Below are 56,493 nucleotides of genomic sequence, written 5' to 3' on the forward strand. Positions count from 1 at the left end.
TGGGGTTGAGGCTGGCGCGGATTTGTTGGGGTTCACATCGCAGGCGCGGTTCTTGTTGAATGCGGGGATTACTGAGGCGTTATCGGCGCTCGATCCTTCGGACACGATGAAGTTTTTGCCTGCGGCAAATGCGGTGCAGAAGTTGTTGTCGGAGGCGGAGATGGGTGAGCTATTCAAGGTGATCGCGTTTTCGCGCGGGCTGGATGACACGCTGCAAGCGTTTTCCAGTGGCGACCGGTCACATACGTTGTGATTTCTTGCGTTGGGGATTTGCGATGATCCGCTGGCTGTTAACTACGTTTGTTGCGGTGGCGGTGTTGTCGGCCTGCTGGCCGTGGCTTCGGAAGATTGGGATTGGGCGGATGCCTGGTGATGTGACGTTGCGACTCTTTGGGCGCGAGTATCCGTTTCCGTTTATGTCGACGCTTGTGCTTTCTATGGTGTTGTCGATTGTTGCCAGGGTTTTGTGAAAGTTGGGTTTTTTTGCCTTTGGCGGTGGTTGTTGGCTGTTTGCCTGTGGCGTTGGCCTTTCCTTGATTTTTTATTGGTCTATTAGTGTTGCCCCTGTGCGGGGCGGCACTTACTTTCTTTGCCGCGGCAAAGAAAGATAAGCAAAGAAAGCCGCTCAAACCGCTAATTCTTAAGCGGGTCCCCCGCACAGTTGCAGTAGTGGTCCATCTGGAATCCGTGCTCTCGCACATTCCGCGTCAGTGACACAGCCGTCATACTTCCGGCGGCGCTCCGCGCGCCGAAACGCATTTCTCAACACCAATTGCTACGTTTCGCGCTCGCGCTCCATTCACGCTCATCAGCTTAATCGATTCATTGGCTCATTTGGCTCTCGGCTCACTCGGCTCACTCGGCTCATTCGGCTCATTCGGCTCATTCGGCATTCGGCATTCGGCATTCGGCATTCGGCATTCGGCATTCGGCATTCGGCATTCGGCATTCGCATTCGCATTCGGGTCGTTCGGCATTCGAGTCATTCAGTTAATTTAGTTAATTCGGCTAATCCGACTAATTCGCTCATTCAATTCATTTTCAGATCATTCGGCACTTCGCCGAGGCGAAGCCGATGGCCCGCACTGCGTCCAGACAGAGCCACTGGTTTACATGATCATCCCTTCCGGCGAGCACGCGGTGCGAGGCGGGAAGTATGACTGCCTGGTCACTGACGCCAAATGTGCGAGAACCCAGATTCCAGATGCACCACTACCGAGACTGTGCGGGGGACCCGCTTAAGAACTAGCGGTGTGAGCCGCTTTCTTTGCTTATCTTTCTTTGCGGCGGCAAAGAAAGTAAGTGCCCGCCCCGCACAGGGGCGACGCTAATACACCAATATCAATTCAAGGAAAGGCCAACGCCATAGGCAGACAGACAACCAATCGCCGCGCAGCCAACCAGATCAAGAAAAGCCCAACGCCGCAGGCAAACAACCAACAAGCATCGCGCAGCCAAAAACCCATATTTAAGAAATCACCCCTTCAACAGCGCGAACGCGCTCCAGGTGCACAGCATCCTTAATCCCCCCAGGCGAGTCAGCGAGCCTCTTAGCCACAGCACCCGCATCCACGCCCCGCGCGGCAACCAGCGCAACCCGCAGCCGCTCGGCCTGCGGATACTCCCGCATCTCAAACCCTAGCCGCCCACGCGCATCCGCCTCGCAAGCCTGCAAGGCTTCAGCAAACCGCGCAGGTTTCCGAATCGCATCGCTGCGCTCGAGCAGCCTCACCAACGCGGCAGCCCCCATCTCCATCACGCGATGAATATTTCCATGCTCCCGCGCCACCAGTAATGCCAGATCGCGACAATCATTCGGTACCCGCAACCGCTCGCATAAAGGCTTCAGCAAATCCACGCTGCGCCCCTCATGCCCGATGTGCCGCGGCAAGATATCGTCCGGTGTCGTCGCCTTGCCCAAGTCGTGCGTCAACGCAGCAAACCGCACCGGCAACGCATACCCCTGCTGCGCAGCATGGTCGATCACCATCATCACATGCACGCCCGTATCCACCTCGGGGTGATAGTCAGCCCGCTGCGGCACGCCGAACAACGCGTCGATCTCCGGCAGAATCCGCGCCAACGCACCGCATTCCCGCAGCACCTCGAACATCCGGGACGGCTTCTTCTCCATCAACCCGCGTGATACTTCCTGCCACACGCGCTCGGCCACCAGCGCATTCACCTCGCCGTCGGCCACCATCTTGCGCATCAGCGCCATCGTCTCCGGCGCAACCGTGAAATCGACGAAGCGCGCCGCGAACCGTGCAATCCGCAATATCCGCACAGGGTCCTCGAGAAACGCATCGCTGACGTGACGAAACAGCCGCGCCTGCAAATCGCCCTGGCCGTTAAACGGGTCGATCACCGGGCCGGTCAGCTCGCCGTCCGGACGCATCTCGCGCGCCATCGCGTTGATCGTCAGGTCGCGGCGAGCGAGATCCTCTTCGAGCGTCACGTCCGGTGCGTAGAAGAACTGGAAACCGTGATAGCCGGCCGCCGTCTTGCGCTCCGTGCGCGCGAGTGCGTACTCCTCGTGCGTCTGCGGATGCAGGAACACGGGGAAGTCCTTGCCCACCGGCCGATAGCCCTGCGCCACCATCTGCTCGGGCGTCGCGCCAACCACCACGTAGTCACGGTCCTGCACCGGCACGCCCAATAGCTCGTCGCGAATCGCCCCGCCTACCGCGTAGATATTCATGGGCATACGTCTTGTTCAGGAAGTCTGTGCGTTTCACGCAGCGCGTCGTCGATCCATGCCTTCACCGCAGGCGCAGCCGTCACGCGACGAACATAAGCCGCGGCCGCCTCGGACAACGCCGGCTGCCACGTGTTGCAGCGCATCACTACCGGCGCGTACATCGCGTCGGCAATGCCGAACGCGCCGAACAGGAAAGGGCCACCGTATGTATCCAGGCACTTGCGCCAGATCGCGTCGATGCGCGCAATATCGTCCAGCGCCTCCGGCGTCGCGTTCTTGCCTGGAAACGACGCGCGAATATTCATCCACATGTTCGAACGCAACGCACCAAAACCCGAATGCATCTCGGCGCTGACGCTGCGCGCGAGCCCGCGCGCCACAGGATCGCGTGGCCACAGCGCATGCTGCGGGAAGCGCTCAGCCAGCGTCTCGGCAATCGCGAGTGAATCCCACACGACAAGCCCGTCGTCGGCAACCAGAGTCGGCATCTTGCCCGCGCTCGTGGGCGCGTGAGACAGAATCGCGGCCTTCGTGCCGGGCTCACGCAAGTGGATCAGCACTTCCTCAAAGGGAATGCCGAAATGTTTGAACAGCAGCCACGGACGCATCGACCATGACGAATAGTTCTTGTCACCGATAAGCAGCTTCATGCTTCGTATAGGAGGAAGGATAAAAAGGTTCAGCGCCCCGCGCTGGCGCGAAACGTGTCGAAGCGCGAACGCGTCGACGCGCCGGTCAGGTACACGGGCGCGATCGTTTCGATGCTGGCGGGCTCGATGCCGAGTTCAGGCGCGAGCGGCCCGCTCAGCACGTTGTCGACTTTCATCGAATCGAGATTGTCGCGCGAGATCACCGGTTCGCCGGGCGCCATTTCGAACGTCAGCGCCTGCAGGCGCGCCAGTGCTTCCGGCAGGCGAACGATCCGCGCATGCCGGCCAATCACATCGCCACAATACGTGACGAGGTCTTCGAGTGTATAGACGGTCGGGCCGCCCAGTTCATAGGTATGACCGCTAGCGGCATCGAGATCGAGTACGTTGCAGATCGCTTTCGCTACATCGCCTACGTACACCGGCTGGAATTTCGCGTCCGGCATGGCAAGCGGGATCACCGGGAACATCCGCTGCAGGAACGCGAACTTGTTGAGCAGCTGATCTTCGGGACCGAACACCACGGATGGCCGGAAAACTGTCCACGCCAGATTCGCAGCATGCACGGCTTTTTCGCCGTCACCCTTCGAGCGCGAATACATGCTCGGACCGTTCGAATCGGCACCGAGCGCACTGATATGAATCAACCGATGCACACCCTTGCCTTCGCAAGCCGCCACGATTCTGGTCGGCAATTCGACGTGCATGCGCGCGAACTCCGGGCCGTAGGGCTTGCCGCGCTTGCCATGCAGCGTGGCCACGAGGTTGATCACGCAATCGGCGCCTTCGACAAAACGCGCGAGTTGCACCGGATCGAACACGTCGGTTTCGATCACGTCGATGGGTAGCAGGGTGAGATGGCGGGCGTTGTAACGCCGCCGGGTGGCGATGCGCACGTCTTTGCCCATTTCAACAAGGGCGTTGACGAGATGGCTGCCGATAAAACCGGACCCGCCGATGACCGCAATGGCTTGATGTCGCATTTTTCGACTCCCTGGTGGAAGCCGCGGCAACGGCTGGCGTGGCGCACCGCCGCGTCAGAAGTGACGCGGCGGCGGCACGGCGCTTACGGCGCGATATAACCCAGACGCGCCTTCAGCGATTGCGGACGGCCTTCGAACAATGCCGCGTAGTAGACCGTGTTGGACAACACATTCTTAACGTAGTCGCGCGTTTCCTGGAATGGAATCGCCTCGGCAAAGATCGCGCCTTCTACCGGATGTTGCAACTGCTGCCGCCAGTTGCGCGGGCGGCCGGGACCGGCGTTATAGCCGGCGGTGGCCAGCACGGCGGACCCGTCGAACTGATTGTAGATCATCGACAGGTAGTTCGTGCCCAGCAGGATGTTGGTGTTGATGTCGTTCATCTGCTCGCGCGAAATCGGGCCTAGGCCGATCTTTTTCGCCACCAGTTGCGCGGTGCCCGGCATCAACTGCATCAAACCGCTCGCCCCGACTTCCGAACGGGCGTTCATGATGAAGCGCGACTCCTGGCGAATCAGCCCGTACGCCCATTCCACATCCAGCCCATTCGACTGCGCGTCGCGTTCGACGATGTCCTTGAATGGCGACAGGTAACGCAACGAGAAATCGTGCTCGCTCTTCGTGCGGTCCGCCGTGTTGACAGTGCGGTCATACAACTGGATACGGCGCGCGTATTCCGCGGCGGCGAGCAGTTGCCGGTCGCTCATGGTGCGCAGCGGCCAGTTCCATTCGCGATTGCCCTCGAGCCGCAGATTCAGCGCGTAGAAACGCTGCGCCAGATCGAAGCCCGGCGTGTTGCCGGCCTGTTGAACTTCGGCGTCGCTCACCATCGTTTTAGGCGGCACGGTGATCTTCTGGCCGAGTTCTTCCGCAGCCAGTTGGCCGTAGAAGTTGAAGCCCTGCGAGATCGATTCGAATTCCTGGTTGGCCGTGGTCGTGTCGCCCGCTTGTTTCAATGCACGCGCATGCCAGTACACCCACGACGGCTGATTGCGCAGCACCGCCGGCATCTGTTCGATCGACCAGCGCACCATCGTCCAGTCGCCCGCGAGCAGCGCGGTGCGGGTGCGCCATTCGTACGCGGGGTTCGACAGCGGGGCATTCACCGACAGCCGGTACCAGTCGACCGCGCCCGGCATCTGCTTGGCGGCGGCCTGATAGGCAATCGTGCCCCAGCCGATGGCGCGCTCGGGCGAACTCAACGACGGCGCCACCGAGGCGAATGTGGCCGCGGCCATGGCCGGATCGTTGCGCGCCATGCGCGTGATCGCAAGCAACGCGAGTTGGTGCGACTGCGTATCCGGACCGACGCCGCGCGCCAGCAACAACGGCGGCGTGCTCGTGGCCTGGCCGAACAGCACCGGATCGGGCGGCTGGTTGCTGAGTGCATCGACCAGCTTGCTGCCGGTGCTGGTGTAGTTCTGCTCGTACGCGAGACGGATCTGTTGCCAGACGTCGTCCGAACTGAATTGCTGGTTGACCGCCAGCGAAGTGATCAGATCGACGCAGCCGTCGCCGTACCACTTCGGATCGATCAGCAGCGCACGCGCCGCGTCGGCGACATTTTCGCCGCGCGCGGCGCGCGATTCGAGCGCGTAGCACTTCACCTGCGTATCGTCGTTCAGCACGAAGCGCGCGTATTGCTGATCGAAATTGCGCCAGTCGTGACGCGCGCCGAGTACGGTGAGGTAGTCGTTGCGCAGACGGTCGGCGATCGCCTGGCCGTCGTACTTCTGCAGGAATGCCAGCACCGGCGCGTCCGGCGCGTCGATGCGCGCGTGGCCGCTGGAATCGAACAACTGCGGCTTGATCTGGAAGTACTCGAGATACGACGGCGCCGGGTAGTTCGGGATCATGCTCGCCAGTTGCGCGGCGCGCCCCGCGTCGTTATTGCGGGCGGCCTCGCGAAGCTGGATGAAGGTCTGGTCGTCGTTCGTGAGTTGCGAAAGAGGAATGGGCTTGACGGCGGAGGCCGTGCTGCATGCGACGAGTGCCGCGGCGGCAAGCGCCAGACCGGCCGCGCGATATACTCGATAGAGGCGTTTTGACATCGTTGTTTCTGGAGCGCGAATTGAACCCAAGCATAGCATGCAACCCCGGCGCGGAATCGAAAAAGGCACTGCGTCGAATGCTATTGGAAACAAGGCTACAAGCGGCTTCCGAGCCGGCGCACAACGCTGCGCTCAAGCGTCGCATGCTCGATGCGTTGAAGCACTACGGCGTGAGCAGCGTCGGGTTCTATTGGCCGCTGGCGGGCGAATTCGACGCACGCGCCACGATCGCGATCTGGCTTGCCGCCGACACGCAACGCGAGGCGAGTTTGCCGATCATCAAGGAACGCGGCGTGCCGCTCGAATTCCACGCATGGGCGCCGGATACGCCGATGAAGATCGGTCATCACAAGATCGCTGAGCCCACCTCAGGGCGCGTGATGGTACCCGCCCTGTTGTTCGTGCCGTGCGTCGGTTTCGACGCCGACGGCTTCCGGCTTGGCTACGGCGGGGGGTATTACGACCGCACGCTGGCTGCGTGGCCAGCTGCGCAGAAACCGCTCACGGTCGGCATCGCCTATGAAGCGTGCCGCACGGACGCGTTGCAGCGCGAGGTCCACGACATCCCGCTCGATCTGATCGTGACGGAAGCCGGCCTCTATCCGCGAGCGGCGCAATAAGCAATCGGGCGCTCGGTGAGCGTCGCGCGCGCCGCGGCCGCGGCTGTGGTTGCGACCCGATTGCGGTTCAGTTGCAGCTCAGTTGCCGCCCGGATGTGACCGGGCACCCAGCGACGACCCGCTATAAAGACGCCGCCGCCCGCGCGGCCGTGTCATACAGTCCGGACGCGTTGCGCATCAGTTGCGCCGCCTCGCCGATCTGCTCGTTGGTCAGGCCGCTTTCCTTCAGCGTCGAGATCAGGCAGCTCTCGCGCACCTCGCGATACTTCAGACAGAGCGCACGGCCCGCATCGGTCGCCGAGAAGAACACTTCCTTGCCGGTCTTTTCGCTTTTTACATACCCTCTAGCTACGAGCTTCTTCAACGCGTAGGTGGCGACGTGCGTGTCTTCGATGTTCAGCACGAAGCAGATGTCCGCCAGCTTCTTGCGCCGCTCGCGATGGCTGACGTGGTGCAGCAGCGAGACTTCGATGGCGGTCATGTCCTTTTCGCCGGCCGCCGACATGCAGCGCACCATCCATCGGTTGAACGCGTTGCCCGCCATGATGAGCGCGTACTCCAGCTCGGACAGTTCCGCGCTTGTGTCAGACACGAGGTGTTCCGAGGAGACGATCTTGGTGGGATGGCGCGACATGGGGAAAATTCTCGGGAAACAGGTTAGGAAGGTGTCGGGAGTGTACGACGAGCGGCCCCTTCCGGGGAGCCTGGCGAAAACGCTTATTGATAAATTGTTGATATTTTATTGATAATGTACGCTTCAAGCATCGTGCACGCTATGCCGATAAATATCCATAGGGTTCGATATGCTCGACACTTCCGACTTGACCTGGGCCCGTAACCGATGAGCCAACCAAGAATCTTTCCGCTCGGCGACGCCGCGCTCGTCTGTGAGGCGCCGCCGCCTGCCACGCTGGATTGCCAGCGGCGCGTGTGGGCCGCGGCCGAGGCCGCGCGCGACTGGCCGCATGTGCTGGAAGTCGTGCCGGGCATGAACAATCTGACGCTCGTATTCGATCCGCTCGAAGCCGACCGCGAAGCGCTGGAGAGCCAGTTGCAAGCGGCCTGGAGCGCGTCGAGCGAGGTGCCCGCACTCGGCCGTGAAGTCGAAATCCCCGTGCAGTACGGCGGCGAATTCGGCCCGGACCTGCAAGTGGTCGCCAATCACACCGGCCTGAGCGTGCGCGAAGTCGTGCAACGTCATGCAGGCGGCGAATATGTGGTGTTTTTCCTCGGCTTCCAGCCGGGCTTTGCCTATATGGGTGGGCTTGACCAGACGCTGCACACGCCGCGCCGTTCAACGCCGCGGCTCGAAGTGCCGGCCGGCTCGGTCGGCATCGGCGGTGAGCAGACCGGCATTTATCCAGCGACCTCGCCCGGTGGCTGGCAGTTGATCGGCCGCACCGAGCTGCCGCTGTTCGATCCGGCGCGCCGCCCGCCCACGCTGTTGCAACCGGGCGACCGGGTGCGTTTTACCGTCGCGGGGATACACGCATGATCGATGTGATTCGCGCGGGTCTGCTGACCACGATTCAGGATCTCGGCCGCCACGGCTACCGCCACCTCGGCGTCGCGATGGGTGGCGCGCTCGACCGTCTGTCGCTCGAAGTCGGCAACCGGCTGGTCGGCAACCGGCCCGATGCGGCCGGCCTCGAAATTACCTTCGGCCCAACCGTGCTGCGCTTTCTGCGCGCCACACGCGTGGCCATCACCGGCACCGAATTCGGCGCGACGCTCGACGGCAAGCCGGTCTATTCATGGTGGAGCCTGCCGGTGCAGGCAGGTCAGGAACTGGTGCTGAACGCGGCCAAACGCGGCATGCGCGGCTATGTGTGCATCGCGGGCGGCATCGACGTGTTGCCGATGCTCGGCTCGCGCAGCACCGATCTCGCCGGCCAGTTCGGCGGACTCGGCGGCCGCGCGCTGCGCGACGGCGACCGTTTGCCGGTCGGCGCGCCGCCGCAACGCGGCCACTTGGGCTTTACCCCCGAAGCGCCGGAGTTCGGCGTGAAGGCGCCCGCCTGGTGCAAGTTCGTGCTGGTTCACGAGCCGCTGCGGCGCGGCCGGCATCCGTCCGGCGTACCGTGGGCCGTGCCGATCCGCGTGTTGCAAGGCCCTGAATACGGCAGTTTCACTGACGCAGCGCACGAATCGTTCTGGTCCGATGAGTGGCTGGTCACGCCAAACAGCAACCGCATGGGCTACCGGCTTTCCGGCGCTGAACTGAAGCGCACCCAGAAAAGTGACCTGCTGTCGCACGCGGTGTTGCCCGGCACGATTCAGGTGCCGCCGAACGGCCAGCCGATCGTGCTGATGAGCGATGGGCAAACCACCGGCGGCTATCCAAAGATCGGCGCTGTGATTCAGGCCGACATGTGGAAGCTCGCGCAGGTTCGCCTGAATGCCGCCATCCGCTTCATCCCGACAACGCCCTATGAGGCGCGTCAGGCCTTGCTGGAAGAACGCACGTATTTGCGGCAGATCGACGCCGCGATCGCCATGCATGAAGAACGCTGCGCGCGCCAGTTGGCGGTCGCAGCGCAGTAATTAACGAGCGCCTCCAAACCAGGCGCTTCGCACCAGGCCCCCCGAGTGGGCGCGCTCCCAAGGGACCTCCTGCGGAGCGGAAAACTTGGGGCGGTCCGGCGCTTTCTTGAGCGTAGAGGAACACTATGGAAATCGATTTGAACGCCGACCTCGGCGAAGGCTGCGGCTCCGACGAGGCGCTGCTCGATCTCGTCAGCTCGGCAAACATTGCGTGCGGCTGGCATGCGGGCGGCGCCAACGCCATGCGCGATTGCGTGCGCTGGGCGGTGCAGAAAGGCGTGTCGATCGGCGCGCATCCGAGCTTTAACGATCCGGAAAATTTCGGCCGCAAGGAAATGGACTTGCCCGCCAGCGACATTTACGCAGGCGTGCTCTATCAGCTCGGCGCACTGTCGGCGATCGCTCAGGCGGAGGGCGGGCGCATCGCGCACGTCAAGCCGCACGGCGCGCTCTACAACCAGGCTGCGCGCGACGCGAAAATCGCCGAAGCAATCGTCTCGGCGGTCCATGATTTCGACCCCTCGGTGGCGGTGTTCGCGCTCGCCAATAGCGGACTCGTGACGGCGGCTCGCGAAGCGGGCCTGACTGCCGTCGAAGAAGTATTCGCCGACCGCGGCTATCGGGCCGATGGCTCGCTGGTGCCGCGCAAGGAGCCGGGTGCGCTACTCGATGACGAAGACGTGGTGCTGGAACGCACGCTCGCTATGGTGCGCGAGCGCCGCGTCCAGGCAGTCGATGGTCAATGGGTACCGCTCAATGCGCAAACCATCTGCCTGCACGGCGACGGCCCGCACGCGCTGGCGTTCGCACGACGTATTCGCGGCGCGCTACAGGATGCCGGCATTGAAGTTCACGCGGCCGGCGCCGCGCGCGTCTGATCCGCGCGTCGACCAACGCGAGCCAGCCAGAACGATTCAGTCGTTGCCAGCCCCCCACGCCCCGCTCCATGCGGGGCGTGGCGTTTGCCAGGTACAGGATGGATTGCCGTACCCGCGGTTACAAGAAGAAGCAGTTGCAGTTGTAGTTGTAGTCGAAGCAACGCGGCCAGCTAGAGCCGTGACAGCAAGACGGCGCGGGCTCGCTCGCGCCGGCCCACGTTAGCCGCCATAAGCGGCAAGGTTGCAACCCTGTTTGGAGATCCAGATGCAGACAACAGTCAGTCTATGGCCGCTCATTGGCGTGGCCGTCATCATCGTCGGCTTTTTATTACGCTTCAATCCGATGCTGATCGTGGCGGTTGCCGCGATCATCACCGGTCTGGCCGCGCACTTCCCGCCGGAAAAGATCCTCGCTGAAATCGGCACCGGCTTCATCAAGACCCGCAATATTCCGTTGATCATTCTGCTGCCGTTGGCCGTGATCGGTCTGTTGGAAAGGCATGGTCTGCGCGAGCGCGCGCAAGCGTGGATCGGCGGCATCAAGGCCGCGACCGCGGGGCGTTTGCTGATCGTCTATCTGCTGGTGCGCGAGTTGACCGCGGCTGTCGGCCTGACCGGTCTCGGTGGTCATCCGCAGATGGTGCGTCCGCTGATCGCGCCGATGGCCGAAGGCGCGACTGAAACGCGTTTCGGCAAAATCAGCGACGCGGTGCGTTTCAAGCTGCGCGCCTTCTCTGCGGCAACCGACAACGTCGGTCTGTTCTTCGGTGAAGACATCTTCGTCGCGTTCGGCGCCATCGTGCTGATGACGACCTTCCTCAAGGAAGCCGGCATCATCGTCGAACCGATCCACGTGGCCGTCTGGGGTATCCCCACCGCGATTTGCGCGTTCCTCGTTCACGGCTTCCGCCTGTATCTGCTCGACCGCAGGCTCGAGCGCGAACTGCGCGGCAATGCCACTGCGAACACCGCCTCCGTGTCGCCGACGCAACCCGCCGCGGGAGATAAAGCATGACGCTCACGATTACCTATCTGTTCTGGCTGCTGGGCGTGGTGCTGCTCATCATCGGCGGCATGATCGTCACGGACAAGGAGCACCCGCGCCGTTTCACCGCCGGCGGTTTCTGGATTCTTTACGCGCTGATCTTCCTGATCGGCGACAAAATCCCGGCTTCGGTGGTTGGCGTGCTGGTCATCGTGATGGCGCTGATTGCGGGCTTCGGCGGCGTGACCGCGGCCAAGCCGAAGCTGCTGTCGCTCGAAGCACGCAAGGCAAGCGCCGTGCGTCTGGGCAATAAACTGTTCGTGCCCGCGCTGACGATTCCGGTCGTCACCGTGATCACTACACTGTTAGCGAGCTACCTGGTTTTCGGCGGCGCACCGTTGATCGAGAAAGCCAACGTGACGCTGATCGGCTTCGGCATCGGTTGCGTGATCGCACTCGCGATTGCCTGCGTGCTGACGCGCGATACCGTCGGCCAGTCGATGAAAGAGGCACGCCGCCTCGTCGATGCGTTGTCGTGGGCCGCGGTGCTGCCGCAGATGCTCGGCATGCTCGGCCTCGTGTTCTCGGACGCGGGCGTCGGCAAGGCGGTCGCTCACGTCACCACCGCGTACATCAGTCTCGACTACCGCTTTGTGGCGGTGGCCGTGTATTGCATCGGCATGGCGCTCTTCACGATGGTGATGGGCAACGGCTTCGCCGCGTTCCCCGTGATGACCGGCGGCGTCGGCGTGCCGATTCTGGTCGGCGTGTTTCACGGCAATCCGGCGGTGATGGTCGCGATCGGTATGTTCTGCGGCTACTGCGGCACGCTGATGACGCCGATGGCCGCGAACTTCAACATGGTGCCGGTTGCATTGCTCGAACTGCCGGATAAGAACGCGGTGATCAAGGTCCAGGTGCCCACCGCGCTGACCTTGCTGGTCGTGAACATCTTCCTGTTGAATTTCCTGATGTTTCTGTAGGAATCTCGACTCACCGCTTCAGCAAACATAGACGGACAACACGTTTGACTGTGGGGGCTGAAGCGGAGGTGTGCGCCTCTAGCCTCTATAAAACAATGGGGCGGATCAAGGCGCGCGATTCACCGGCAAAAGGAGACTGCGCGGATCATCCCGCCCACCATGCGAGTGGAAGGTCTGCTGCAAGGCCGCGGCAATCCGCTCGAGGACATCCGCCCAGTCACCTTGCTGCGACTGGGTGAAGATTCGCACACTCGAATACCAGGGACTATCTTCCCGATCGAGCAACCAGCGCCAGCAACCAGCAAAGCGATTGAGAAGCCAGACCGGCTTACCCATGGCGGCGGCCAGATGCGCGACCGAGGTATCGACCGAGATTACCAGGTCGAGGTTCTCAATCAGCGCGGCGGTGTCCGCAAAGTCGGCGACCTCGTCCATCCAGTTTATCAAGCATGCCTCCATTGCCGGGGCGGGATGCTTTGCCGGATCGTCGGTCTTTTGCAGACTGATCCAACGTATGTGCGGCATGGCGAGGAGCGGCGCCATTAGCGCGGGTTCCATGCTGCGCACCCTATCCTCGGCGAAGCCCGAATGGCCGCCCGCCCATACCACGCCTATGCGCGGCAGATCGGGATTCGGTAATGCAACCAGGCGGGCACGCCACCAGTCAGCGCGCACGGTATCGGCATACAGATAGGTAAACTCCGGAATGTTGTCGAGCCGCGTGCCGAACGCCATTGGTAATGACATCAGGGGGCAATACCAGTCCCATTCGTCGAATTTGGGTTCGACGTTATCGAGCACCACGACGCCCGGCCAGCGCTGACAGAACGACTGCTCGTAAAGCGGCTGCAAGGGCTGCGGACAGATGTAGCCGACCTGCGAAAAATGTGCGAGCGCCAATGGCAGATAGCGCACGAACTGCAGGCTGTCGCCAAAACCCTGCTCATGGAAGACCAGCAGGCGCGGGCCGCGAACCGGCGTTCCGTCCGCGCGACGCGCGGCGCCCGGATTCTCACCGCGCCATTGCGGCAGCGGCACGTACGGGCGCTCGGGAGCGGGACGTCCTTGCCCATCGACCATATTGGCCCAGCGGTCTTCGAAATAAGGCCAGGCCTCTTCATATTTGCCCACGGCCAGCAAGACGGTGCCAAGACTGGCGCGAGCACCCAGAGCAGTCGGATTGAGTGCAATGGCGCGCCGGAGATGCCGCTCGGCATCTTCCATTGCACCGAGACTCCTGACCACGACACCCAGGCTCCCGTGCGCCAACTGATGGTTTGGTTCGAGTTCGAGCACCCTGCGATAGGCAAGCGCTGCGTCCTTGAAATGTCCCTGCAACTGCAGTGCTAGCGCCAGGAAGTAATTGAGCGATGGTAAGTCGGGTTGGAGCGCAAGACCCCGTTGGGCAGTGTGTATAGCGTTGGGGATGGCACCCAATCTGATCTGGATCAGGCACAGCAAGTTGTATGAGGCCGGATTGGGTTGAGCCTCGATCGCGCGCTCGATCCAGTTTTGAGCCGACTCCATCTGCTTCGACTCGAACGCCAACACTCCGTATGAGTGTAGGGCTCCGACGTGCCGCGGATTTCGCGCAAGGATTCGGTCGAACAGTCTCTGCGCTTCGTCAACATTACCCGCCCGACGGGCTTCATCTGCCACGTTGTGCAAAGTTTCAGTCTCGGCGGGCGACAAGGAGAAGGGAGTTGGCATGATGGGTGGCCGGTTGTACATTGCGTGGTCATTCCGGAGACCACCACGGTTGACGTCAAGTCGACGACTTCTCACCTGGATGAGAGGTAGATACTGCGCGGAATGCAAAGAGGGCTCGAGTTAAATCGAGACGATAATTGTCGGTATCGCGTGGTAACCGGTCTCTAGGACCACTCCGAAACGCGAGATGCAAGAAGATCTGTAACGTTTCACGCAATTGCCCTGCTGTGGCAAATCGACGCCGCCGAATTCGGATGCGTCCGATCGTCAGGAAGCGAGCCGAAACATAAGCTGGCAGATGGTCTTCCCCATCCACATGCGCTGGCGGTGCATGCAACACGCGCCACCAGGGCTACCCAGCAGGCCCCCGTCATGGAACATCAATCCCACCCTCACACCGCGTACACCAACGCGCCGCCCTCCGCTTACCTCACCTCGCTGATTGAGGCCGCGCTCGAAGCACACCAGGCCGGCCGCCTCGATGCCGCCGAACCTTTCTACCGTGAAGCCCTTGCACTCGACCCAACGCATGCCAAAGCACTCCATTACTTCGGCGTGTTGCGGCATCAGCGCGGCGACCATGGGTTCGCCGCCGAACTGATGAGCGAAGCGCTCAAACTCGATCGCACCGACGCCGCGTGCTGGAGCAACCGCGGCCTCGTCGCCGCCGCACTCGGCCATCTCGACGAAGCGATGATCTGCTATGACCAGGCGCTGCAGCTGCAGCCGGATTTCGCCGACGCACGCAACAACTTCGGCATCGCGCTACAAGCGCAAGGCGCATTCGAAGAAGCGATCGGACAATACCGGCTGGCGTTGACGGTGAATCCTTCGTTGGTCGACACGCATCTGAACCTTGGCACGGCGCTGAGCAAGCTCGGGCGTTACGACGAGGCGCTGGACTGCTATCAAACCGTCATCGGACTAGATCCTCAATCGGCGGAAGCGCACTTCAACGCGGGTAACGCGCACAACGCGAGGGGCGATCACGATGCCGCCATCGCGAGTTTGGAACGGGCACTGGCACTGCGCGGCAATTACGCCGAAGCGCGCGTCAACCTGGGAAGCCTGATCGGCAAGCTAGGTGATTACGCCGGTGCAGAAACGCATTACCGACACGCGGTGGCGCTCAAGCCTAATCCCACGAATCTGGTTTGCCTCGGGGGATCGCTCGGCGCGCAGGGCCGTCTGGATGAAGAAGAGGGTTTCTACCGTCACGCATTGGCGCTCGACCCCAACTACGCGGACGCACATCAGAACCTCGCGTGGCTGCTGCTCAAGCGCGGCGATTACAAGCAGGGTTGGGCCGAATTTGCAAAGCGCTGGCGCAAGAATGACTATGAGGCGCTCGCCGTGCCGGGTTTGGCCGAATGGCACGGCGAGCCGCTCGACGGGCGGCGTCTGTTACTGGTCGGCGAGCAGGGTTTCGGCGACCACTTCCAGTTTCTGCGTTACGTGCGCGTGCTTGAGCGACTCGGCGCGACGGTCGATATCCGCGTGCGCGAACCGCTGCTGCCACTGGTTGAGCGCATCCCGGGCGTGCGCCGCGCGTTCAGCGGCACGCCTGACGGCCAGTATGATTTCTGGGTGCCGATGATGAGCGTGCCGTCTTGCGTCGGCACTGAATTGTCGACCATTCCCGCGGACGTGCCGTATATGTTCGCCGACAAGGCAAAGATCAAAACATGGCGCAAGCGGGTCGACGCAGCCGGCAAATCGAAACGCAAAGTAGGTCTGGTGTGGTCCGGCAGCCCGACGTTCGGCAATGATCGTTATCGCTCGATTGCATTGGCTGACCTGAGCACGCTAAGCGAGTTGAAAGAGGTCGCGTGGTACGCGCTGCAGAAAGGGCCCGCGCACAATCAGTTAGCCGATGCGCCTGAAGTTTTCCGCGCCCACGATTTCACCGCCGATCTGCACAACTTCGACGACACCGCCGCACTCGTGATGAATCTCGACCTGGTGATCGCCGTGGACACCGGCGTGGCGCACCTGGCCGCCGCGCTGGGCAAGCCGGTGTGGGTGCTGCTGCCTGCCAACTCGGACTGGCGCTGGCTCGAAGCGCGCAACGATTCACCGTGGTATCCGGCGATGAAATTGTTCCGGCAAACGATGTTGGGCGATTGGACAGCGGTCGTGAAACGCGTGTCGGAAGAATTACGCGACAGCAGTCTATAAACCTGACGCTGCGCGGATTTCGAGCGTTTCTGTGCAGCGCCTTTGCAACCGATCATACGCAGGCAAAATGCGCTGGCACCGTGCCTTAAGGACGCCGACGCTGCTGCGCCAGCATGTAAGCGCGCAACAGCTTGTTGATGCGCGTCTGATAGCCCGCCCCCTGTTCCTTGAACCAGCTCAGCACGTCCGCATCCAGGCGCATCGTGACAGCCTGTTTCGGCGGAACGTGCAGCTCAGCGCGCGCAAAGAAGTCGTCGCCCAATTCTGGCACGTCGCTCGTGTCGATTTGGGCCTCGTCCGTTTTTGCGAGTCGTTTCCAGTCGGTTCCTGTTGGTTTGCTCATCATTTCACCCGTGCTCATTTCTACCATTCGCCAAGATTCCCCCGTCAATGCCAGACGCTGTACTTGTAGTGTTTGACCTCGTGCTTCGTCGCTTTGCGAGCCGAAATGATGCGGATCACATCCGCATCACGTTCGACATACACCACCACACCTACGATGGCGGCCATCCAGCCTAGCGCGATCCAGCGTTCCTCACCGTCATCTTCACGTTCGTCTATCGCCGTCAGCACAGGATGATCGAACACGTCGAGTGCATCTCTGAAGTCGATCCCATGCTTACGGATGTTGATTTGATTCTTAATTTCGTCCCACTCAAAACGTACATACCACCTGTATTGACGTCTGTACATACATCCTAGCATGCAATAGACAGCTATGGCCGCGTGCGCCGCGAGCATGTTGCGGCGCACGTCAGCATCGGACTGGGTGTGCAAACAGCGGTTCCTATTTTGGCCGGAAGGCCTACCCCGGGTAAGACGGGGGTCAGCGGCTATAAAAATCTCGCGCAAGGCTGAGACGAATCCTCACCCCGGCTCCACCACGAACCCATGCTGCCTTAAAAGTTGCAACACGCCCTTGCGACCACCCAGATGCAACGCGCCAATCGCCACGAACACCGGTTTGTTCGGCGCGGCGATCAGCAGCATCCGCGAGACGAAGCGCCGGTTGCGTTCGTACATGATCCTGTTGTCGATCGAATCGGAGATCCGCTTGTCGCGCGCCAGCTTTTCGGACTTCGCGGCCTGCCAGGCCGCAATCGCATCGGCATCGCCCACTCGCCACAGACGGCGCAACGTCTTCACATCCTCGACGTTTTCCGCGGGCGTCTGTACCAGGTCCTGCGCCAGCATTTCGCGCTGCTGCGCGAGCGTGAGTCCGGTGAACGCGCGCATCTGCTGGGGCAAGGTCTCGAGGCCGACGATCTTGCCACGCGTCCTGATATACACGTTCTGCAATTGCGCTTCCGTGCCGTACTCGGTTTGCAAGCCGGCACTCAACGAATCGTAGGTTTCGACTACCAACGACGCGAGCCACGGCCGCATCTTCTTGATCTCATCCAGTGCCGCGGGATTGCCTCGCAGGCGAAAGGCCAGCTTGCGCCACAACGGCTCGGGCAGCAGCCCTGGCAGACAGTCGCGGCGACAGATGCCGTACTTCGACACGTCGTCTTGCGAGACCAGCAGTTCGTCGGGTGAGAGTTCGAGCGCCAGCGTCGGCGAGGCAGCCAGTGCACCGAGGATCGGCGCGCGGAACGGCTGCCTGGGCGGATAGTCGGCGGGGTCGCCGACGTGCAACGTGCCGAGCACGTAGATGGTCGTGGTGCCGCGTGTCGCGACATAGAACGGCATGCGCGCCGGTTGCGTTTGCACCGGGCCGCTTGCCGTGGTGCCAGGCGCGGCGGGCGGCGGATTGAAGCCCGGCAGCGTGGCGCGCGGCGGCGCCGGCAGATTGGGCACCGGCATGGCCGGCCGTCCCGCCTGGGCCGGCGTATTGGCGGCCGCCCCGGCGGCATGCGCGAGCCCGACCGGCCCCACGCTCAAATGAAAAACACAACACGCGCCGAGAAGCGCAGCACTGGTCAGTGCACGCGCTCCCCAGCGCCGCGCGAAAGCAGCGTTGCGGACGCCATCACGCGAGCGGCGCGTAAGACGACGCGCCGCCACTCCATCAGGCATCCACGTCCCCCACCTCCTCGGCGCGGTGACACGATACCTGACGGCCATCCACTTCACGCAACTTCGGTTCTTCGCTGCGGCACCGCTCGATCACGTACGGGCAGCGCTGGTGGAACGTGCAGCCCGACGGCGGATTCAGCGGCGACGGCATTTCGCCCTGCAGCTTGATCTTGATCGTGCGATCCGCTTCGAAGATGGAAGGTGTGGCCGACATCAGCGCACGCGTGTACGGATGCCGCGGCTTCGAGAAGATCCGTTTCTTGTCGCCGAGTTCCGCCACGCCGCCGAAGTACATCACCATCACGTCGTCGGCGATGTGCTCCACCACCGAGAGGTTGTGCGAGATGAACACGTAGCTGGTCTTGAACTGCTCCTGCAGATCCATGAACAGATTGAGAATCTGCGCCTGGATCGACACGTCGAGTGCGGACACCGGTTCATCGGCGACCACGATCTGCGGATCGAGGATCATTGCGCGCGCAATCGCTACACGCTGTCGCTGACCGCCGGAGAACATATGCGGATAGCGCTTGGCATGCTCCGGACGCAGGCCGACCGTGCGCATCATCTGCGCAATCCGTTCGGCGCGTTCGGACGTGCTCAGTTGCGTGTTGATCGCGAGCGGTTCACCGAGCGTCTGCTCGACGGTCTTGCGCGGATTCAGCGAAGCAAACGGATTCTGAAACACCATCTGCACGCGCCGCCGCAGCGCGGCGATTTTGGCGTGATCGGCGCCGGCCACGTCTTCACCGTCAATCAACAGACGGCCCGCGCTGGGCGCCTCGATCATGGTGAGCTGACGGGCAAGCGTCGATTTTCCGCAGCCGGATTCACCGACCACCGCCAGCGTCTTGCCGCGTTCGAGCGCGAACGACACGCCGTTCAACGCCTTCACCGTGCCCTGGCTGAACATGCCGCGCTTGACCGTGTAGTAACGCGCAAGCTTATCGGCCACCAGCACGTGATCGCCCGCATGGTCCGACTGGCGCCGCGTTTCGAGTACTGCGTTCATCGTGCGCCTCCATGGGTGTGAACGTTGGCGTCGCCGCTCAGGTTCAGGGGTTTGATGCAGCGCACGCGCGCGACTTCCGCGTGACCTTGCAGCGGCGCCAGTGCGGGCCGCGCCTTCGTGCAATCGTCGACCACGTATTTGCAGCGCGGCGCGAACAGGCACCCTTTGGGCCGGTCGTCGCGGCCCGGCACCATGCCAGGCAGTGCGGCAAGGCGTACCGCGCCGACATTGTGCTCGGGAATCGCCGCCAGCAACGCTTCCGTGTACGGATGATGCGGCGCGGCGAAGATGTCCGGCACCTTGTTGGTTTCGATCACTTCGCCAGCGTACATGACCGCGACGCGCTGCGCGACCTCGGACACCACCGCGAGATCGTGCGAGATCAGCACGAGCGCCATACCGCGTTCCTTCTGCAGCTTGATCAGCAACTCCATGATTTGCGCCTGGATGGTCACGTCGAGCGCGGTGGTCGGCTCGTCGGCGATCAGCAGCTTCGGGTTGCAGGCGATCGCCATCGCGATCATCACGCGCTGGTTCATGCCGCCCGACATCTGATGCGGGAACGAAGTGATGCGGCTCTTCGCGTCAGGAATGCCGACCTGGTCGAGCAATTCCAGTGCGCGTTTGTCCAGCGCGCTGCCGCGCAGGCCTTCGTGCAGCTTCAGTACTTCCTTGATCTGATAGCCGACCGTGTAGCTCGGATTCAGGCTGGTGAGCGCGTCCTGAAACACCATCGCGATGTCTTTGCCGATGATCTTGCGGCGCTCTCTCGCCGAAGCCTTCAGCAAATTCTTGCCGTTGAAGGTGATTTCATCCGCGGTGACTTTGCCCGGTGCGTCGATCAGGCCCATCAGCGCCATCATCGTGACGCTCTTGCCCGAGCCCGATTCGCCGACCACGCCGACCACTTCGCCCGGCGCGACGTCGAGGTTAATGCGATCGACTGCGGGCAGTCCGTTGAAGTTCACCGCGAGGTTGCGGATGGTTAATAGCTGGGTCATGTCAGGCCATCCGTTTCAGTTTGGGATCGAGTGCGTCGCGCAGCCCGTCGCCGAGCAGATTGATCGCGAGCACCGAGATCAGGATGGAAAGACCCGGCATCGTGACGATCCACCATGCACTGTCGATATAGTCGCGCGCCGAGGCCAGCATCGCGCCCCACTCCGCCGACGGCGGTTGCACGCCCAAGCCGAGAAAACCGAGTGCGGCGGCATCGAGAATCGCCGACGAAAAGCCCAAGGTCGCCTGCACGATCAGCGGTGCGGTGCAGTTCGGCAGTACTTGCGAGAACATCAAACGCAGCGTGCTCGCGCCTGCGACGCGCGAAGCCGTCACATACTCTTTCTGCAATTCGCCTTGTGCCGAAGCACGCGTCAAACGCACATAGCCAGGCAATGCGACGATTGCAATCGCGAGCATCGTGTTGACGAGACCCGGACCGATGATCGCGACCACCGCAACGGCCAGCAGCAGCGACGGCAGCGCGAGCAGCACGTCCATGATGCGCATGATCGGCGTATCGGCCCATCTCTCGAAGAACGCCGCGATCAGGCCGAGCACGATGCCCGGAATCAGCGCGAGCACCACCGAGACGAAGCCGATCCAGAACGACAACCGCGCGCCGTACATCAGACGCGAGAGGATGTCGCGGCCCGCTTCGTCAGTGCCGAGAATGAACTTCCAGTTGCCGCCGTCGAGCCACGCGGGTGGGATCTTCACGAAGTCGCGATACTGCTCGATCGGGCTATGCGGCGCGATCAACGGCGCGAAGATCGCGATGAAGATCAACGCCAGCACGACGATGCCGGCAGCAACCGCGCCACGGTTACGTGAGAAATTCGCCCAGAATTCACGGGCGGCTATTGCGCGGCCACTGGGTGGCGTGACCGACTGGGGGACTGTGTTTTGTATGTCTGCCATGATGTCGTGTTACCTCGTATGGCGAATGCGCGGATTCAGCACGCCGTACAACAGATCGACGACGAGGTTCACGACGATCACCAGCGTAGCGATCATCAGGATACCGCCCTGCACCACCGGATAGTCGCGCCGGCCGATCGCGTCGATCAGCCACTTGCCGATACCCGGCCAGGAAAACAGTGTCTCGGTCAGCACCGCGCCCGCGAGCAACGTGCCGACCTGCAAGCCGATCACGGTCACCACCGGAATCAGCGCATTACGCAACGCATGCACGACGATCACCCGCGCAGGCGACAAGCCCTTCGCGCGTGCAGTGCGAATGTAATCCTCGCGCAACACTTCGAGCATCGACGAACGCGTCATCCGCGCGACCACCGCAAGCGGAATCGTGCCGAGCACGATGGCCGGCAAAATCAGATGGCTCAGCGCGGATTTGAACGCGCCTTCGTCGGTGGACATCATCGCGTCGATCAGCATGAAGCCCGTGACGTGCGGAATGTCGTATTCGACCGCGATGCGGCCCGACACCGGCGTCCAGCCGAGCTTCACGGAGAACACCATGATGAGGATCAAACCCCACCAGAAGATCGGCATCGAGTAGCCGGTCAGCGCCGTGCCCATCACGCCATGATCGACCACCGTGCCGCGCCTCAAGGCCGCGAACACGCCCGCCGGCAAGCCGACGATCAGCGCGAACAACATCGCGCAGATGGAGAGTTCAACGGTGGCGGGAAAGCGGGCGAGGAATTCGCCCATCACGCTGGTGTTGGTGATGATCGAGGTGCCGAGGTCCCCATGCATCGCGCGGCCGATGTAGTGGACGTATTGCATCGGCAAGGACTCATCGAGCCCGAGGCGGTGCATCGCGGCGGCATGCATGGCGGGATCGACACCGCGCTCGCCCATCATCACTTCGATGGGGTCGCCCGGTATCAGGTGAATCAGCGCGAACGCAAGGATCGTAATGCCGATGAAGGTCGGTATCACCATGCCAATGCGGCGCAAAACAAAGCGGAACATGGTTCGTCCCTATGGTCTTGATGAAGAAAAAACGCAACCGGCGACGAGGGCTTGTGACCCCGGTCGCCGGACCATTTCGACCAGTTTTCTAACCGTGCGAAAAGCTACTGCGTAAGCTTGACTGCCTCTACTCTATTACTTCACGCTGACGCCGTCGAAGCGCGCATAACCGAGCGGCTCGATACGCATGTCGACCACCTTCTTGCTGACAGGTTGGTACACGGTCGAGTGAGCGATCGGCGAGAACGGCAGCTGTTGCGCGAAAATCTGTTGCGCTTGCGTGTATGCCGTCGTGCGCGCGGCTTGATCGGACGTGACGCGACCCTTCTGGATCAGATCGTCGAACGGCTTGTAGCACCACTTCGAGAAGTTGTTGCCGTTCACCGCTTCACAACCGAGCAACGTGCCGAGCCAGTTATCCGGATCGCCGTTGTCGCCGGTCCAGCCGATCAGCATCGTGTCGTCTTCGCCTGCGTGAGCGCGCTTGATGTACTCGCCCCATTCGTAGGTGACGATCTTCGCCTTCACACCGATCTTGGCCCAGTCGGCCTGGATCATTTCCGCCATCAGACGGGCGTTCGGGTTGTATGCGCGTTGCACCGGCATCGCCCACAGCGTGATGTCGAAGCCGTTCGGATAGCCCGCCTTGGCCAGCAACGCCTTGGCTTTGTCCGTATCGTAAGACGCGCTCTTCAGGTTCTTGTCATACGACCATTGAGTCGGCGGCATCGGGTTGGTCGCGGCCTGGCCTGCGCCTTGATACACCGATTCGATGATCGCCTTCTTGTTGATCGCCATGTCGAGTGCCTGACGCACTTCGACCTTGTCGACCGGCTTGTGCGTCACGTTGTACGCGAGGTAGCCGAGGTTGAAGCCCGGCTGCGACGGCATGTCGATGTTCGCTTCAGCCTTCAGCGGCGCGATGTCGGCCGGACGCGGATAGCTCATCACCTGGCATTCGTCGCGCTTGATCTTCTGCACGCGCACGCCGGCGTCCGGCGTGATCGAGAAGATCAGCTTGGAGATCTTCACCGCGTTCGGCTTCCAGTAATCCGGATTGCCGTCGAAGCGGATCGTCGCGTCTTTCGTATAGCTGCGGAAGATGAACGGGCCCGTGCCGACCGGGTATTGGTTGATGTCGGCGGCCTTGCCGGCCTTCAGCAGCTGGTCCGCATATTCGCCCGAGAGAATCGACGCGTATTCCATCGCCAGATTCTGGATGAACGGCGCGTTGACTTCCTTCAGCGTGAACTTGACCGTATACGGGTCGACCTTTTCGACGCTGGTAATCAGCTTGTCGAGGCCCATGTCCGTGAAGTACGGGAACTGGACCGGGTAGGCCTTGCGGAATGGCTGGTTCGTGTCCAGCATGCGCTGGAACGTGAACACGACGTCGTCCGCGTTGAATTCGCGCGTCGGCTTGAAGAACGACGTGGTCTGGAACTTCACACCGTGGCGCAGATGGAAAGTGTAGGTCTTGCCGTCCGGCGAGACATCCCACTTTTCTGCCAGGCCCGGCTCGACTTTCGTGCCGCCGCGTTCGAATTCGACGAGGCGGTTATAAACGGTGAACGTGTTGGCCGTGAAGTCGACACCGGTCGTGTACTGGGCCGGATCGAAACCCGCAGGGCTGCCTTCTGAGCAGTAAACGAGTGTTTTGTTCGGAATCTCCGCATGCGCGCTCGTAGCGCCCAGCATCGATGCCGCTGCAGCGGCGACGAGCGTGGTAACACGCGCGGCGCGCAACAGGTTGTTTTGCTTCATGTTTCCTCCAGGTTCGGGGCCGGCTTCCGCCGGCGTAGCGCGATCTTACTTGAGCTTGGCTCGCACCAACAAGCGGAGGAAAATACTCCCGTTGACGATCGGAAACAGATGGGCATACGGACAGCCGCACGCCGGCGCTCACCGGAACGTGCGGCACTGGAGCAGAGGCAGCAAAAAGGCGGCCCGCGAGTGCTTGCTGATGGCTATTTCAGGCCGACGTTCATGAATTGTGTCGGACCGAACGGGTCGATCTTGAAGCCCGTGACGTCTTTGCTGATCGGTTGGTACACCGTTGAGTGGGCAATCGGCGTGAACGGGACCTGCTGCTTGAAGATTTCCTGCGCCTCCATATAGGCCTTGGTTCGCTCGCCGAGATCGGTGGTGCCACGGCCTTTCCTGATCAGGTCGTCGAAAGGTTTGTAGCACCATTTTGAAAAGTTGCTGCCCTTCACCGCATCGCAGCCGAGCAACACTCCAAGCCAATTGTCAGGATCGCCGTAGTCGCCGGTCCAGCCGATCAGGATCGCCTCGTGTTCGCCGGCGTGAGCGCGGCGGATGTACTCGCCCCACTCGTACGTGGCGATCGTCACCTTGACGCCAATCTTCGCCCAATCGGACTGCAGCATTTCGGCCATCAGCCGGGCGTTGGGGTTGTAGGGCCGCTGTACGGGCATGGCCCACAGGGTCAGGTCAAAGCCGTCCGGGTAGCCAGCCTCCTTCAGTAGCGCCTTGGCCTTATCAACGTCGTAAGGTGCGTCTTTCAGGTTCTTGTCATAGCCCCATTGGGTCGGCGGCATGGGATTCGTCGCGATTTGACCGGCGCCCTGATACACCGACTCGATGATCGCTTTCTTGTTGACCGACATATCCAGCGCGCGTCGCACCAGCACATTGTCGAGCGGCTTTTTCGTCGTGTTGTAGCCGAGGATGCCCAGATTGAAGCCGACCTCGCTCGGCAGAGCCAGCGACGAGTCGGCCTTGATCTGCGGAATATCCGCGGGCCGCGGGTAGCTCATCACCTGACATTCCCCACGTTTCAGTTTCTGCAGCCGCACCGCGGGATCGGTGGTGATCGCGAAGATTAGCTTGCCGACCTTCACGACGCCCGGCTTCCAATAATCAGGATTGCCGTCGAAGCGGATCGTGTCGTCCTTCGTATAGCTGCGGAAAATGAACGGCCCGGTGCCGACCGGGTATTGGTTGATATCGGAAGCCTTGCCCGCTTTCAGCAGTTGATCCGTGTATTCCGCCGACAGAATCGACGCAAACGGCATTGCGATCTGCTGCAGGAACGGTGCATCGACCTCTTTTAGCGTGAAACGCACCGTGTACGGATCCAGCTTCTCGATTTTGGCGATGTTCTTCGCAAGGCCAAGATCGGCGAAATAGGGGAACGGCACCGAGTACGCCTTGCGGAACGGCTGCTCCGGATCGAGCATCCGCTGATAGGTGAAAACGACGTCGTCGGCGTTGAATTCGCGGGTCGGCTTGAAAAACGAGGTGGTCTGGAATTTCACGCCATGGCGTAGATGGAACGTGTACTGGAGACCGTCTTGCGACACATCCCATTTCTCGGCGAGACCCGGCTCGATATCGGTGCTGCCGCGCGCGAACTCCACGAGCCGGTTGTAGACCGTGTACGAGGCCGCGGTGAATTCCACGCTAGTGGTGTACTGCGCACTGTCGAAGCCCGCCGGACTGCCTTCGGAGCAGAACACGAGGGTTTTGTCAGGCAAGGTGGCCGCGCCGGCGCCGACGGGCGCGAGGCCGGCAGCGAGGACCGCGCAGGCGCTCAGGATTGGCAGACAGGTATGGCGAGCTGCAAACAGCAATCGGGATACTGTCATCACGTTCTCCGCACAGCAGCCAAGTCAGCTGCGCTTCGATCATAGACAGCACAAAAATCGGGTTCAATGCGGGCTTACGCGTCGCAAGGAAAAGATTTTCACGCGAATTGCCGCGCCGCAGCAACCGTTTGAATGGGGATTGCCAACCGAGGCACGAGATTTTCGGCGTAAAAAAAACCGCGCGGCTAAATAAGCCGCGCGGTTTTGTACAACGACTATTCAAACCTCAGGCGCCCAGCCGTTCGCAGATCGCCTTGGTCGCCGCCGCGCCATTGAGCGTGTAGAAGTGCAAACCCGGCACCTTCGCGTCGACGAGACGCCCGCACAGGTCCGTCACCACATCCAGCCCGAACGCGCGAATCGACTCGCGGTCGTCGCCGAAGCTTTCCAGACGGCGCGCGACCCAGCGCGGCACTTCCGCGCCGCACATCTCCGAGAAACGCGTCAGCTGGGAGAAGTTCGTGATCGGCATGATGCCCGGCACGATCGGCACGTCCACACCGAGCTTTCTCACATCGTCGACGAAACGGAAGTACGCATCCGCGTTGAAGAAATACTGAGTAATGGCGGAATTGGCGCCGGCCTTCACCTTGTTGGCGAAGTTTTCCAGATCGTGACGCGGCGAGCGCGACTGCGGGTGGTACTCCGGGTAGCCGGCCACCTCGATCCAGAACCAGTCGCCGAACTCGGCGCGGATAAAGCTCACCAGTTCCGACGCGTAGCGCAGCTCGCCGACTTCGCCCATGCCGGACGGCAGATCGCCGCGCAGCGCGACAATATGGCGAATGCCATGCGCGCGGTACTCGTTGAGGATCGCGCGCAGGCTCGCTTTCGACGAGCCGATGCACGACACGTGCGGCGCCGCTTCGAGCCCTTCCTTCGCCATATCGACGACGGTATCGAGCGTGCCCTGCTGCGTCGAGCCGCCGGCGCCAAACGTCACGGAGACGAACTTGGGCTTGAGCGAGGCGAGCTGCGCGCGGGTGGCACGCAGCTTGTCGACGCCTTCCTGCGTTTTAGGCGGGAAGAATTCGAATGAAAGTTCGATCGGGTTCATGATTCAGTAGTCAACCGAGACTGCGGTTGCCGAAAATAAGCGCGGACAGCAGCCACGAAACGATGCTGTACAGAATCGAGCCGAAGAACGCCGACCAGAAACCCGACACTTCGAAACCCTTCAGCAGCGACGCGCACAGCCAGAAGCACAGCGCATTGACCACCAGAATGAAGAGTCCGAGCGTGAGGATCGTCACGGGCAGCGTCAACAGGATCAGCACCGGTCGCAGGATCGTATTGATCAATCCGAGCACGACCGCAACGATCAGCGCGGTACCGAAACTTCGGATATGAATCGACGGGACGAGGTAGGTGATGATCAGGAGCGCAAGCGCGTTGATCAGCCAGGTCAGCAGCACGGTCATGTAGAGCTCCTTTGGGCAGGATGTCCGGTTGAACGGAAAGAGGCGGGCATGGCGAACAAAGCGGCGCATTGCGCGCCGCCCTGTCGTCAGACTGTCATGCTTTTAAACCGCCCGCGTGCTTGATGCTACGTAACAGCGGCTGATTAACAGCGGCCACTTAGTAGCGGTAGTGGTTCGGCTTGAACGGACCGTTCTTGTCGACGCTGATGTAATTCGCCTGATAGTCCGACAGCACCGTCAGCTCCGCGCCGATACGACCCAGATGCAGGCGCGCGACCTTTTCATCAAGGTGCTTCGGCAACACGTAGACCTTGTTTTCATACTTGTCGCCGTGAACGAACAGTTCGATCTGCGCGATCGTCTGGTTCGTGAACGATGCCGACATCACGAACGACGGGTGACCCGTCGCGCAACCCAGATTCACCAGACGCCCTTCAGCCAGCAGGATGATGCGCTTGCCATCCGGGAAAATGATGTGGTCGACTTGCGGCTTGATGTTTTCCCACGTGTACTGGCGCGTGGAAGCAACGTCGATTTCCGAATCGAAGTGACCGATATTGCAGACAATCGCGTTGTTGCGCATGGCAGCCATGTGATCGTGGCCGATCACATGGAAATTGCCAGTTGCCGTCACGAAGATGTCGGCCTTGTCGGCGGCGTACTCCATCGTCACGACGCGGTAGCCTTCCATGGCCGCCTGCAGCGCGCAGATTGGATCGATTTCGGTGACCCACACCGTGGCGCCCAGACCGCGCAGCGATTGCGCGCAACCCTTGCCCACGTCGCCATAACCTGCCACGACCGCGATCTTGCCGGCGATCATCACGTCGGTTGCGCGCTTGATACCGTCGACCAGCGACTCGCGGCAGCCATACAGGTTGTCGAATTTCGACTTGGTGACCGAGTCGTTGACGTTGATGGCCGGGAACGGCAGGCGGCCTTCCTTTTCCATCTGGTACAGACGATGCACGCCAGTCGTGGTTTCTTCGGTCACGCCCTTGATGTGCGCGAGACGTGTGGAGTACCACACCGGATCGGCGTCGAGGTGCTTGGCGATCGACTTGTACAGCGCGACTTCTTCTTCGTTTTCCGGCTTCGAAATGACCGCGCGGTCTTTCTCAGCCTTCGAGCCGAGGATCAGCAGCAACGTGGCGTCGCCGCCGTCGTCGAGGATCATGTTGGCGAATTCGCCGTTCGGCCATTCGAAAATGCGGTGCGAGAATTCCCAGTATTCGTCGAGCGATTCGCCCTTGAATGCGAACACCGGCACGCCGCCTTTCGCGATCGCGGCGGCTGCATGATCCTGCGTCGAGAAAATATTGCACGATGCCCAGCGCACGTCCGCGCCAAGTGCCGTCAAGGTTTCGATCAGCACGCCGGTTTGAATCGTCATGTGGAGCGAACCCGCGACGCGCGCGCCCTTCAAAGGCTGCGAGGTCTTGTATTCCTCGCGCGTTTGCATCAGGCCCGGCATTTCGGTTTCAGCGATATTCAGTTCCTTGCGGCCCCAGGCGGCAAGTGACAGATCGGCGACGACGAAATCTTGCTTGGAATTTGAATCGAGAACTGCGGCGTTCATCACGCCCTCCTTTCTAAAAAATTGACTAGAAATTTGACGTGAGCGCGGTTCGATGCGGTGGCCGGGAAAGCGCTATGCGCATCCGAGCCCTCCGATTGAAGCCTTCGAGCCTGGCGGGCGGCCGGCGAATATGCTGATTCGCGGTACCCGTCGCAACGCTCCTCGAAGACGAACGGCGATTGTAGCAAATCGAGATGGCTTCGGGGCGTGGAACTGGTTGGAGTGGTTGGCGCTTTGGCTGGAGTCTGGCGCGCCTTGTCCTGTTGGCGGGCTGCTCCGGTGTCTGAAACCTACGCGGCCTGATTCGGAAGAATAGCCGCGGCGGCTTCGCCCGCGACGCTTGCCACGCGCAATTGCTCGATACCCGCGCGCGCGGTTTCGAGGAACTGCCTGGAAAAACGAAATGCGTCATCCAGATCGACGGGATCCGGCTCCCGCATGCCGAGTGCGATGCGGAAATAGCGTTCGGCGTGAATGCCGGCATGGTAATGCATGCGCACGCGCTTCACGTCGTCGAGGCGCCGGTTGCCGAAAATCTCGCGCAGCGCCCACGACAGCGCGCCATCTTCTCCACCGATGCGGCGGAACGCGTCATCCATCGGGAAGCCGCCGAGCGCGGCATACACCGCGCGGCGGATGATCAGACTGCTCGGCACCGTATTGCTGAGCGTCGCGGCATGCTTGTCGAAATTGGCGTGGCTGACGATATCGGCCGGGAAATCCGTGTACTCGACGTCGAGCCGCACGGACACTTCCCTGGGATTTTGCACGAGGAACGTGCTTGCGGCGGCCAGGGCGCCGGGCAGGTATTCGTCATCGGCATCGAGGAAGGCCAGCAGGCTGTGCGACGCATGCATCGCGCCCCAGTTGCGCGCGCGAGCCGCGCCGCCGTTGACCGGCATCCGCAGCAGGCCCACGCGTTCGTCGAGGCTTCCGCAATACGCAACGAGGTCGGCGGAGGCGTCGGTCGAACCGTCGTCCACTACGATGATCTGCGCTGCTTCGGGCTGAATCAGGCAACTTTGGAGGGCGCGGGCGAGCGTCGCCGCGCCGTTATAGCAGGGAATGATGATCGAGATGGGCGTCATGAATTGAAGCGGGCGCTGCAGGCCGAACGGTAGAGAACCGCCGATGGTAGCCCGTTTCCGCCGGCGTCCATCCTGGAAAAGCGATGTGCGCGACTGCGCCGAATCACGTGCCGCGCGTGCGCAGGGGTCGATACGAACGCACCAACAACTTGGGCCGCAACATAAATACGATGACTTACAATCATCCAGATCATTCCAAATTGGAATTCTGGAGCCCGAGATCGTGGAACTACGCGCGCTGCGGTATTTCGTCGAAGTGGTCCGCCAACAGAGCTTCACCGTCGCCGCCGAGCAGATGTTCGTCACGCAGCCGACCATCAGCAAGATGGTCAAGTCGCTGGAAGACGAAATCGGTTCGCCGCTGCTGTTGCGTGACGGACGTCAGATGGTGCTCACCGACGCCGGCCGGATCGTCTACCAGCGCGGTCAGGACGTGCTGGCGGCACACGCGCAGTTGCAGGCCGAACTGACCGATCTCGACAAGCTCGGCCGCGGCGAACTGACCATCGGCATTCCGCCAATGGGCGGCTCACTCTTCACGCCGGCCATTGCCGCCTTCCGCCAGCGGTACCCGAAAATCGAACTGAAGCTGTTCGAGCAGGGGTCGCGCGCGATCGAAACCGCGCTGATCCACGGTGAACTGGAGCTAGGCGGCGTGCTGCAGCCGGTCGACCCGGAAAATATCGAGGTGCTGCCGATGACGCGCCAATTGCTGTGGCTCGTCGCGCGCACGGGTTCGCGCTGGGACGATCTGCACGAAGTGCCGCTCGCCGAGCTCGCCCACGAGCCGTTCGTGTTTTACGGCGAGAGCCTCGCGCTCAACGATGTCGTGCTGAATGCGTGCCGCACCGCCGGGTTTGCGCCGACCATCGTCGGGCGCAGCGGGCACTGGGATTTCATGGCGGCGCTGGTGCTGGCCGGCGTCGGCATCGCGCTGTTGCCGGCGCCGTATTGCCGGCGGCTCGACGCCGCGCAGTTCACCTGCCGCCCGGTGGTGGAACCGGAGATTCCGTGGGAAATGGCGATTGGCTGGCGTCGTAACGGCTATCTGTCGCACGCGGCGCGCGCGTGGCTAGAGGTGGCCCGACAGACGCTCCCGGGCCAGGCTGGCGACGATTTCATGGTGGGGCCGGGTATCGGTATCACCGGCATCACGGCGCCGGTTCAGACACCGCCGCCACAAACGCCACCACCAACACCACCACAAACGCCGCCGGCCAAATGACACCATGCCGCCCGGCGCAAACCGGGTGACATGCTGTTTTTGAGGCTCGCCTCAAGGGCGCTATTACTATTGCGCGACAAACTCGATGCGACGGTTGGCAAAGCGGCCGCTCGCCGTGTCGTTGCTCGCCACCGGGTGCGCGTCGCCGTACCCTTGCGCGACCAGCGAATCCGCCGGCACGCCTGTCTTCACGAGATACGCGCGAACCGCTTCAGCGCGCTTCTTCGACAGTTGCAGATTGGCTTGTGCGCCGCCGACATTGTCTGAATAGCCGGCCACTTCGAGCCTGGCCGTCTTGCCGTTGTGCGCACATGCGTTCAGCACTTGCGCCGACTGGTTCAGATCTTCAATCGCCGAAGCCGGCACGCGGGCGCTGGCGCTCGTAAAGTTGATCACCTGCAGGTTCAGCACCTTGACCACGTCCGCTGCCGCGCACGAGCTGTCCGGCGTGAGCAGGCCCTTGATCGCGCCGCGGAAGGTCTCGGTTGCGTTGGCGACCGCCTGCTCGACGTTGAACGAACCGATCTGATACGACGCGCCGAACAGCGACTTCAGCTTGTCGAGCCAGCCGAGCCTGGCATTCGCCGCGCTGCCGCTCAATTCGATGTGCGCGCCGTCCATTTTCACTTCCGCACCCGGGAGTGCCATCAGCGGCAGCAGGCCGTCCAGATGAGCGAGCCAGTCGGCCGGCTTGGTGTCTTGATCGACCGTGACGTCCGCGACGAACCGGTCTGCGCCGAAGCGCCTGGTCAGCGCGTCGATCAGCTGGCTCTTTTCGGCTTCGCTGCCGACTGTCGCGGTGAGCGTCGGCTTGCCGCCGACGTCGACTGTGAAGCTCAGCACGCTGTCTTTGGTCGGCGCGGGTGCGGCTGCGGGTTGCTGCGCTTCGCTGGCGGCGCTTGCCGCAGCGGCGCCGACGGCAGGCGTGGAAGCCGCGACATCGCTGGCCGCGGGCGTTGCCGCCGCGGCGGCCGAGGCCTCACCCGGTGCGGACGCGGCTTGCGCAGTCACCGCAGCCTCCGCGCTGCTGCGTTCCGCCGATTGCTCGCTCTGGCAACCGCGCAGGAACAGGAAAGCCAGCACGGCGGCGATCGCCGCGAGCAGCCACCACAGCCACGTGCGCGGACGGCGCTCCTCGCGCACCACCGCGTCGGCAGGCACACGGATGCTCGACAGCGCTTCGGCTACCGGCTTCGCGGCAGGCGTCGGATGGTCGATATGCGCCGAGACCGCTTTCAACTGCGACAGGATATTGCCAGTGAACGCGCCGAGTCCGCTCAGACCGAGGCCGGTCATCAACCGGTCGTTCAGGTGCGGTGCAACGGCCGGCAGTTGGTGGCCCAGCAGTGTCGGCAACTGACCGACGTTGCCCTGACCTTCGAGAAAATAGCGTTTCAGCAGGCCCAGCAGCGTTGCGCCGACGATACCCGTCATGGCATGCGTGGCATGCGCCGGTACGCCGGTTTGGGTCGCGACTTCGTCGCTGAGCGTATCGACGCGGCGATCGAGCGCGCGCTCGAGCAACTGCCGCCCGACGCCTTCCAACTGGCTCATGCCCGTGGTGGTGCCGAGCAGTTGCGGCAACTGTTCGGCGATGTGCCCGTTCACCTCGGGCGAAAGGATCGTGGCGAACAGCGAGCGCGCGCCGTCGAGCGTCGCGCCCTTCTGCATCAGGCCGGCGACGAGCGCCGGGCCGGTTGTTGCCAGCACCTTCTGGGTCGCGTCCGGCGGCAGCCCGCAGCGGGCCGCCAGTTGTCGCACGACGCTGTCCGTCAACGCGGACTGAACCAGCTGAATCACATTGATACTCATCGCTTCGCTTCCTTGATTTCCCGAACGCGTCACCTGACGCGCTCTTTTTCGCGGCGCGATTATAGGTTTGGGGAAATCTCATAAACGGAACGGCACAATTTATGACGAATTAACCGACGTTCGCCTAGATATTCTTACATTTGCGAGCCGAATTAGGAAAGATTGATGGGCCGCCGTGGCTGGCGTATGGCAAGCGACGGCTGATGGATTTGCACGCGCTCGTACCTGCCGGTGGGCGCACGCGCTCAACGCGCGAAGAGCAACATAAAGCGCCGCCCGACTCGGGCGACGCTCGCCGTCAGGCCGGTCGGACGGTCAAACCGCCACGCCTGCCGTTCCCGCCGCCGCCGACGCCGCCGCCGCCGCCATCGCTATCACCGGCGCCGTTTGCCCGTCGCGCCGGCTCGCCGCGATCAATTCGGCCGCGCGCTCGCCGATCATCACCGTCGGCGAATTCGTATTGCCGCCGATCAAGGTCGGCATCACGGAGGCGTCGACGATCCGCAGTCCCGTCACGCCGCGCACCCGCAACTGCGGATCGACCACCGACTGCGCATCGCCGCCCATCCGGCAAGTGGCCACCGGGTGATAGATCGTGTCGGCATGCTCGGCGATGGTCCGGCGCAATTCCGCCTCGCTCTGGCCAGGATGCGTGTACAGCTCCTTGCCGCCATGCAACGCCAGCGAGGGCGCGTCGAGAATGCGCCGCGCCATCCGCGCGCCTTCCACCAGCAGGTCGAGATCGCGCGCGTCGCTGAAAAAACGCGGGTCGATCACCGGTGCGATGCGGGCGTCGGCGCTCGCCAGCGTCACCGTGCCGCGGCTATGCGGCCGCAGCACGCACACGTGTAGCGAATACCCATGGCCCCAGTGCATATGGCGGTTGTGATCGTCGACGAGCGCCGCGCAGAAGTGCAGTTGCAGGTCCGGGCGCGCGAGCGTGGGCCGGCTCTTCAGAAAGCCGCCCGCTTCGGCGACATTGCTCGACAGCATGCCCTGCCCATGCCGCATGAAGCTCACGAACTGCGGCAGCATCCGCGCGATGCCGCGAATCGAAAAGCCGGTCGGCTCGATCGACGACACCCGTTTGTTGATCGTGAAGTCGACGTGGTCGATCAGGTTCTGGCCGACCTCGGGCGCATCGTGCAGCACCGTCATGCCGAGCGACTGCAGATGCGCCGCCGGCCCGATGCCCGAGCACATCAGCAGTTGCGGCGAATTGAACGCGCCCGCGGCCAGCACCACCTCGGCGCGCGCTTCGAGCGTTTCGGTACGGCCGCCGCGCACGATTTCGACGCCGCTCGCGCGCTTGCCGTCGAAGCGCACGCGCAGCACCGTCGCATCGGCGATCGGATGCAGATTGGGGCGCTCGCGGTCGTAGATATAGGCGCGAGCGACGCTGCAGCGCCGTCCGTCACGCTGCGTCACCTGATAGAAGCCGATGCCTTCCTGATCCGCACCGTTGAAGTCGCTGTTGGGCTTGTAACCGGCTTCGGTCGCGGCCTGCACGAAGCGCTTCGAAAACGGATTGCGATAGCGCAGATCGGACACCGTCAGCGGCCCGTTGGCGCCGTGCCATGCATCAGCGCCGCGCTCGTTGCCTTCGGCGCGGCGGAAATACGGCAGCACGTCGTCCCACGACCAGCCTTCGCAGCCAAGCTGCGCCCATTCGTCGTAATCGAGCGGATGGCCGCGCGTGTAAATCATTGCGTTGATCGCGCTCGAGCCGCCAAAGCCCCGCCCGCGCGGCTGATAGCCCTGGCGTCCCGCGAGCCCCGGCTGGGGCGTCGTCAGATAACCGTAGTTGGTCTTGAGTTTGTGCGGCACGACGGCCGCCACGCCGACCGGCATGTTCACGAACAGATTGCGGTCCGTATGCGGACCGGCTTCGATCAGGGCGATCGTGGCATCGGGGCAGCTATCCGCCAGACGGCTCGCGAGCGAGCAACCGCCCGAGCCCGCACCGACGATAATGTAGTCGTATTGCATCCGCTCCTCCTGGTGGGGCCGCGTTGCTCGCGAACCCTGTCTCGTGTCGGTCGGAGTTAGCGTTTTAGCGGTTCTCCGATCCCATGCAAGCGATTGCAGCACACTTGTCTATGTCTGTTTTATCGGCATTGTAGGGAGCGTTGGCGTGCCACGGCGGGTTCATGTCAGAGCGATCCCTCTAAACGAAAGCGTCCCTGCGACCCTATGATGAAAGACGCGCATCCGCCCGCCGGGCGGCTTCGCAAGGCATTCAAACACGGCCCTTCGCGCGCCGTCCTCTGAGCGTGCGGCATGACACGCAGCGATAAAACAGCACGCCGTCGAGCAGCGACGGCGCGCATCCGGTGAACGGAGACAGCAGATGAAAGTGCACAGCTTCGGCCACACCCACGACGTGACCAATCAGGCGCCGCCGCTCGCGGACTACAACCTGTTTTCGAGCGACGTGGCTTTGTCCGCCGCGCTCGAACGCGAAGGGGCCGCGTGGCATCGCGAGGCACTGCAGCGGCACGGCGCGGCGCTCACCACGCCGGAAACGCTCGCACTGGCCGAACTGGCGAACCGCCATACCCCTGAACTTTTCACCCACAGCGCGCGTGGCGAACGCATCGACACGCTGGAGTTTCATCCTTCGTGGCATACGCTGCTGTCGCTGTTGCGCCGCGAAGGCCTGCACGCGTTGCCGTTCTCGGATCCGCAGCGCGGCGCCATGGTCGCGCGTTGCGCCGGCTACTTCCTGCACGCGCAACTCGAATCCGGTTCCCTCTGTCCGCTGACGATGACCTTCGCCAGCATCCCGGTGTTGCAACGCGAACCTGCGTTGTTCGACACACTGCGCGACAAGCTCTATACCCGCGAACACGATCCACGCGACCTGCCGCTCACGCAAAAAAACTCGGCCATGATCGGCATGGGAATGACCGAGAAACAAGGCGGCTCGGATGTGCGCAGCAACCAGACCCGTGCTTATGCCACGCGCGGCAGTGGCCGCGGCGCGGAATATCGGCTGGTCGGTCACAAATGGTTTTTTTCCGCGCCGCAATGCGATGCGCATCTGGTGCTTGCCCGCACCGACGATCAAGAAGGCCTCTCATGCTTTTTCGTCCCGCGTTTCGCGCCGGACGGCAGCAAGAACGCCGTGCAGATCCAGCGTCTGAAAGACAAGCTCGGCAATCGCTCGAATGCCAGCAGCGAAGTCGAGTTCCTCGACGCGTTCGGCATCATGATCGGCGACGAAGGCCGCGGCGTGCCGACCATCATCGAAATGGCGAACTACACGCGGCTCGACTGCGTGATCGGCAGCGCGGCCCTGATGCGCGCGGCGCTGGTGCAGGCGATTCACCATGCGCGGCACCGCAGTGCCTTCGGCCGGCAGCTGGCCGATCAGCCGCTGATGCGCAACGTGCTGGCCGACCTGGCGTTGGAATCGGAAGCCGCGACGGTCCTGTTCATGCGACTCGCCCGCGCTTTCGAAGCGTCCGCGGATGCATCGTCGTCCGCGCCGGCCGAACGCGCATGGCGCCGGATCGTCACCCCCGCGGCGAAGTACTGGGTCTGCAAGCGCACGCTCGAATTCACCGGCGAGGCAATGGAAGTGTGGGGCGGCAACGGTTATGTCGAGACGGGTCCCATGGCGCGCTTCTATCGGGAAGCGCCCGTGAATTCGATCTGGGAAGGCTCGGGCAATGTGATGTGCCTCGACGTGTTGCGCGCGATGGAGCGCGAGCCCGAAGCGGCGCAGGCCTTGTTCGCCGCGTGGCAAGCGGATGCGCAAGGGCACCCGGCGTTGAGCGCCGCGCTCGGCAAGCTCGCCGTCACGCTGAACGGCGCACCCGACACGCGTGAAGCCTCCGCGCGGCGGATCGCGCAACAGATCGTGCTGATCGCGCAAGCCACCTTGCTGGTGAAGCACGCGCCGCCGGAAGTCGCTGCGGCCTTCATCGCCACGCGTCTCGCCGACGGCTGCGGCGAGAGCGGCCGCGTGTACGGCACGCTGCCGGTCACGTTCAACCACGCGGCGATCATCGAGCGGGCGTTTCCGGCCTGACGCCAAATGGATGAATCGACCGGAATCCCGCATTTCAGGTTTGAAGCGGGCGAACCCGCCCGTGCTTTTGCAAAGCCTTTCGCAAGACCGTTGCGATACAGGACAACACACCAATAAGCGCGACTCGACGCGCACCGCTATCCATCAGGGAGTGGACACCTATGAAGAACGATCTGCCGGAAATCGCCGCGCTCGAAGCGCTGCTGCGCGAGCAACGCCATGCTTATTTGCGTGCGCCGTATCCGTCGTGGGAAAACCGCGCCGCGCATCTGAAAGCGTTGCGCAAAGTCATGCTCGACAACCGCGACGCACTCGCCGACGCGATGAACGCCGACTTCGGCAATCGCGCGAAACAGGAAGTGCTGCTCGCCGAATTCCTGCTGATCAAGGGTGAAATCGACGCCGCGCTCCGGCACGGCAAACGCTGGATGAAAGCGCAACGCCGCAGCACCAACAAATGGCTCCTGCCGGCGCGCGCGAAAGTCGTGCCGCAGCCGCTCGGCGTGGTCGGCATCATCGTGCCGTGGAATTATCCGGTGCTGCTCGCCGTCGGTCCGCTGATCAGCGCGCTGACGGCCGGCAATCGCGCCATCATCAAGATGTCCGAACTGACGCCGCGCACCGCGGCGCTCTTCGAGCAATTGATCGGCCAAACCTTCGCGCGCGATCACGTCGCGGTGGTGAACGGCGACGCCGCATTGGCCGCCGCGTTCAGCGCGCAACCGTTCGACCATCTGCTGTTCACCGGTTCGACCAGGGTCGGCCATGAAGTGATGCGCGCCGCCGCCGAACATCTGACGCCGCTCACACTGGAGCTTGGCGGCAAGTCGCCGGCCATCATCGGTCAGCATGCGCGCTTCGACAACGCGGTGGATAACCTCATCGCCGGCAAGACGCTCAACGCGGGCCAGACCTGTGTCGCACCGGACTACGTGCTGGTGCCGCGCGGCAAGGAGCAGGCGTTCATCGAACGGGCGCGCGCGCGGATGGCGAAGATGTACCCGGACTTTGCACACAACCTCGATTACACGTCGATCATCTCGGCGCGGCACTTCGCGCGGCTGCAACGTCTTGCCGACGAAGCGCAGGCCGTCGGCGCACAACTGCACAGGCTCACCGACAGCACGCCGAACGAGGCAAGCCGTCGCTTCCCGCTGATCGCCGTCACGAATGCGCCGGATGAAAGCGCGCTGATGCAGGAGGAGATCTTCGGCCCGCTGCTGCCGATCGTCTCCTACGACACGCTCGACGACGCGATCGCGTGGGTCAACGCGCGTCCGCGTCCGCTTGCGCTGTATCTCTACGCCGACGACACCGCCACCATCGAGCGTGTCACGCGCGAAACCATCGCGGGCGGCATGGCGGTCAACGAGACGTTGATGCACCTCGCGTGCGAAAGTCTGCCGTTCGGCGGCGTCGGGGCGAGCGGGATGGGCGGGTATCACGGCTACGAAGGCTTCGTCACCTTCTCGAAGATGAAGCCGGTGCTGATGCAGGCGCGCCTGAACGCGCGTGGATGGATTTCGCCGCCATACGGCAAACGGGTGAATGCGCTGCTGAAGCTGATGATGCGGTTTTGATGCGGCGGGCATCCGTGCGGCGGGCATCCGTGGGGCGGCCGGCCGTGCGGCGGGCATCCGCGCGGCAACCAACGCGCGGCGGCAAACCGCGCGACAGACACACTCAACGCCCGGCCGCGCCGCCAGAAACGTCCGTTATATCCGTCGCGACCACATCGATGACGTCCTCAACACCGGCCGCACCACCTTCCGGCTCATGCTCGGCGCCGCTTTCCAGCCGATGCAGCCAGGCGAGCAACTCCGCCACCGCCTGATAAAGCTGCGGCGGAATCCGCGTATCGAGATCGACCTGCATCAGCAGCGAGACCATTTCCGGCGCCTCGTGAACATACAGGCCTGCCTCCTTGGCGCGTTGCACGATCATCTCGGCCAGCATGCCGTAGCCTTTGGCGATCACGCGCGGTGCGGGATCGCTGCCTTGTGCGTCGTAGACGAGCGCGGCCGCGCTGCGGCGGTGTTTGCGGCTCATCACATATCCCAGTCGAAATTGTCGAGCGGCGCGGCGCCCGGGCTGCCGGCACGCGTATCGCGGCGCCCCGCCGGCACCTTGTCAGCGGCCGCAGCCGCCGCCGAGCGCGCATAGGCCGACGCCGCCGCTTGCGCAGTCGCCGCTGCCCCGGCAGCGCTCGCCCCGGTAGCCGGCGCGCCGCCGCCGATTTCACGAATCGTCAAGCCGTTCAATTCGATGCCCGCAGCCGCGAGCCGTTGCCGGAAGCTCTCACCCTGCATCGCCAGCCGCGCCGCGCCGGCCGGACTCGCCTGGACGCGCGCGACCAGCCGCGAGCCGGTCAGCGTCAGGTCCGCATCGACGGTACCGAGCGTCGGCAGCGAAAGCGTGAGGCGCGTACGCCAGGGTTGATCCTCCTCGCTTGCCGTGCCGCCGCCGCTGCGGTCCCACTCGTCGCCTTCCTGCTCAATGGTCCAGTCGAGCTTGGCGCCCGGCCATGCTTCGCCGGTCCAGCGAAACTGCCCGGTGGCGAGCAGATCGAGTTGCTGACGCACCAGGGGAACCGTCACGGGATGAACCGCCGCCATCGATTGCGAGTTTTGCGACGACCCGTCCTCGGCCAGTTGCGCCGCGGCGCTGTGCGCGTTCGAGTGCGCCGGCTGGCCGTTCAGGTCAGGCAGAGAACTCGCCAGCAGCTCGCCCGCGACGAACCGCGCGGCCTGCGCGGTTTGGATGGACGGCATCGCACGGGCTGCCGCGTTGCCGTCCGGCGCGGCGTTGGCCGGGCCGTTGGGGCCCCCGCCTGTACCCGTGCCCTGACGAGGCGCCGCGTTGGACGAAGAAGCCTGGTCGGCGTCACCCGCCCAGTCGAGCGGCAATTGCGTCGCAGCTGCCACCAGCTTGTTTTGCGCTTCGTCAGCGAGCGCGACAGGCGGCCGCTCTCCCGCCAGCCATTGTGCAAGATGGGATTCGTAGAACAGACCGCTAGTGCCCACCGTCTGTTCGAGCGCGGCCGCGAGCGCCGCGACCGGCACCTGCGCCGCCGCCACATTGGCGGTGGCCGTCGTCGCGGCGGCATTCGGATTCGTGGATGAAGTGGACGTATCGAACAGCGGCAAGCCGCCGGCCTCGACATCGAGCGCCGGCGCGGCCGGCCAGATGGGCACCTGGCCGAGCACCGCAGGGGTTGCCTCGCCGCCCGAGTTGATGATCGCGTTGAGCACCAGCGCGACGGCGGACAGCGCGGTTTGCGCGGAAGCAGGCGGAGTGGCGGGTGGCGTGAGGGGCGTGACGGTGACAGGCGCGCTATCGACGCCCGCCGCACCGGTCTGCGAGGCGGTCGCGCTGCCCGGCGCGAGATTGAGCAGACTGTCGACCCGGTTCGCGAGCAACGAACTGACGACCGTGTCGATTCCGTTCATACCCATTCCTTCGTCACAATGGCGGCAACGCGCTTACATACCCTCGGGCAGACTCACGCCAACGCGCGTTCCGTCGATAAACTCAGCGCGCCCCGTACAGTTCCTTGAGCACACGAGTCGGCCGTCCGGCGAACAGCGCCGACAGATTGGCCATGCGCGGATTCGCCAGATCGCGGATCGCGGCGTCGTCGGCCAGGATCTGACAGATCAGTGCGTATTTGCGCAAGCGCTCCGCATCGTCCAGCTTGACGCCGGTTTCGGCGTCTTTCAACGCTTCCACCAGATGCCGATATTCCTCCTGCAATTCGACCAGATCGTTCCACAGGGCACGCCGGGCAGCCGTCAGCATGCGGCGGGAAATCGCTGCAATCGCCTCGTAGCGGGCGAAATATTCTGCGTTCGATGTCATCTCATGCTTTCCGCGGCCGGCTGGGTTGCCATCCGCGCGATCTCGGGGGCAATGCCGATCCATGCTTCTTCGAGCGTTGCCAGCAGGCCGTCTACTTCGACCAGCATCGCCTCGCTCTGTTTTATGTTGGCTTCGAGCAGCCGGCGCGTCATATAGCTATATAGCGCGTCCAACCGCTCTGCAATCTCGCCGCCCGCTTCAAGGTTGAGCGACTGCTGCAGCCCGCTTTCGACGATCTGAATCGCCTTGCCGATCGCCTCGCCTCGAGCCGGCACATTACCCATCTGAAGATGCACGCGCGCTTGCGCGATTGCTCGCCGGGCGCCCTGATACAACATCACGATCAGACGATGCGGACTCGCGCCCATCACCCCCGTCTCGACGCCGACGCGCGTGTACGCATCGGCTCCAGAGTGTTCTGGGGAAAACATCGGCGCTCCTCCTCTCTTGCACTTCAGTTGTCGCGACACGCGATCCGGATGCGTTGCCGCACCACAATCTCTGCCTGTATCTGGTTATCGGATAGGCAGTGGGAAAGCTTTAGGCCGATGTAAGGAGGATTACGGCTAGACAGAGGCGATATCGCGCTGAACGAGGCAAGGCCGCCCGCCACGAAGCGCCGCAAGGGCACACCGGGCGGACTGTCCTGCCGTGCAGCCGCACGGCGTTGCAACTGGGCGCATGGGTTCGGACGGGCGGAACAGCCCTGCCGCCCGAACCGCTTCGAATCGCGATTACACCGACATCTGCATGATGTCGTTATAGGCCGAGACCAGTTTGTTGCGCACCTGCAGGCCGAACTGGAAACCGACGTTAGCTTTCTGCATGTCCACCATCACGTCGTTCAGCGAGACGTTGGACGCGCCGAGTTCGAATGCCTGCGATTCGCCGACCGCCTTGGTCTGATCGCCGCTGATCTTGTCCAACGAGGCCTTCAGCGCCGAGGCGAAACCGCCGGCCGAAGCCGCGCCGGACGAATCGGCCACGCCGGCCGCCGAGCTGCTGCCGGCCGCTTGCGCCGCCATCGACTGCATCTGTTGCAGCGCCGACGAGAGCGCGTTCACGGGCATTGTCATGTTCTCTCCAGGGAATGACGACCGGCATGCCAGAAACCGTACCGATCTGAGCGAAAGCATAGCAGTGGGCCATCCGGGAAAGCCCCGAAACTAGGGGGGAAACCCGGCTCTATTCAAGCAATCGGGTTGAGCGGCGCTGCGGATAATTTCAATGGTGAAAGTCTCTGTCCGTGCGCCCGCCGACCCTCGGTGCGGCTGAGCGACAGAAACGCAAAGGCATCCCGGAGATACCCGACGCATGGATTCGTCAGCCAACTCTTTGATCAACCCCGACGCCCGCATGGGTCTCGCCGGCGCTCAGCCAGGCGCGGCCGTGGCGGGCACCGGCCAGGCCGGCGGCGCAGCCGATCTCGGCGGCCTCGGGGGCAACCTGGGCGGCAACTTCGGCCAGCGCCTGTCGGGGCTCGCGCAAATGCGCGGCAACCCGCGCGCGCCGCTGATTTTCGCCGTCGCGTTGCTGGTCGCCATCGTCGCAGGTCTGTTCCTGTGGTCGCGGGCGCCGGACTACAAGGTGCTCTACAGCAATCTGTCGGACAGCGACGGCGGCTCCATCATCACCGCGCTGCAAGCCGCCAACATTCCCTTCAAGTTTTCCGACTCCGGTGGCGCGATCCTCGTGCCGGCCGAGCAGGTGCATGAAATGCGTCTGCGTCTGGCTTCGCAAGGCTTGCCCAAGAGTGGCTCGGTCGGTTTCGAACTGATGGACAACCAGAAATTCGGCATCAGCCAGTTCGCCGAGCAGGTCAATTATCAGCGCGCGCTGGAAGGTGAACTGGAGCGCACAATCGAGTCGATTTCGTCGGTGAAGTCGGCGCGCGTGCATCTGGCCATTCCGAAACCTTCCGTGTTCGTGCGCGACAAGGAAACGCCGTCGGCTTCCGTGCTGGTCAACCTCTATCCGGGCCGCGTGCTCGACGAAGGGCAGGTGCTGGCGGTTACCCATATGGTGTCGTCGGCGGTGCCGGATTTGCCGGTGAAGGGCGTGACCATCCTCGACCAGGACGGCAATCTGCTGACGCAGCCGTCCACCGGCAGCGGTCTGGACGCCTCGCAACTGAAGTACCGTCAGCAGATCGAACGCAACACGCAACAGCGCATCGACGCGATCCTTTCGCCCCTGTTCGGCTCCGGCAACGCGCACTCGCAGGTCAGCGCCGATATCGACTTCTCGCACAGCGAGCAGACCTCGGAAAACTACGGTCCGAACGGCAGCCCGCAGCAGGCGGCGATCCGCAGCCAGCAATCGAGCACCGCCACCGAGATGTCGCAAGCCGGCGCCTCGGGCGTGCCGGGCGCGCTGTCGAACCAGCCGCCCCAGCCTGCTTCCGCACCGATCACGGCGGCCAGCGGCACGCCGGGCGTGACCACCACGCCGGTCAGCGACCGCAAGGATTCGACCACCAATTACGAACTCAACAAGACCGTCCAGCATCTGGAGCAACCGATGGGCGGCATCAAGCGTCTGTCGGTAGCCGTGGTGGTCAACTATCAGCGCGTGGTCGACGCGAGAGGCCACGCGACGATGCAACCGGTCACCGCCGACAAGCTCGCCCAGGTCAATCAACTGGTGAAGGACGCAATGGGCTTCGACGCCACGCGCGGCGACTCGGTCAACGTAGTCAACAGCCCGTTCACCGCCGACGTCGACCCGATTGCCGACCTGCCATGGTGGCGCACGCCGGACATGATCGCGCTCTACAAGCAGATCGCGACCTACCTCGGCATTGGCGCCGTGGCCCTGTTCCTCTACTTCGTGATGGTGAAGCCGGCGCTGCGCCGCGCTTTCCCCCCGCCGGAGCCGGTCGCCGCCGCGCTGCCGTCGCCAGGCGACGAACCGATCCTGCTCGATGGCATTCCGGCCGCCGAGCGCGAAGGTGCAATCGTCCAGCTGGAAACGGACAGTGAAATGCTCGCGCTCGAAAGCGCCAAACAGAAATACGAACGGAACCTGGAGTTCGCGCGCAACATCGCGCGCCAGGATCCGAGGGTCGTTGCAACCGTCGTGAAAAATTGGGTGACCGATGAGCGCTGAAGGCGTAATGAAGAGCGCGCTCCTGCTGATGTCGATCGGCGAGGAAGAAGCCGCGCAGGTGTTCAAGTTCCTCGGGCCTCGTGAGGTCCAGAAGATCGGCGTCGCCATGGCCGCCTTGAAGAGCGTGACGCGCGAGCAGGTCGACGAGGTCTTGCAGGAGTTCGTCCGCGAGGCGGAAACGCACACCGGCATGTCGCTGGATTCGAGCGAGTACATCCGCTCGGTGCTCACCAAGGCGCTCGGCGACGACAAGGCTGGCGCAATCATCGACCGGATTCTGCAGGGCAGCGATACCAGCGGGATCGAAGGCCTCAAGTGGATGGACTCCGCGGCGGTGGCCGAACTCATCAAGAACGAGCATCCGCAGATCATCGCGACCATCCTGGTTCACCTGGACCGCGACCAGGCCTCCGAAATCGCCACCTTCCTCAACGAGCGGCTGCGAAACGACGTGCTGCTGCGAATCGCGACGCTCGACGGCATCCAGCCGGCCGCGCTGCGCGAACTCGACGACGTGCTGACAGGCCTCCTGTCCGGCAGTGACAACCTGAAGCGCAGCCCGATGGGCGGCATCCGCACGGCGGCCGAAATTCTCAACTTCATGTCGAGCAATCATGAAGAAGGCGTGATCGAGAACGTTCGCCAATACGACGCGGAACTCGCGCAGAAGATCATTGATCAGATGTTTGTGTTCGAGAACCTGCTCGATCTGGAAGACCGCGCGATCCAGCTGTTGCTGAAGGAAGTCGAGTCCGAGGCGTTGATCATCTCGCTGAAGGGCGCGCCGCCCGCGCTGCGCCAGAAGTTCCTGTCGAACATGTCGCAGCGTGCTGCCGAACTGCTCGCCGAAGATCTCGATGCGCGCGGCCCGGTGCGCGTCTCCGAAGTCGAGACGCAGCAACGCCGCATCCTGCAGATCGTGCGCAATCTGGCGGAAAGCGGCCAGATCGTTCTAGGCGGCAAGGCGGAAGATGCATATGTCTGATCAGAACACCTCGGCGAAGGAAAGGCTCTCGGCCTACCAGCGCTGGGAAATGGCCTCTTTCGATCCGGTGCCGCCACCCGCGCCGCCCGAACCCGAAGTCGACGACGGCGCATTCGAGGCCGAACTCCAACGTCTGCGCGACGCCGCGCATGCGCAGGGCGTCGCGACGGGTCACGTGGCCGGGCAGGCGCTCGGATATCAGGCCGGTTACGACCAGGGCCACGCTCAAGGTTTCGCGCAAGGCCAGAGCGAAGCACGCGAAGAAGCGGCGCGCCTGGCCGCGCTGGCCGAGACCTTCAAGAGGGCACTCGATGGCGCGCAGGGCGCGATCTCCGAGACGCTGGTTGCGTTGGTGCTGGATATCGCGCACCAGGTGGTACGCCAGCATGTGCAGCACGATCCGACCGCGCTGATCGCCGCCGCCCGCGAGGTACTGGCTACGGAACCGGCGCTGATCGGGGCGCCGGCGCTGATCGTCAGCCCCGCCGACCTGCCGGTCGTCGAAGCCTATTTGATGGAAGAACTGCAAACGCGTGGCTGGACGGTGCGCACCGATCCGTCGGTCGAACGCGGCGGCTGCCGGGCGCAAGCCAACACCGGTGAAGTCGATGCCGGTATCGATACGCGCTGGGAGCGCGTCGCCGGCGCCCTCGGCAAGGTGAGCACATGGTGAAGCCGACGCTCGAAGAGATCCGCGCCAGCGATCTGACGCCGCTCGAACGCGAGCTCGCGCTGGCGTCGTTCGGCGCCGAGGCGCTGGTCGATATGCCGGCCGCCGCTACGCCGGCTGCGGCTGCAGTCGCGGCCATCGACGCTGCGTTGCGGGATACGGGCGCCGGGCATCCGGGCGCCGGGCATACGGGCGCCGGGCATCCGGGGGCCAGCCACCCGGCAACGGGTGCAGCGGCAAGCCGCGAATCCGCTCCCGCGAGCCGTGAATCCGCCACTTCGAGCCCCGCTTCAACCGCCGCCTACGCCCCATACGATCCCGCACTCGACACCAACCCGTACGTCCAGGCCTGGCGCGGCCGGCTCGACGCGCTGCGCGCGCGCAGCGCAATCGCCAAGCCGATGCGTGCCTGCGGACGGTTGACGCGCGCCGCCGGCCTGGTGCTCGAAGCAGTGGGCCTGCGCCTGTCGGTGGGCGCCGAAGTGATGATCGAACTGCCGGCCGGCAGTTCGCTGCCGATGGCCGAAGCCGAAGTGGTCGGCTTCTCCGGCGACAAACTGTTTCTGATGCCGACGACCGAAGTGATCGGCCTCCTACCCGGCGCGCGAGTCTATCCGCTTGAAAGCGCGCCGATCGCCGATCCGATGGCGGGCGCGAAGCGCTTGCCGGTCGGCTGGGAATTGCTTGGCCGCGTGCTGGACGCCTCCGGCCGCCCGCTCGACGGCCTCGGCCCGCTCGGCGCGCATGCCGACGCGCCGCTGTCCGCACCGGTCATCAACCCGCTGAACCGCGAGCCGATTCATAAGGTGCTCGACGTCGGCGTGCGCGCGATCAACTCGCTTCTGACCGTCGGCCGAGGCCAGCGCATGGGCCTGTTCGCGGGTTCGGGCGTGGGTAAATCGGTGCTGCTCGGCACGATGGCGCGCTACACGAGCGCCGAGGTGATCGTGATCGGCCTGATCGGCGAACGCGGCCGCGAAGTGAAGGAATTCATCGAACAGATTCTCGGCGAGGAAGGTCTTGCGCGCTCGGTCGTGATCGCGGCGCCGGCCGACGTCTCGCCGCTGTTGCGGATGCAGGCCGCGTCGTACTCGACCTCGCTGGCTGAATACTTCCGCGACCAGGGCAAGCACGTGCTGCTGCTGATGGATTCGCTGACCCGTTACGCGATGGCGCAGCGCGAGATCGCGCTGGCCGTGGGCGAGCCGCCCGCCACCAAGGGCTATCCGCCTTCGGTGTTCGCCAAGCTGCCGGCGCTCGTCGAGCGCACCGGCAATGGTCCGGCAGGCGGCGGCTCGATCACTGCGTTCTACACCGTGCTGACCGAAGGCGACGACCAGCAGGACCCGATCGCCGACTCCGCGCGGGCGATTCTCGACGGCCATATCGTGCTGTCGCGCTCGCTCGCCGAGGCCGGCCACTATCCCGCGATCGACATCGAAGCGTCGATTAGCCGGGCAATGACCGCGTTGATCGACGATAACCATCTCGAGAAGACGCGTATGTTCAAGCAGATGCTGTCGCGCTATCAGCGCAACCGCGATCTGATCAACGTCGGCGCCTATTCGAGCGGGCGCGACGCGCTGCTCGACCGGGCGATTGCGCTGTATCCGCGAATGGAAGCATTTTTGCAGCAAGGTTTTCGCGAGTGCGCGAACTTTGAACCGAGTCTCAAGATGCTGGACGCGCTGTTTGCCTAAGGAGGCTGACGATGGCGAAACACTTTCCGATCAAGACACTCATCGGCCTGGCCCAGGACGACGTGGATGCCGCCGCGCAACGTCTGGGCCGCGCGCAGCGCGAGCGCAACGACGTGCAGTCGCAGCTCGACTCGCTGGTGCAGTACCGCGACGAATATCACTCGCGTTTCACGGCGACCGCCCAGGCGGGCATGCCCGCCGGCAACATGCGCAATTTTCAGGCATTCATCGACACGCTCGACAACGCCATCGAACAGCAGCGCAACCTGCTGGCGACGGCCAATGCGCGCGTCGAGGCTGCCAAGCCCGACTGGCAGCGCCAGAAACAGAAGCTCGGTTCGTACGAAGTACTGCAAGCGCGCGGCGATGCCGCCGAGGCGAAAACCTTGGCGCGGCGCGACCAGCGCGATGCCGACGAACACGCCGCCCGCATTCTTAGGATGCGCGCCGAGGGCGCTTGACGCGCCCGAGTGCCGCCTCGATTGACGGAACACACCGTTTGACGGATTGACAGGATTCCCTATGTCGCCTCTTTCACAGATCGGCTCACTGCTCGGCTCCGCCAGCAGCACGTCCACCAATGCTGCCCTGGCCGCTGCGGCGAACGCCAAACCGTTCTCGCAAACTCTGCAACAGAGCATCGAGCTGCAAAACAAGCTGGCCGTGCAGAGTGCGAGCCCGGCTCCGGCTCCGGCTCCGGCTCCGTCGTCGAGCGTGCATGACGCGCCGCCGCCGCCCGCATCTCCGACGAAGAGCGCGGATACCGACAGCAGCAACACGGACAAGAACAATTCGACGAGCACTACGTCGTCCGGCTCGTCTGCTTCGTCTGCCAATACGCAGCAGGCCTCGGGCGACAAGACCAACGCGACGCCGCCGAAGTCCGGCGACACGGCCACGCAGACCAACGCGGGCACGGCAGCCGCCGCGGCCGCTGCGCAAGCCCAGGCCCAGGCTCAAGCTCAAGCTCAAGCTCAAGCCAAGGCGAATAACGCCACCGATCCGGCGAGCGCCGACCCCGACACAGCATTGACTGACGCCGCGACTGCGGAGCCTGGCACGGGCACGGATGCCACGACCGGCAGCACCACTGGCAAAAAGGCGGGCGCGAGCGATCCGAAGACGGTGCAGGACGCCTTGCAGGCGGCGCTAGCCGCGCTGGCGAACGGCCAGGGCGTGGTGCCGGCGCAGGCGCTGGCGAGCGGTGCGGCGGCGAACGCGGCAGGTGGTCTGGGTGCCGGCGCGAACCACGGACTGAACGGATCGGCGGACGGCAAGACATTTGCGACCGGATTGTTTGGCGAGGGCAAGGGGTCGAGCGCTGGCAAGGCCGCGTTGACGGCGGCGGCCACGGCGACGACAACAACCATGACCGACGCGTCGGCGGCGGCGAAGGCTGCGGCTGACGCGTTGAGCGCGACGGCTGCCGGCGGTGCGCAGGCGGACGATCTGGCGTCCTTCAAGAGCGCGACCGATGCCGCGACGGCGGCGCTAGCGGCGAGCCAGGCCGCGGCGAGCGCTGCGAGCGCGACGGCGGCCGTGCAAACGACGGGTAACGCCGGTGCGGCGGAAGCGGCGAATGCGTTGTCGCCGCAGGTGGGCACGCCGGACTGGGAAGATGCGTTGGGTCAGAAGGTGGTGTTTTTGTCGAATGCGCATTCGCAGAGCGCCGAGCTGACTTTGAATCCGAAGGATCTGGGACCGCTGCAGGTTGTCTTGCAGGTTGCCGATAACCATGCTCATGCGTTGTTTGTGTCGCAGCATCAGCAGGTGCGGGAGGCTGTCGAGGCGGCGTTGCCGAAGCTTCGCGAGGCGATGGAGTCCAATGGGATTGGGTTGGGGAGCGCTAGTGTTAGCGATGGGTTTGCCCGCCAGGGGGGCGGGCAGCAGAGTGCCGATTCTGGGCAGTCAGGGAGGGGAGGCAGCGGGGCTGCGGGGAGTTTTGCCAGCGGCGCTGGGGGTGATTCTGGTTCTGTTGATAACGGGGTGAATGGTGCCGTGCGGCGGAATGTGGGGTTGGTGGATACTTTTGCTTAGTGGTTTTGATTTGCCTGCGGCGGTGGCTTTTTCTTGATCTGGTTGCCTGCGGGGCGCTTGTTTCTGGTTGCCTACGGCGTTGGGCGTTGGGCTTTGGTTGGTCTTTTGCCTGCGCGGCGCTTGTTTGTCTGTCTGCCTACGGCGTGGGCCTTTCCTTGATCTGGCATTTTGGCCTTTCCTTGAATTGATATTGGTTTATTAGCGTCGCCCCTGTGCGGGGCGGGCACTTACTTCTCTTTGCCGCCGCAAAGAGAAGTAAGCAAGAGAAAGCGGCTCAAACCGCTAATTCTTAAGCGGGTCCCCCGCACAGCGACGGTAGTGGTGCATCTGGAATCCGTGCCCTCGCACATTCGGCGTGAGTGACAACGCACTCATCAGCGCCCACTCCGCACTGCGTGCGTCGCGGATGGGTCTGCAGGGGAAACTAGGTGCTCCGTTCGCGCGTGGTTGGGAGCCATCGGCTTCGCCTCGGCGAGACGGTCTTGCGTGGGATACCACGGGCTTCGTTTGGGCGCGGCGGGAGCCATCGGCTTCGCCTCGGCGAGACGGTCTTGCGTGGGACACCACGGGCTTCGTTTCGGCGGGAACGGGACTGCACTGAAATGGAAACCAGGCTTCGTTTATCTGCGGCGAGAGACATTTGTGACTCGCAGCGTGTGGCGGGAGGCTGAGCCATTGGACCGAGTAGACGCGGGCGCAAAGCCGAGCGGACGGTTCCAGGAAATGCGTTTCGGCGCGCGCGGCGCCGCCGGAAGTATGACGGCCTTGTCACGGGCGCGGAGTGTGCGAGGGCACGGATTCCAGATGCACCACTGCCCCCTCCAAGCTAGGGGACCCGCTTAAGAATTAGCGGTTTGAGCCGCTTTCTTTTGCCTACTTTTCTTTGCGGCAGGCAAAGAAAAGTAGGTGCCTGCCCCGCACAGGGGCGACGCTAATACACCAATAAGAAATCAAGGAAAGGCCAAAGACCCAGATCAAGGAAAGGCCACCGCCATAAAAGCACACCCAAAAAGCGCCGAGCAGGTAACCACATCAAGGTAAAGCCCACGCCGTAGGCACCAGAAACAAGCGCGGCGCAGCCAAACAAACCAAAACCAACACCATCGCCGAAGACACCCCACCCCCAAAGACCTGCCGAAGGCAAATCCCCCGCCCGGAATGGGCAAAAACCAGAGATAGCCCTCAATAACCCTTCTTTTCCACCCATCGCGCCGCAGGCAAATCAACAACAATCACCATCACCAGCACTAAAGGCAAGCAAAGCAAACCTCATGGCAACCCCGACCGCAAACCAGCAAGTCGTGCCCGCTTCCCCGGGCCCCTTGAAGCGCATCATCCTGATCGTCCTCATCGCGATCGTCGCGGCAGGCGCTGCCGGCACGGGTGTGTGGTTCTTCATGTCCCAGCGCAGCCCAGCCGCCGCATCGGCGGGAACCGTCAGCGCGCCAGCGCCGCTGGCCGTGCCGCTCTTCTTCCCGCTCGAATCGATGACCGTCAATCTGCAATCGGACGACGGTCAGCAACACTTCCTGCGGATCGGCCTGACGCTCAAGCTCACCGACTCGAAGACCCAGCAGGAACTCACCGATCACATGCCGGAAGTGCGCAGCCGCATCCTCCTCGCATTGTCGAACAAACACCCGGACGACCTCGCGCCGCTCGAAGGCAAACGCGCTCTCGCCACCGAACTCCGGACGCTGATCGAACAGCCAACCGATACCGGCGCCGCGCCAATCCACATCCAGGACGTGCTGTTCACCGAATTCATCGTGCAGTGACGCTCTCAGTGACGTTCTCATTGGTGTTATTCGACGCCGCCATCATCAACCGCTTCGGGACGCACGAGGAATAAGGAATGGGCCACGAAGAGTTCATGTCCCAGGAGGAGGTCGATGCCCTCCTCAAGGGCGTCACCGGCGAGTCCGACACGGAAGCCGAGCAGACCGACCGCTCAGGTGTACGCCCGTACAACATCGCGACGCAGGAACGCATCGTCCGTGGCCGGATGCCCGGCCTCGAAATCATCAACGACCGTTTCGCGCGTCTGTTGCGCGTCGGTATCTTCAACTTCATGCGGCGCTCGGCGGAGATCTCCGTCGGTCCGGTGAAGGTGCTGAAGTACAGCGAGTTCACCCGCAACCTGCCGATCCCGACCAATCTGAACCTGGTCCACGTGAAGCCGTTGCGCGGCACGTCGCTGTTCGTGTTCGACCCGAATCTGGTGTTCTTCGTGGTCGACAATCTGTTCGGCGGCGACGGGCGCTTCCATACCCGCGTCGAAGGCCGCGATTTCACGGCAACCGAGCAGCGCATCATCATGAAGCTGCTCAATCTCACGTTCGAGCACTACACGGCGTCGTGGAAAAGCGTGCGCCCGCTGCAGTTCGAATACGTGCGCTCGGAAATGCACACGCAGTTCGCCAACGTGGCGACGCCGAACGAAATCGTCATCGTCACGCAGTTCTCGATCGAGTTCGGCACGACCGGCGGCACGCTGCACATCTGCATGCCGTATTCGATGATCGAACCGATCCGCGACATTCTGTCGTCGCCGATCCAGGGCGAAGCGCTCGAAGTCGACCGCCGCTGGGTCCGCGTGCTGTCGCAGCAGGTGCAGGCAGCGGAAGTGGAACTGACCGCCGACCTGGCCCAGGTGCCGGTCACGTTCGAACAGATCCTGAACATGCGCAAGGGCGATGTTCTGCCAATCAACATTCCCGAACACATCACGGCGAAAGTCGATGGCGTGCCGGTGATGGAATGCGGCTACGGAATTTTCAATGGTCAGTACGCGTTGCGGGTCCAGAAGATGATCAGCGCAGCCGAAACGATGAAGGATGGTGGATATGAGTGACCTGAACGCAAAGACTGAGGCAGAACTGGCCGCCGGCGCGCCGCAATTGGCCGCCGACGCAGCCGGCGCCGAAGACGACGCCGCGATGGCCGACTGGGCGAGCGCGCTGGCCGAACAGAACGACAACACGGAAGTCAGCGCGACCACCGCCGGCGTATTCCAGCCGCTCTCGAAGGTCGAACCGACCTCGACGCGCAACGACATCGACATGATCCTGGACATTCCCGTCCAGATGACCGTCGAACTCGGCCGCACCAAGATCGCGATCCGCAACCTGCTGCAACTCGCGCAAGGTTCGGTCGTGGAGCTGGACGGTCTGGCCGGCGAACCGATGGACGTGCTGGTGAACGGCTGCCTGATCGCCCAGGGCGAAGTGGTGGTGGTGAACGACAAGTTCGGTATCCGTCTGACCGACATCATCACGCCGTCAGAACGCATCCGGAAGTTGAATCGATGAAACGCGTTGCCGGTCGCGCCATGCTGCGGTTGTGCCATGCATCACGCGTTGTTTTCAATCGCGCCGTGCTCGCAGCAACGGTAACGACGGCAGCGCTCACTTCGGCGCTGAAGTTCGCGCAGCCTTCGGTGGCCATCCCGGCACTGACCTCGGTGGCCATCTTCGCACCATCGGCCGCGCACGCAGCCGACATGAACGCCGTCAACAACGCCGCGAAAATCGCCTCGGGTGTGGGTGCCGGCACAGCCGTTCCGGCGCTCGGCGTCGGCGCGGTGTTGCAAACCATCGTGGGCTTGCTGGTCGTGATCGGTCTGGTGTTCGCCTGTGCCTGGCTCGCGCGCCGCTTCGGCTTGCAACCCAACAGTCGCGGCGGCCTCGTGAGGACGATCGGCGGCGCCTCGCTGGGCGGCAAGGAACGGGTCGCGGTGGTCGAGATCGGCGATACGTGGCTCGTGCTCGGCACGGCGCCCGGCAATGTGCGTCTGCTGCACACCATGCCCGCCGGTTCAGCCGCGCTCGATCCGGTCGCCGGCACGCAAGCGGCCACCTCAGATGCATCGGGTTCATCACGTGCAAACGCGGCATTGCCTGGCACCTTCGGCCAACGCTTTCGCGATGCGTTGAAAGGCGAAGTGGGCAAACGTTTCAATGGGCAAGGCAGCGGGGATCGGTAATGCAGTTCAGTCTTCAGTCAGCACAATCAGTCCGTCAAGCGCACGCCACTCGCATGTCTCGCGCCGCCCCGAAAGTCATTGCCGTTTTGCGCCGTCTCGCGCCCCTCGTGTTGCCGGCACTGATGCTCGCGCTGCCGACGCTGTCGTTCGCACAGGCCGCCGGCTTGCCGGCTTTCAACACGAGCCCGGGTCCGAACGGCGGCACGACCTACTCACTGAGCGTGCAGACGATGCTGCTGCTCACGATGTTGTCGTTCCTGCCGGCAATGGTGCTGATGATGACGAGCTTCACGCGCATCATCATCGTGTTGTCGCTGCTGCGCCAGGCGCTCGGCACGACCACCACGCCGCCCAACCAGGTGCTGGTCGGTCTCGCGCTGTTCCTCACGCTGTTCGTGATGTCACCGGTGCTCGACAAGGCTTATAACGACGGCTACAAACCGTTCTCCGACGGCACCATCCCGATGGAAACGGCGGTGAGCCGCGGCCTCGCGCCGTTCAAGACGTTCATGCTGCGCCAGACCCGCGAAAGCGATCTCGCGCTGTTCGCCCGCATCTCGCACGCGGCGCCCATGCAAGGTCCGGAAGACGTGCCGCTCTCGCTACTGGTGCCGTCGTTCGTGACGAGTGAACTGAAGACGGGCTTCCAGATCGGCTTCACGATTTTCATCCCGTTCCTGATCATCGACATGGTGGTGGCGAGCGTACTGATGTCGATGGGGATGATGATGGTGTCACCCGCCACCATCTCGCTGCCATTCAAGTTGATGTTGTTTGTGCTGGTCGACGGTTGGCAATTGCTGCTCGGCTCGCTCGCGCAGAGCTTTGTTTAACCTCGGCCTTAGTTGGGCCTCTTAGTTACGCCCATCAGCCGCGCCGCTCAACCTTTCACGCTTCCAGTCGACTCGCCATGAATCAAGAATCCGTCATGACACTCGCGCACCAGGCCATGTATGTCGGCCTGTTGCTCTCCGCGCCCCTGCTGCTGGTCGCGCTCGTGGTCGGTCTGGTGGTGAGCCTGTTCCAGGCCGCGACGCAGATCAACGAAACCACGCTGTCATTCATTCCGAAGCTGCTCGCGATCGCCATCACGATGGTGATCGCCGGCCCCTGGATGCTGACGACCATGCTCGACTACCTGCGCCAGACGCTCACCAACATCCCGACGCTCGTCAACTGAGCGTGGCCCCGGTCCCGGCTCGGCGCTCGCCCCCTCTCCCACCGTCATGTTTTCCGTCACCTACGCCCAACTGAACGCCTGGCTCACGGCATTCCTGTGGCCGTTCGTGCGGATTCTCGCGCTGGTGGCGAGCGCGCCGGTGCTCGGCAACACATCGCTGCCGACACGGGTGAAGGTCGGCCTCGCGGCCTTCATCACGATCATCGTCGCGCCCACGCTCGGCGCCATGCCGCAAGTGACCGTGTTTTCCGCCGAAGGCGTGTGGATCATCGTCAATCAGTTCCTGATCGGCATCGCACTCGGCATGACGATGCAGATCGTGTTTCAGGCGATCAGCGCGACCGGCGACTTTGTCGGCCTCGGCATGGGCCTCGGCTTCGCGACATTCTTCGACCCGCAAGCGGGCAGTTCGAGCGCGGTGCTGTCGAGCTATATGAACACGATCGCGATGCTGGTGTTTCTGGTAATCGACGGTCATCTGCAAATGATCAGCGCGCTGCTGGCCACCTTCCAGTCGGTCCCTGTGTCAGCGAACATCCTCGGCGCGCCGGGCTGGCGCACCTTGGCGAATTTCGGCAGCACGGTGTTTTCGGCGGGGCTCCTGCTCTCGCTGCCGGTGGTCGTCGCGCTTCTCATCACCAACATCTCGCTGGGCATTCTCAACCGCGCCGCGCCGCAAATCGGCGTATTCCAGATCGGCTTTCCCCTGACGATGCTGATCGGCATGCTGCTCCTGCAGCTGATGATCCCGAACATGATTCCATTCTTCATGCGCCTGTTCGACGTCGGCATCGATCAGATGGGACGCGTGGCGGCCGGCTTCAGATAACAGGGCTTGCGGGGCGCCTGGCTTCGCGTGGGTCACGTTCCGCGCGTGCATCGCTGACGCGCCTGGACGACGCAGGCCCTGCATCGGCGAACTCAGAACGCGAAAGGGCGGAACCGGCTCACACCGGCTTCCGCCCTTGCGCATTTCAGATGAGGCGCCCGTTCAGTTCAGGTACTGGAAGAGCGACAAGTTCTGAATCTTCGAAAACGCCAGTTGCGCCGCTTGCAATGTGGTTTGCGTCATCGTGTACTGGGCGATGCTCTGGACCATGTTGGTTTGCGTCAGACCCGTCAGGTTCGTCGTCGTCTGCAACGTGTTGGATTGCGTGACCGTCTGCATCGCCTGTACTTGCTGCTGACGGCCACCTACGTTCGCCTGTGCGGTGACCACGTTGTTGATCGTGTTCTCCAGCTCGGCCCCACTAGTGATCAGCACATTCTGGAGATTGGCCCCCGAAGCCGTGCCCGCGACCGGCGATTGCAGTGCGGCAATCAACTGGTTCAGATTCGCGAACACGTCCATGTTGCCCTGGGTGGCCGGCGTTACCGTGAAGCTGTCGCCTGAGCTCGGTGTACCGGTGATGTTCACCGTCTGGCCGCCGAGCGTGATGGTCGAACCTGCCGTGTACGTCTGCACCGGGCCCGGCGTGCCGGGCGTGCCCGGCGTTGCCGGACTGGTCTGGGTCACCGTGTAGGTGGTCGCAGACACGAAATTGATGGTGTAGGTGTCGGCATTGGTCGGATCGGTCGGATTCGTCAGGCTGACCGTGCTGATCACGCCACTGCCCTGGTTGCCGGACGCCGCGGCCGGCACCGCGCTCGTGCCGATCGGTGCGACGCTGCCGAAGATCGAGAGACCGTTGTCGGCCGTCTGGACAGTGCTCGAGCCGCTGACCTGCACGGTGCGCTCGCCGGTGTCGCCCGAATAAGTCACGACGCCGGCCGAATTGGTGCTGTACGGCTGCGCGTTGCTTTGAAAGCCGGCGAACAGGTAGTTGCCTTGCGGGTCGGTCGCGTTGGCCAGCGTCATCAACTGGCTGGTCAAGCCCTGCAGCTGCGTGGCAATTGCGCCGCGGTTGGTGTCGTTCAGCGTAGGGTCGCCGGCTTTCAGTATCA

Annotated in this window: 53 protein-coding genes and 1 riboswitch (2 of these 54 cut by a window edge); of the genes, 25 read left to right on the top strand and 28 right to left on the bottom strand. The window is 63.2% G+C overall.

Annotated features, from left to right (window positions below; all coding sequences use genetic code 11):
- Together PQR53_RS13865 and PQR53_RS13870 are read left to right on the top strand one after the other, a co-directional pair.
- A protein-coding gene (locus PQR53_RS13865) for a class I SAM-dependent methyltransferase (RefSeq protein WP_408454440.1) crosses the window boundary here: on the top strand, positions 1-253 show its end. It extends 938 nt beyond the left edge of the window; 253 of the gene's 1,191 nt are visible here — the last part of the coding sequence; its start codon lies beyond the left edge, outside the window; its stop codon occupies positions 251-253.
- A 22-nt stretch (positions 254-275) separates the two neighbouring features.
- Entirely contained in the window at positions 276-470 is a 195-nt protein-coding gene (locus tag PQR53_RS13870; protein ID WP_179734906.1) for a DUF2905 domain-containing protein, read from the top strand.
- Positions 471-1,468: 998 nt separating this feature from the next.
- Here PQR53_RS13870 and PQR53_RS13875 read toward each other — a convergent pair.
- From PQR53_RS13875 to PQR53_RS13890, 4 genes are all read right to left on the bottom strand, one after another.
- A complete protein-coding gene (locus tag PQR53_RS13875) occupies positions 1,469-2,701 on the bottom strand; it encodes a multifunctional CCA addition/repair protein (RefSeq protein WP_408454443.1) in 1,233 nt (410 codons plus the stop codon).
- Positions 2,698-3,351 (bottom strand): glutathione S-transferase family protein, encoded by a 654-nt coding sequence (locus PQR53_RS13880; RefSeq protein ID WP_408454446.1) that lies wholly within the window; start codon positions 3,349-3,351, stop codon positions 2,698-2,700. Before PQR53_RS13880 ends, PQR53_RS13875 begins: the two co-directional genes overlap by 4 nt.
- Positions 3,352-3,380: 29 nt before the next feature.
- A complete protein-coding gene (locus tag PQR53_RS13885) occupies positions 3,381-4,334 on the bottom strand; it encodes a complex I NDUFA9 subunit family protein (RefSeq protein WP_408454449.1) in 954 nt (317 codons plus the stop codon).
- 83 nt (positions 4,335-4,417) lie between these two features.
- The gene (locus PQR53_RS13890; protein WP_408454451.1) at positions 4,418-6,385 is read right to left on the bottom strand and encodes a lytic transglycosylase domain-containing protein; all 1,968 of its coding nucleotides are present in this window, start codon (positions 6,383-6,385) and stop codon (positions 4,418-4,420) included.
- A gap of 77 nt (positions 6,386-6,462) precedes the next feature.
- On the opposite strand from PQR53_RS13890, the gene PQR53_RS13895 reads away from it, so the two are divergent.
- Positions 6,463-7,005 (top strand): 5-formyltetrahydrofolate cyclo-ligase, encoded by a 543-nt coding sequence (locus PQR53_RS13895; RefSeq protein WP_408454454.1) that lies wholly within the window; start codon positions 6,463-6,465, stop codon positions 7,003-7,005.
- Between the two features lie 121 nt (positions 7,006-7,126).
- Here PQR53_RS13895 and PQR53_RS13900 read toward each other — a convergent pair whose 3' ends face one another.
- Positions 7,127-7,639: a winged helix DNA-binding protein gene (locus PQR53_RS13900; RefSeq protein ID WP_179734916.1), complete on the bottom strand. Its 513-nt coding sequence runs from the start codon at positions 7,637-7,639 to the stop codon at positions 7,127-7,129.
- Between the two features lie 207 nt (positions 7,640-7,846).
- On the opposite strand from PQR53_RS13900, the gene pxpB reads away from it, so the two are divergent.
- The 5 genes from pxpB to PQR53_RS13925 all read left to right on the top strand — a co-directional run bounded on the left by pxpB (position 7,847) and on the right by PQR53_RS13925 (position 12,395).
- Positions 7,847-8,500, top strand: coding sequence for a 5-oxoprolinase subunit PxpB (gene pxpB / locus PQR53_RS13905; protein ID WP_408454456.1), 654 nt, complete (start codon positions 7,847-7,849; stop codon positions 8,498-8,500).
- Positions 8,497-9,549 carry a 5-oxoprolinase subunit C family protein gene (locus PQR53_RS13910; protein WP_408454459.1) on the top strand — a complete coding sequence of 351 codons (1,053 nt, stop codon included), beginning with the start codon at positions 8,497-8,499 and terminating at the stop codon, positions 9,547-9,549. The genes pxpB and PQR53_RS13910 overlap by 4 nt, the downstream gene beginning before the upstream one ends.
- Positions 9,550-9,674: 125 nt before the next feature.
- Positions 9,675-10,427, top strand: coding sequence for a 5-oxoprolinase subunit PxpA (gene pxpA, locus PQR53_RS13915; protein ID WP_408454465.1), 753 nt, complete (start codon positions 9,675-9,677; stop codon positions 10,425-10,427).
- A gap of 265 nt (positions 10,428-10,692) precedes the next feature.
- On the top strand, positions 10,693-11,442 hold the full coding sequence (locus PQR53_RS13920) for a DUF969 domain-containing protein (protein ID WP_408454468.1): 750 nt from the start codon (positions 10,693-10,695) through the stop codon (positions 11,440-11,442).
- Positions 11,439-12,395: a DUF979 domain-containing protein gene (locus PQR53_RS13925; protein WP_408454471.1), complete on the top strand. Its 957-nt coding sequence runs from the start codon at positions 11,439-11,441 to the stop codon at positions 12,393-12,395. The genes PQR53_RS13920 and PQR53_RS13925 overlap by 4 nt, the downstream gene beginning before the upstream one ends.
- 105 nt (positions 12,396-12,500) lie before the next feature.
- On the opposite strand, the gene PQR53_RS13930 is transcribed toward PQR53_RS13925, so the two are convergent.
- Positions 12,501-14,105, bottom strand: coding sequence for a tetratricopeptide repeat protein (locus PQR53_RS13930; protein WP_408454474.1), 1,605 nt, complete (start codon positions 14,103-14,105; stop codon positions 12,501-12,503).
- 372 nt (positions 14,106-14,477) lie between these two features.
- Here PQR53_RS13930 and PQR53_RS13935 point away from each other — a divergent pair, with 372 nt between their 5' ends.
- Positions 14,478-16,283 carry a tetratricopeptide repeat protein gene (locus tag PQR53_RS13935; protein ID WP_408454476.1) on the top strand — a complete coding sequence of 602 codons (1,806 nt, stop codon included), beginning with the start codon at positions 14,478-14,480 and terminating at the stop codon, positions 16,281-16,283.
- A gap of 85 nt (positions 16,284-16,368) precedes the next feature.
- Here the strand turns inward: PQR53_RS13935 and PQR53_RS13940 are convergent, their stop codons facing one another.
- The 13 genes from PQR53_RS13940 to PQR53_RS14000 form a co-directional block, all read right to left on the bottom strand.
- A complete protein-coding gene (locus PQR53_RS13940) occupies positions 16,369-16,644 on the bottom strand; it encodes a BrnA antitoxin family protein (RefSeq protein WP_408454479.1) in 276 nt (91 codons plus the stop codon).
- 26 nt (positions 16,645-16,670) lie between these two features.
- Entirely contained in the window at positions 16,671-17,060 is a 390-nt protein-coding gene (locus PQR53_RS13945) for a BrnT family toxin (protein ID WP_408454481.1), read from the bottom strand.
- Positions 17,061-17,150: 90 nt separating this feature from the next.
- Positions 17,151-18,302, bottom strand: a complete 1,152-nt coding sequence (locus tag PQR53_RS13950) for a TraB/GumN family protein (protein ID WP_408454483.1) — start codon at positions 18,300-18,302, stop codon at positions 17,151-17,153.
- Positions 18,295-19,314, bottom strand: a complete 1,020-nt coding sequence (locus tag PQR53_RS13955) for a peptide ABC transporter ATP-binding protein (RefSeq protein WP_408454486.1) — start codon at positions 19,312-19,314, stop codon at positions 18,295-18,297. The genes PQR53_RS13950 and PQR53_RS13955 overlap by 8 nt, the downstream gene beginning before the upstream one ends.
- Entirely contained in the window at positions 19,311-20,315 is a 1,005-nt protein-coding gene (locus PQR53_RS13960) for an ABC transporter ATP-binding protein (RefSeq protein ID WP_408454488.1), read from the bottom strand. The genes PQR53_RS13955 and PQR53_RS13960 overlap by 4 nt, the downstream gene beginning before the upstream one ends.
- Before the next feature lies 1 nt (position 20,316).
- Positions 20,317-21,234, bottom strand: coding sequence for an ABC transporter permease subunit (locus PQR53_RS13965; protein WP_408454490.1), 918 nt, complete (start codon positions 21,232-21,234; stop codon positions 20,317-20,319).
- A gap of 9 nt (positions 21,235-21,243) precedes the next feature.
- Complete coding sequence (locus PQR53_RS13970) at positions 21,244-22,254, bottom strand: ABC transporter permease subunit (RefSeq protein WP_179734938.1); 1,011 nt, start codon at positions 22,252-22,254, stop codon at positions 21,244-21,246.
- A 135-nt stretch (positions 22,255-22,389) separates the two neighbouring features.
- Positions 22,390-24,018, bottom strand: coding sequence for an ABC transporter substrate-binding protein (locus tag PQR53_RS13975; RefSeq protein WP_408454493.1), 1,629 nt, complete (start codon positions 24,016-24,018; stop codon positions 22,390-22,392).
- 203 nt (positions 24,019-24,221) lie between these two features.
- A complete protein-coding gene (locus tag PQR53_RS13980; protein ID WP_408454496.1) occupies positions 24,222-25,865 on the bottom strand; it encodes an ABC transporter substrate-binding protein in 1,644 nt (547 codons plus the stop codon).
- A gap of 226 nt (positions 25,866-26,091) precedes the next feature.
- Positions 26,092-26,922, bottom strand: a complete 831-nt coding sequence (gene metF, locus PQR53_RS13985) for a methylenetetrahydrofolate reductase [NAD(P)H] (RefSeq protein WP_408454499.1) — start codon at positions 26,920-26,922, stop codon at positions 26,092-26,094.
- A 10-nt stretch (positions 26,923-26,932) separates the two neighbouring features.
- Positions 26,933-27,286: a phage holin family protein gene (locus tag PQR53_RS13990; protein ID WP_013340808.1), complete on the bottom strand. Its 354-nt coding sequence runs from the start codon at positions 27,284-27,286 to the stop codon at positions 26,933-26,935.
- Positions 27,287-27,443: 157 nt separating this feature from the next.
- The gene (ahcY, locus tag PQR53_RS13995) at positions 27,444-28,865 is read right to left on the bottom strand and encodes an adenosylhomocysteinase (protein WP_408454502.1); all 1,422 of its coding nucleotides are present in this window, start codon (positions 28,863-28,865) and stop codon (positions 27,444-27,446) included.
- A gap of 33 nt (positions 28,866-28,898) precedes the next feature.
- Positions 28,899-29,035, bottom strand: a riboswitch (S-adenosyl-L-homocysteine riboswitch).
- A 120-nt stretch (positions 29,036-29,155) separates the two neighbouring features.
- Positions 29,156-29,953: a glycosyltransferase family 2 protein gene (locus PQR53_RS14000; RefSeq protein WP_408454505.1), complete on the bottom strand. Its 798-nt coding sequence runs from the start codon at positions 29,951-29,953 to the stop codon at positions 29,156-29,158.
- 223 nt (positions 29,954-30,176) lie between these two features.
- Between PQR53_RS14000 and PQR53_RS14005 the strand changes: the two genes are divergently transcribed.
- Entirely contained in the window at positions 30,177-31,178 is a 1,002-nt protein-coding gene (locus PQR53_RS14005; protein WP_408454508.1) for a LysR family transcriptional regulator, read from the top strand.
- Between the two features lie 66 nt (positions 31,179-31,244).
- On the opposite strand, the gene PQR53_RS14010 is transcribed toward PQR53_RS14005, so the two are convergent.
- Together PQR53_RS14010 and PQR53_RS14015 are read right to left on the bottom strand one after the other, a co-directional pair.
- Positions 31,245-32,990 (bottom strand): OmpA family protein, encoded by a 1,746-nt coding sequence (locus PQR53_RS14010; protein ID WP_408454510.1) that lies wholly within the window; start codon positions 32,988-32,990, stop codon positions 31,245-31,247.
- 315 nt (positions 32,991-33,305) lie between these two features.
- On the bottom strand, positions 33,306-34,979 hold the full coding sequence (locus tag PQR53_RS14015) for a GMC family oxidoreductase (RefSeq protein WP_408454512.1): 1,674 nt from the start codon (positions 34,977-34,979) through the stop codon (positions 33,306-33,308).
- 361 nt (positions 34,980-35,340) lie between these two features.
- Between PQR53_RS14015 and PQR53_RS14020 the strand changes: the two genes are divergently transcribed.
- Both PQR53_RS14020 and PQR53_RS14025 read left to right on the top strand, forming a co-directional pair.
- The gene (locus PQR53_RS14020) at positions 35,341-37,026 is read left to right on the top strand and encodes an isovaleryl-CoA dehydrogenase (RefSeq protein ID WP_408454515.1); all 1,686 of its coding nucleotides are present in this window, start codon (positions 35,341-35,343) and stop codon (positions 37,024-37,026) included.
- Positions 37,027-37,187: 161 nt separating this feature from the next.
- Entirely contained in the window at positions 37,188-38,606 is a 1,419-nt protein-coding gene (locus PQR53_RS14025; protein ID WP_408454518.1) for a coniferyl aldehyde dehydrogenase, read from the top strand.
- 103 nt (positions 38,607-38,709) lie between these two features.
- On the opposite strand, the gene PQR53_RS14030 is transcribed toward PQR53_RS14025, so the two are convergent.
- From PQR53_RS14030 to fliE, 5 genes are all read right to left on the bottom strand, one after another.
- The gene (locus PQR53_RS14030) at positions 38,710-39,075 is read right to left on the bottom strand and encodes an EscU/YscU/HrcU family type III secretion system export apparatus switch protein (RefSeq protein WP_408454521.1); all 366 of its coding nucleotides are present in this window, start codon (positions 39,073-39,075) and stop codon (positions 38,710-38,712) included.
- Positions 39,075-40,475: a flagellar hook-length control protein FliK gene (gene fliK, locus PQR53_RS14035; protein WP_408454524.1), complete on the bottom strand. Its 1,401-nt coding sequence runs from the start codon at positions 40,473-40,475 to the stop codon at positions 39,075-39,077. The genes PQR53_RS14030 and fliK overlap by 1 nt, the downstream gene beginning before the upstream one ends.
- A gap of 82 nt (positions 40,476-40,557) precedes the next feature.
- Positions 40,558-40,884: a flagellar protein FliT gene (locus PQR53_RS14040; RefSeq protein WP_408454527.1), complete on the bottom strand. Its 327-nt coding sequence runs from the start codon at positions 40,882-40,884 to the stop codon at positions 40,558-40,560.
- Positions 40,881-41,315 (bottom strand): flagellar export chaperone FliS, encoded by a 435-nt coding sequence (gene fliS, locus PQR53_RS14045; RefSeq protein WP_408454530.1) that lies wholly within the window; start codon positions 41,313-41,315, stop codon positions 40,881-40,883. The genes PQR53_RS14040 and fliS overlap by 4 nt, the downstream gene beginning before the upstream one ends.
- 303 nt (positions 41,316-41,618) lie before the next feature.
- Complete coding sequence (fliE, locus tag PQR53_RS14050; RefSeq protein ID WP_408454533.1) at positions 41,619-41,960, bottom strand: flagellar hook-basal body complex protein FliE; 342 nt, start codon at positions 41,958-41,960, stop codon at positions 41,619-41,621.
- 238 nt (positions 41,961-42,198) lie between these two features.
- Here fliE and fliF point away from each other — a divergent pair, with 238 nt between their 5' ends.
- The 6 genes from fliF to PQR53_RS14080 all read left to right on the top strand — a co-directional run bounded on the left by fliF (position 42,199) and on the right by PQR53_RS14080 (position 49,384).
- The gene (fliF, locus tag PQR53_RS14055; protein ID WP_408454535.1) at positions 42,199-43,992 is read left to right on the top strand and encodes a flagellar basal-body MS-ring/collar protein FliF; all 1,794 of its coding nucleotides are present in this window, start codon (positions 42,199-42,201) and stop codon (positions 43,990-43,992) included.
- Entirely contained in the window at positions 43,982-44,977 is a 996-nt protein-coding gene (gene fliG / locus PQR53_RS14060) for a flagellar motor switch protein FliG (RefSeq protein WP_408454537.1), read from the top strand. The genes fliF and fliG overlap by 11 nt, the downstream gene beginning before the upstream one ends.
- Positions 44,964-45,650, top strand: coding sequence for a flagellar assembly protein FliH (gene fliH, locus PQR53_RS14065; RefSeq protein WP_408454540.1), 687 nt, complete (start codon positions 44,964-44,966; stop codon positions 45,648-45,650). Before fliG ends, fliH begins: the two co-directional genes overlap by 14 nt.
- Complete coding sequence (gene fliI, locus PQR53_RS14070; RefSeq protein ID WP_408454543.1) at positions 45,644-47,347, top strand: flagellar protein export ATPase FliI; 1,704 nt, start codon at positions 45,644-45,646, stop codon at positions 47,345-47,347. The genes fliH and fliI overlap by 7 nt, the downstream gene beginning before the upstream one ends.
- A gap of 11 nt (positions 47,348-47,358) precedes the next feature.
- Entirely contained in the window at positions 47,359-47,808 is a 450-nt protein-coding gene (gene fliJ / locus PQR53_RS14075; protein ID WP_408454546.1) for a flagellar export protein FliJ, read from the top strand.
- 61 nt (positions 47,809-47,869) lie between these two features.
- A complete protein-coding gene (locus tag PQR53_RS14080; RefSeq protein WP_408454548.1) occupies positions 47,870-49,384 on the top strand; it encodes a flagellar hook-length control protein FliK in 1,515 nt (504 codons plus the stop codon).
- Positions 49,385-50,315: 931 nt separating this feature from the next.
- On the opposite strand, the gene PQR53_RS14085 is transcribed toward PQR53_RS14080, so the two are convergent.
- On the bottom strand, positions 50,316-50,591 hold the full coding sequence (locus tag PQR53_RS14085; RefSeq protein ID WP_408454551.1) for a hypothetical protein: 276 nt from the start codon (positions 50,589-50,591) through the stop codon (positions 50,316-50,318).
- A 64-nt stretch (positions 50,592-50,655) separates the two neighbouring features.
- Between PQR53_RS14085 and fliL the strand changes: the two genes are divergently transcribed.
- The 7 genes from fliL to fliR all read left to right on the top strand — a co-directional run bounded on the left by fliL (position 50,656) and on the right by fliR (position 55,378).
- Positions 50,656-51,162: a flagellar basal body-associated protein FliL gene (gene fliL / locus PQR53_RS14090; RefSeq protein WP_408454553.1), complete on the top strand. Its 507-nt coding sequence runs from the start codon at positions 50,656-50,658 to the stop codon at positions 51,160-51,162.
- A gap of 77 nt (positions 51,163-51,239) precedes the next feature.
- A complete protein-coding gene (gene fliM, locus PQR53_RS14095) occupies positions 51,240-52,238 on the top strand; it encodes a flagellar motor switch protein FliM (protein WP_179734982.1) in 999 nt (332 codons plus the stop codon).
- On the top strand, positions 52,231-52,695 hold the full coding sequence (fliN, locus tag PQR53_RS14100; RefSeq protein WP_408454556.1) for a flagellar motor switch protein FliN: 465 nt from the start codon (positions 52,231-52,233) through the stop codon (positions 52,693-52,695). Before fliM ends, fliN begins: the two co-directional genes overlap by 8 nt.
- Positions 52,692-53,369 (top strand): flagellar biosynthetic protein FliO, encoded by a 678-nt coding sequence (gene fliO, locus PQR53_RS14105; RefSeq protein ID WP_408454559.1) that lies wholly within the window; start codon positions 52,692-52,694, stop codon positions 53,367-53,369. Before fliN ends, fliO begins: the two co-directional genes overlap by 4 nt.
- The gene (gene fliP, locus PQR53_RS14110; protein WP_408454562.1) at positions 53,369-54,202 is read left to right on the top strand and encodes a flagellar type III secretion system pore protein FliP; all 834 of its coding nucleotides are present in this window, start codon (positions 53,369-53,371) and stop codon (positions 54,200-54,202) included. The genes fliO and fliP overlap by 1 nt, the downstream gene beginning before the upstream one ends.
- A gap of 77 nt (positions 54,203-54,279) precedes the next feature.
- Positions 54,280-54,549: a flagellar biosynthesis protein FliQ gene (gene fliQ / locus PQR53_RS14115; protein ID WP_323047126.1), complete on the top strand. Its 270-nt coding sequence runs from the start codon at positions 54,280-54,282 to the stop codon at positions 54,547-54,549.
- 46 nt (positions 54,550-54,595) lie between these two features.
- On the top strand, positions 54,596-55,378 hold the full coding sequence (gene fliR, locus PQR53_RS14120; protein WP_408454564.1) for a flagellar biosynthetic protein FliR: 783 nt from the start codon (positions 54,596-54,598) through the stop codon (positions 55,376-55,378).
- A 162-nt stretch (positions 55,379-55,540) separates the two neighbouring features.
- On the opposite strand, the gene flgL is transcribed toward fliR, so the two are convergent.
- Positions 55,541-56,493, bottom strand: partial view of a flagellar hook-associated protein FlgL gene (gene flgL, locus PQR53_RS14125; protein ID WP_408454567.1) — the 3' portion only. 277 nt of this gene lie beyond the right edge of the window; 953 of the gene's 1,230 nt are visible here — the last part of the coding sequence; its start codon lies beyond the right edge, outside the window; it ends in the stop codon at positions 55,541-55,543.

It is taken from the genome of Paraburkholderia fungorum (assembly GCF_046027605.1).
Taxonomy (GTDB): domain Bacteria; phylum Pseudomonadota; class Gammaproteobacteria; order Burkholderiales; family Burkholderiaceae; genus Paraburkholderia; species Paraburkholderia fungorum_F.

What these genes read in the sequence shown, in the direction of transcription:
- PQR53_RS13870 (WP_179734906.1), top strand. Translation starts at nt 276, where the DNA reads ATGATCCGCTGGCTGTTAACTACGTTTGTTGCGGTGGCGGTGTTGTCG.
- PQR53_RS13875 (WP_408454443.1), bottom strand. Translation starts at nt 2,701, where the DNA reads ATGAATATCTACGCGGTAGGCGGGGCGATTCGCGACGAGCTATTGGGC.
- PQR53_RS13880 (WP_408454446.1), bottom strand. Translation starts at nt 3,351, where the DNA reads ATGAAGCTGCTTATCGGTGACAAGAACTATTCGTCATGGTCGATGCGT.
- PQR53_RS13885 (WP_408454449.1), bottom strand. Translation starts at nt 4,334, where the DNA reads ATGCGACATCAAGCCATTGCGGTCATCGGCGGGTCCGGTTTTATCGGC.
- PQR53_RS13890 (WP_408454451.1), bottom strand. Translation starts at nt 6,385, where the DNA reads ATGTCAAAACGCCTCTATCGAGTATATCGCGCGGCCGGTCTGGCGCTT.
- PQR53_RS13895 (WP_408454454.1), top strand. Translation starts at nt 6,463, where the DNA reads ATGCTATTGGAAACAAGGCTACAAGCGGCTTCCGAGCCGGCGCACAAC.
- PQR53_RS13900 (WP_179734916.1), bottom strand. Translation starts at nt 7,639, where the DNA reads ATGTCGCGCCATCCCACCAAGATCGTCTCCTCGGAACACCTCGTGTCT.
- pxpB (WP_408454456.1), top strand. Translation starts at nt 7,847, where the DNA reads ATGAGCCAACCAAGAATCTTTCCGCTCGGCGACGCCGCGCTCGTCTGT.
- PQR53_RS13910 (WP_408454459.1), top strand. Translation starts at nt 8,497, where the DNA reads ATGATCGATGTGATTCGCGCGGGTCTGCTGACCACGATTCAGGATCTC.
- pxpA (WP_408454465.1), top strand. Translation starts at nt 9,675, where the DNA reads ATGGAAATCGATTTGAACGCCGACCTCGGCGAAGGCTGCGGCTCCGAC.
- PQR53_RS13920 (WP_408454468.1), top strand. Translation starts at nt 10,693, where the DNA reads ATGCAGACAACAGTCAGTCTATGGCCGCTCATTGGCGTGGCCGTCATC.
- PQR53_RS13925 (WP_408454471.1), top strand. Translation starts at nt 11,439, where the DNA reads ATGACGCTCACGATTACCTATCTGTTCTGGCTGCTGGGCGTGGTGCTG.
- PQR53_RS13930 (WP_408454474.1), bottom strand. Translation starts at nt 14,105, where the DNA reads ATGCCAACTCCCTTCTCCTTGTCGCCCGCCGAGACTGAAACTTTGCAC.
- PQR53_RS13935 (WP_408454476.1), top strand. Translation starts at nt 14,478, where the DNA reads ATGGAACATCAATCCCACCCTCACACCGCGTACACCAACGCGCCGCCC.
- PQR53_RS13940 (WP_408454479.1), bottom strand. Translation starts at nt 16,644, where the DNA reads ATGAGCACGGGTGAAATGATGAGCAAACCAACAGGAACCGACTGGAAA.
- PQR53_RS13950 (WP_408454483.1), bottom strand. Translation starts at nt 18,302, where the DNA reads ATGCCTGATGGAGTGGCGGCGCGTCGTCTTACGCGCCGCTCGCGTGAT.
- PQR53_RS13955 (WP_408454486.1), bottom strand. Translation starts at nt 19,314, where the DNA reads ATGAACGCAGTACTCGAAACGCGGCGCCAGTCGGACCATGCGGGCGAT.
- PQR53_RS13960 (WP_408454488.1), bottom strand. Translation starts at nt 20,315, where the DNA reads ATGACCCAGCTATTAACCATCCGCAACCTCGCGGTGAACTTCAACGGA.
- PQR53_RS13965 (WP_408454490.1), bottom strand. Translation starts at nt 21,234, where the DNA reads ATGGCAGACATACAAAACACAGTCCCCCAGTCGGTCACGCCACCCAGT.
- PQR53_RS13970 (WP_179734938.1), bottom strand. Translation starts at nt 22,254, where the DNA reads ATGTTCCGCTTTGTTTTGCGCCGCATTGGCATGGTGATACCGACCTTC.
- PQR53_RS13975 (WP_408454493.1), bottom strand. Translation starts at nt 24,018, where the DNA reads ATGAAGCAAAACAACCTGTTGCGCGCCGCGCGTGTTACCACGCTCGTC.
- PQR53_RS13980 (WP_408454496.1), bottom strand. Translation starts at nt 25,865, where the DNA reads ATGACAGTATCCCGATTGCTGTTTGCAGCTCGCCATACCTGTCTGCCA.
- metF (WP_408454499.1), bottom strand. Translation starts at nt 26,922, where the DNA reads ATGAACCCGATCGAACTTTCATTCGAATTCTTCCCGCCTAAAACGCAG.
- PQR53_RS13990 (WP_013340808.1), bottom strand. Translation starts at nt 27,286, where the DNA reads ATGACCGTGCTGCTGACCTGGCTGATCAACGCGCTTGCGCTCCTGATC.
- ahcY (WP_408454502.1), bottom strand. Translation starts at nt 28,865, where the DNA reads ATGAACGCCGCAGTTCTCGATTCAAATTCCAAGCAAGATTTCGTCGTC.
- PQR53_RS14000 (WP_408454505.1), bottom strand. Translation starts at nt 29,953, where the DNA reads ATGACGCCCATCTCGATCATCATTCCCTGCTATAACGGCGCGGCGACG.
- PQR53_RS14010 (WP_408454510.1), bottom strand. Translation starts at nt 32,990, where the DNA reads ATGAGTATCAATGTGATTCAGCTGGTTCAGTCCGCGTTGACGGACAGC.
- PQR53_RS14015 (WP_408454512.1), bottom strand. Translation starts at nt 34,979, where the DNA reads ATGCAATACGACTACATTATCGTCGGTGCGGGCTCGGGCGGTTGCTCG.
- PQR53_RS14020 (WP_408454515.1), top strand. Translation starts at nt 35,341, where the DNA reads ATGAAAGTGCACAGCTTCGGCCACACCCACGACGTGACCAATCAGGCG.
- PQR53_RS14025 (WP_408454518.1), top strand. Translation starts at nt 37,188, where the DNA reads ATGAAGAACGATCTGCCGGAAATCGCCGCGCTCGAAGCGCTGCTGCGC.
- PQR53_RS14030 (WP_408454521.1), bottom strand. Translation starts at nt 39,075, where the DNA reads ATGAGCCGCAAACACCGCCGCAGCGCGGCCGCGCTCGTCTACGACGCA.
- fliK (WP_408454524.1), bottom strand. Translation starts at nt 40,475, where the DNA reads ATGAACGGAATCGACACGGTCGTCAGTTCGTTGCTCGCGAACCGGGTC.
- PQR53_RS14040 (WP_408454527.1), bottom strand. Translation starts at nt 40,884, where the DNA reads ATGACATCGAACGCAGAATATTTCGCCCGCTACGAGGCGATTGCAGCG.
- fliS (WP_408454530.1), bottom strand. Translation starts at nt 41,315, where the DNA reads ATGTTTTCCCCAGAACACTCTGGAGCCGATGCGTACACGCGCGTCGGC.
- fliE (WP_408454533.1), bottom strand. Translation starts at nt 41,960, where the DNA reads ATGACAATGCCCGTGAACGCGCTCTCGTCGGCGCTGCAACAGATGCAG.
- fliF (WP_408454535.1), top strand. Translation starts at nt 42,199, where the DNA reads ATGGATTCGTCAGCCAACTCTTTGATCAACCCCGACGCCCGCATGGGT.
- fliG (WP_408454537.1), top strand. Translation starts at nt 43,982, where the DNA reads ATGAGCGCTGAAGGCGTAATGAAGAGCGCGCTCCTGCTGATGTCGATC.
- fliH (WP_408454540.1), top strand. Translation starts at nt 44,964, where the DNA reads ATGCATATGTCTGATCAGAACACCTCGGCGAAGGAAAGGCTCTCGGCC.
- fliI (WP_408454543.1), top strand. Translation starts at nt 45,644, where the DNA reads ATGGTGAAGCCGACGCTCGAAGAGATCCGCGCCAGCGATCTGACGCCG.
- fliJ (WP_408454546.1), top strand. Translation starts at nt 47,359, where the DNA reads ATGGCGAAACACTTTCCGATCAAGACACTCATCGGCCTGGCCCAGGAC.
- PQR53_RS14080 (WP_408454548.1), top strand. Translation starts at nt 47,870, where the DNA reads ATGTCGCCTCTTTCACAGATCGGCTCACTGCTCGGCTCCGCCAGCAGC.
- PQR53_RS14085 (WP_408454551.1), bottom strand. Translation starts at nt 50,591, where the DNA reads ATGGGTGGAAAAGAAGGGTTATTGAGGGCTATCTCTGGTTTTTGCCCA.
- fliL (WP_408454553.1), top strand. Translation starts at nt 50,656, where the DNA reads ATGGCAACCCCGACCGCAAACCAGCAAGTCGTGCCCGCTTCCCCGGGC.
- fliM (WP_179734982.1), top strand. Translation starts at nt 51,240, where the DNA reads ATGGGCCACGAAGAGTTCATGTCCCAGGAGGAGGTCGATGCCCTCCTC.
- fliN (WP_408454556.1), top strand. Translation starts at nt 52,231, where the DNA reads ATGAGTGACCTGAACGCAAAGACTGAGGCAGAACTGGCCGCCGGCGCG.
- fliO (WP_408454559.1), top strand. Translation starts at nt 52,692, where the DNA reads ATGAAACGCGTTGCCGGTCGCGCCATGCTGCGGTTGTGCCATGCATCA.
- fliP (WP_408454562.1), top strand. Translation starts at nt 53,369, where the DNA reads ATGCAGTTCAGTCTTCAGTCAGCACAATCAGTCCGTCAAGCGCACGCC.
- fliQ (WP_323047126.1), top strand. Translation starts at nt 54,280, where the DNA reads ATGAATCAAGAATCCGTCATGACACTCGCGCACCAGGCCATGTATGTC.
- fliR (WP_408454564.1), top strand. Translation starts at nt 54,596, where the DNA reads ATGTTTTCCGTCACCTACGCCCAACTGAACGCCTGGCTCACGGCATTC.